Raw genomic sequence first — 57,671 nt, 5'->3', positions numbered from 1 at the left:
TCGACGGCAACATCAAGAACCCTGCCGGAAATAACCCTTACAAGCTTGCCCTGCGAAAAAGGCGCCTTCTGAAAATGAAGCCCTCTTACTACGCCTTTTTTAGAAAATGACTGATTGTCCTGGACGAAATTCGTGGGTAAATTCAGTTTCTTAAACAACTGCTCATTATAAGATTCAAAGAAAAATCCGCGTTCATCTTCGAAAACGCGCGGGAAAATTTCTACTAAACCGGATATGGAAGTTTCTCGAATCTGCATAGGTGTAATTTTCTCCTGTTTGGTTATGGCTATCTTTATCTTGCGACAAATTTATGAATCTATTGATAGAGGTTGTAATTTCGGCGCAATATTTCCAAAAACATGACTTACGAAGCGCTTTTTGAATCCATTTCCACAAAAAAATCTTACTTGTGTGTCGGGCTGGATACCGATATCCGGAAAATACCCGCTCATCTTCTAAAGGAAAAGGACCCGGTTTTTGAATTCAACAGACGGATTATTGACGCCACGGCCGATTTCTGTGTTTCCTACAAACCCAATACGGCCTTTTACGAAGCCCTCGGCCCGAAAGGCTGGGAAAGTCTTCAGAAAACCGTTGAGTATATCCCGAAAACGCATTTTACCATTGCCGATGCCAAGCGCGGCGATATCGGCAATACGTCCGGACTTTACGCCAGAACCTTTTTTGATCCTGCTTCTTCCGGAATGGAGTTCGACGCTGTAACGGTGGCTCCTTACATGGGAAGTGACTCTGTAAAGCCGTTTCTGGAATTTGAAAACAAATGGGTTATTCTGCTTGCATTAACGTCCAATCCCGGCAGTAACGATTTCCAAAGGCTTGATTCCGAAGGTGCTGCATTTTACGAACATGTTCTGCGCACTTCGCAGACATGGGCCGGGCCGGACCGCATGATGTATGTGCTGGGTGCAACGCAGGCTGCGGAATTCCAAAAAATAAGAACCATTATCCCGGAACATTTCATGCTTGTGCCGGGCGTAGGCGCGCAGGGCGGAAGTCTGGAAGAAGTTTCGAAATACGGCATGAATGCACATTGCGGACTGCTCGTCAATGCTTCCAGAAGTATTATTTATGCGGGAAACGACAAAGATTTTGCATTGAAAGCCAAAGAAGAAGCGTCCGGAATGCAGCAGGAAATGGAAATTTATCTGGATCGTTACTGCAAATAGCTTTTTCCGGAATCATTTACCCGCATCCTGACTTTTACAAATACATTTTTTCCAAATGCAACTCACCGACCAAAATACATTTACACTGCAAGGCATTGACCCGATCCAGCTTCTGGAACAATATGGAAGTCCGCTTTATGTTTACGACGGAGCCACGATCCGCCGGAAAGTGAATGAACTTCAGCAGGCTTTTTCCGGCATTAACATGAAGATCAAGTATGCGTGCAAGGCCAATACGAACTTGTCCGTCTTGAAACTGATGCGGAGCATCGGGGTGGAACTGGATGCAGTTTCTCCCGGCGAACTGGAAATGGGAAAAATGGCAGGTTACAGCGGCGATCAGATTACTTTCACGCCAAGCGGCGTTCCTTTTGAGGAAGTAAAAGCTGCCGTTGAAGCAGGCTCCATCGTGAATATCGACAGCATTCCGCTGCTGGAATGGTTTGGAAAAACATACGGAAACACAAAGCCGTGCATGATCCGAATCAAACCGAATGTGGCAGCCGGCGGAAATATAAAAATCATGACGGCACATGCAGATTCCAAATTCGGGATTTCGGTTCTGCTGCTGGACAGGATCAAGGAAGTAGTTGCAAAATATGATATAAAAATCATTGGTTTGCACCAGCATACCGGTTCTGATATCAAAGATGCGGAGCCGTTTCTGCAGGTGGCCGACATTCTTTTTGAGGCCGCAAAGCAGTTTCCGGATCTGCAAATCCTTGATCTGGGCGGCGGGTTCAAAGTTTCGTACCTGCCCGGAGACGCGGTGACGGATATGGAGCTGCTGGGAAACAAGATTTCGGAGCGATTTAAAACGTTCTGCAGCGAATACGGAAGGGAACTGCAGCTCTGGTTTGAGCCGGGCAAATTTCTGGTCAGTGAAGCCGGTTATCTGCTTGTGAAAACGACGGTTGTAAAAGAAGACCCGGCGCGCAATTTCGTGCATGTGGATTCAGGTCTGAATCATTTGATACGTCCGATGATGTACGGCTCCTATCATCACATTCTGAATCTTTCTAATCCGGGCGGCGAACAGAAACTGTATAATGTTGTGGGCTACATATGCGAAACGGACACGTTTGCTGCCGACCGCAACCTGCCGGAAGTTCGTCCGGGCGATGTGCTGGCGTTCCTGAATGCGGGCGCATACGGACTTACCATGAGTTCCAATTACAACACCCGCCTCCGCCCTGCTGAAATCCTGATTGACAATGGCGCAGCCAAGCTTGTGAGAAGACGTGAAACTTTGGAAGATTTGCTGAGAACCCAGATTGAAATATAGATCATTGCTAAAAACATAGATTGCCGTCAGTAACTTACACCGCCGGCTCAAATTTTTTAATAAACGGAAACTTCCATTGCTGATTTCTATTCAGTGATGGAAGTTTTGTTTTATGGCAAGCCTGACTTCAATAAATAAAAACAGCCCCTGAAAGCAGCCATTTTGTCCTGTAATTCCAGAAAAAGCCTAAAATAATGTCAAAATTTCCGGTTCTAAGCTGCGGCATACCATTTTTTATAAACCGTATAGAATCAAAAATGAAATGAACGCCATGAATTTTAACCAATATACAATCAAGGCGCAGGAAATTATACAGCATGCTGCGCAGATGGCCCAGGGAAATCAGCAGCAAGCTATTGAAACCGGCCATGTACTGAAAGCTATTCTGGAAGAAGACCCGAATACATCGCTTTTTCTTCTTAACAAATTAAATATCAGCCCCGAAATATTAAACAGCAGACTTCAGAAAATTCTGGACGGTTATCCGCGTGTAAGCGGCGGACAGCCTTATCTTGGCAATGACATGGCTGCTGCAAGCGGGAAAGCACAGAATTATCTGAAAGGATTCGGAGATGAATTCATAAGCATTGAACTTCTTTTACTGGGCATTCTAAGCGGAAAAGATTCCACAGCCAGCCTGATGAAAGAAGTTGGCTTTAAAGAAAAAGAACTGATTAACGCAATCAAGGAACTTAGAGGAAAAAATAACCCCGTGAAAGATCAAAACGCAGAAGCTAAATACCGCTCTCTGGAGCGTTACAGCAAAAACTTAAACGAACTGGCAAAAGCCGGCAAAATTGATCCGGTAATTGGCAGGGACGAAGAAATCCGGCGTGTGCTCCAGATACTGAGCCGCCGTACAAAAAACAACCCTATTTTGCTGGGTGAACCCGGCGTAGGTAAAACAGCGATCGTGGAAGGACTTGCCCAGCGCATCGTGCAGGGCGACGTTCCTGAAAACCTGAAATCCAAGATTATTGTATCCTTGGATATGGGTCTGCTTATCGCAGGTGCCAAGTACAAAGGTGAATTTGAAGAACGTCTGAAAGCAGTTATCAAGGAAGTGACGGATTCCGAAGGCGAAATCGTCCTTTTCATTGACGAAATACACACATTGATTGGTGCCGGCGGAGGCGGAGAAAGCGCAATGGACGCTGCCAACCTGCTTAAACCTGCACTTGCACGCGGTGAACTGCATGCAATTGGTGCCACTACGCTGAAAGAATATCAGAAATACATGGAAAAAGACAAAGCGCTTGAACGTCGTTTTCAGGCGGTTATGGTCGATGAACCGAGTATTCCTGACGCGATCAGCATTTTGCGCGGTATTAAGGAAAAATATGAACTCCATCATGGCGTAAGGATTCAGGATGACGCGGTCATTGCAGCCGTTGAACTTTCCAACCGCTACATCAGCGACCGCTTTTTGCCAGACAAAGCCATTGATTTGATGGATGAAGCTGCTTCCAAGCTCCGTCTTGAAATGGACAGCGTCCCCGAAGAACTGGACGAACTGAACCGCCGGATCATGCAGCTGGAAATCGAAAGAGAAGCCATCCGTCGTGAGCATAACAAGGACAAGGAAACAGTCCTGAACAAGGAAATCGCAGACCTGAGCGAAGAACGCAATACGTTGAAAGCACAGTGGGAAAATGAAAAAGGAAAAGTTAATGAAGTACGCACACTGAAAGAACAAAGCGAGCAGCTGCGTCTGGAAGCGGAACAGGCAGAGCGTGCCGGAGATTTTGGAAAAGTAGCCGAAATCAGATACGGCCGGATTCCAGAGGTACAAAGCAAACTGGCTGAACTTCAGAAATCGGACAATGCGGAAAGTCTGATGCAGGAAGAAATTACGCCCGAAGACATTGCCGAAGTGGTTGCAAAATGGACCGGAATTCCGGTAAGCAAAATGCTTCAGAGCGACAGGGAAAAATTACTGCAGCTGGAAAGTCACTTGCACCAGCGCGTTGCCGGACAGGATGAAGCCATTGAAGTAGTATCCGACGCTGTACGCAGAAGCCGGGCCGGACTGCAGGATGCTAAGCGTCCGATCGGAAGTTTCCTTTTCCTTGGTCCGACCGGTGTCGGCAAAACCGAACTTGCCAAAACGCTTGCGGAATACCTCTTTAATGACGAAAATGCAATGGTCCGCATTGATATGAGCGAATATCAGGAACGCCATGCAGTAAGCCGTCTGGTGGGAGCGCCTCCGGGATATGTTGGTTACGATGAAGGCGGCCAGCTTACCGAAGCAGTCAGAAGAAAACCTTACAGCGTGATTTTGCTGGATGAAATTGAAAAAGCGCATCCGGACGTTTGGAATATTCTTCTGCAGGTGCTGGACGAAGGCCGTCTGACGGATAATAAAGGTCGTGTTGCCAATTTCAAAAACACGATCATTATCATGACGTCCAACATCGGCAGCCATATCATTCAGGAAAAATTTGCAGAAGACGAAGGCTGGAACCGTACGCTGATTATCGAAGAAGCCAAACAGGCCGTTCTCGATTTGCTGAAAGCGTCGGTAAGACCGGAATTCCTGAACCGTATTGACGAGATCGTATTGTTCGAACCGCTGACCATCAAAAACATCCGCAAGATTGTGGATATCCAGTTTAAGGCCATTCAGAAAGTACTGCAGGAACAGGGAATTACTTTGGATGCTACGGACGAAGCCCTTACGAAGCTGGGTGAAGACGGTTTTGATCCGGCATTCGGCGCACGTCCGCTGAAACGCGTTCTGCAGAGAAGAATCCTGAACGAGTTATCAAAAGGCATTCTGAGCGGTCAGGTTGCCAAAGATGCAGTGATTATGATGGAACTGAATGCTGCCGGCGATCTGGTATTTGACAATGTCGGCAATGTAGAAATCTGATTCGCGGAATAATTATAAACAAAAAGAGCGGCCATACGGCCGCTCTTTTTGTTTATGGGAAAATAAATCAATTCTACACGTGTCTACAAGTGTGTTTGCAGCGCTACACTAATTATCAAAGCATTTCTGAATAAGGACATAATTCAAATTGGCATAATTTTTGTACAACTATTTGTTCAAATAATCTAAACAGTGCATCTGCATAAAATCCGTGGAACAGTCACTAAATTTATTCAAAGTTGCAATCCTGGTTGCGGATGGATTTGAGCAGGTCGAAATGACTTGTCCCAGAAAAATCCTAAATCAGTGCGGGGCCACAACCCACCTCATCTCGCCCAGAAAAAATATGGTAAGAGGATGGAGTCATCTGGACTGGGGCGAAAGGTACAAGGTTGACGTTCCGCTGGAACTGGCCCGTGCGGAATATTACGATGCACTTTTGCTGCCCGGCGGCATCATGGGAGCAGATGCTTTACGGATCAACAAGAAGGCAATTGCTTTTGTCAGATCATTTTTTGCTGCAGGAAAACCCGTAGCTGCAATTTGTCACGGTCCTCAGATCCTGATCGATGCGGATGTTGTAATTGGTCGTACCCTAACGTCCTACACTTCTATAAAACATGATCTGGAAAATGCAGGTGCCATTTGGGTGGATCAGGAAGTGGTGACGAATAACGGACTGATCACGAGCCGTACAACGGATGACCTTTCTGCATTTACGAATACGATGATCAAGGAATTTAACCTTGAACTGCACCAGTAAAAATCAGTTTTAGTCGCAGTAAGTTTGAGAAGCATCTTTAATCAGGGTGCTTTTTTGTTTTTGATCCCGGCTAAAATTTTAATCTTTGCCGCATATATAACAACACGATTTCTCCATGCCTCTTGTCTCGCTTCAGAATGTTTCAGCGCGTAAATACGATTCCAATGTACTTTCCGAAATCAACTGGGAAATTACGCCCGGACAGAACTGGGCGATAATCGGTCCGAACGGCTCGGGCAAGACAACGCTTCTTGAAATTGTTGCCGGAAAGTGGCCGGTATCCAAAGGCCAGATCAGTTACAGCTGGAACACTCCGCTTCGGGAGACCATTGAACTGGCTTCCAACGATTACTCGCTGAACCGCATCGTCAGTGCTGGCGCGGAATATTATCAGCAGCGGTTTCACGCGTATGAAGCAGAACGAGCGCCGACTGTAAGGGCCATTTTAACGGATCAGCTCAAACCGGTCGGGACTGTCAATGAAAATTCGGTAAAACTGGAACCTTCCAAAGTAAGCAGTGAGGATTTGGAAAAGATATGTGCGCTGTTATCCATTACAAATTTGCTGGATCATCCGTTTGTGACGCTTTCAAACGGCGAGACGCGCAGAATGCTTCTGGCCAAATCGCTATTGAAAAAACCCAGAATACTCATGCTGGACAATGCGTTCAGCGGACTGGATGTTCATTCCAGAGAAGTGCTGCGCAATGCCTTAAGTGAACTTGCCAAATCCGGCGTAACGATCATCATGGCCACAACAGCTTCCGAAATCCCGCCTTGCATTACGCATGTGCTGGAACTGCATGAAGGCCGGATTAAGACATTTTCTGATATTAAGGATTTTGAATCCAAGTCAGAGCAGAATATAACACATCCCAAACCCGATCCGCAGCAGCTTGCCCGTTTCGGCAATCCTGAATTTACAGATTTTAAATTTGCGATTGACCTGCGGAACATCAAAGTGCGTTATCACGATCAGCTTATTCTGGACGATGTGAACTGGAAAATAGCAAAAGGAGAAAAATGGGCTTTGTCCGGAGCAAACGGTTCCGGAAAATCCACTTTGCTCAGCATCATTACCGCCGACAATCCGCAGCGCTTTGCCAATGATTTCGATCTTTTTGATCAGAAAAGAGGCGGTATCGGTGCTTCCATCTGGGATATAAAACAAAAGATCGGGCATGTTTCGCCGGAACTTCATCTTTACTTTCCAAGAAATACAACCGTTTTCAAAACCATTGCTTCCGGCTTCTTTGACGCAACCGGCGTATTTTTCAAAAAACTGATGGATGCCCAGCTTGTAAGAGTCCGGGAAGTTGCGGAGCTTTTACACGTTCATCATTTTATAGAAAAGGATTTTTCACAACTTTCCAAAGGTCATCAGCGTATGGTTTTGCTGGCGAGGGCACTGGTAAAAAACCCGCCTTTGCTCATTCTCGACGAACCTTGCCAGGGTCTGGATTCGGAAGCGGTCGAGTATTTCAAATCCGTTGTAAATGCGGTTTGCGACACGCCCGAACGAACATTGATTTACGTTTCACATTATCCGGCGGAGATCCCGGAATGCGTAACGCATTTTTTAAGGCTGGACAAAGGAAAGGTTACTGAAAAAATGTAAATGCCGGCTACTTTTTCTTTTCTGCAACAAACCCGTTTTTAAGGTTCATGACAATGGACAAGGAACTGCTTCCGAAACCCGGAACGTATTGCGCACGGCCGTAACTGACCTCAAACATTTTAATCCTCAGTTCCATACCGAATGAAAAACCGGCAAGTGCACCTTTGTTCGCCAGTCGCAGCTCTTGTCTTCTCAAATGATCATATCCAAGCAGAAGCCGGAAATTGGGATGCACTAATGCCTCGGCACCCAGTGAAAGATGCCGTCCGAGTTTTTCTGCCACCCCGACCTGTTTCGGAATTTTGTTACCGTTGCTATCATAAGTGTAAAACAGATTGGGATCATTGTAAACCATATCAAACCGGTTGAGATGATGCACTGTAAGGGAAACGCGGACCGGCATGTATTCCGGCTTGAAAGTCAGCCCGGCCCGGATGTCGAGCGGCAGTACAGGATCGTTGGCGCTGACGTAATTCTGTTTCAGAAATCCCATATTTTTCACCACAAACCCAACCGTAAGATCCTGACGCGGATGCCGGAAAACGCCGCCCCAGTCCAGCGCCATTCCCCAGATTTGATACGCTTCAACGGAAGCGCCTGCGAATTTAACCGTCCCGCCCAAAGTAAACGCACCGATTGTATGCCCGTAGCCCGCAGAAATCCCGTAATCGGCCGCGCGGAACTCTCCTATTACGTTGCCGATGTCATCCGTTTCTTGCATGGTTCCATAATTCAGGTACTGAATCCCGACCGCCCATGTTCCGGCCGTTTTTCCGGCTCGCTTGGCGTAAGCCATGTTTATAAACCTTGTATCCGCGAGGTACGGCATCAGGTTAACGGAAGCATGATCGGATTTGGAAGAATCGAGCAGGGCAGGATTTTGCATGAAAAGTGCGGGGTCATTGCCGGAAACCGTAAGATGTGTTGCGCCCAAAGCCACATTTCTGGCCTGTGCCGGCAGTTGCAGAAAGTCCAGTTTGTTTCTTCCGCCGGTGGATTGCGCCCGTACCGTTCCGTTAAGAGCACACATAAACCCTGTAAGCAAGTAAACGCACAGCCCGATCTTCCTCATAAGAATACAATAATTTCCCGAATCAGTAAAATGACGCTATATTTATAACCTGTTCAATAACAAATGTAACCATATCAGCCGTATTACATGGAACCCGTATCTGCAGCAGCTTCAAAAAAAGAATTACTGGATCATAAAAATGCAGAAGCCCAATCGGGCGGTGGTGAAAAGAGGATCAAAGCGCAGCATGAAAAGGGAAAGCTGACTGCACGTGAAAGGATTCTGGTTCTGGTTGATGAAGGCACATTTGAAGAAATCGGCAAGTTCGTCGTTCACCGCAGCCACGATTTCGGTCTGGAAAAGGAACATTACCTCGGCGACGGCGTAGTTACCGGTTACGGCAAAATAAACGGGCGCGTGGTCTATATTTTTGCACAGGATTTTACCGTTTTCGGCGGTTCGCTTTCCGAAACGCACGCAGAGAAAATATGCCGTATTATGGACCTGGCCATGAAAAACGGCGCACCCGTGATCGGGCTCAATGATTCCGGCGGCGCGAGGATTCAGGAAGGCGTGCTTTCACTCGCGGGTTATGCGGATATTTTTTACAAAAACACGCTTGCGTCCGGCGTTATACCGCAGATTTCGGCCGTAATGGGTCCGTGCGCGGGTGGTGCCGTATATTCTCCTGCCATTACGGATTTTATTCTGATGGTTGAAAACACGAGTTACATGTTTGTGACCGGGCCGAATGTCGTAAAAACCGTGACGCATGAAGAAGTGACTTCCGAAGAACTCGGCGGCGCCATGACACACGCTACCAAATCCGGCATTACGCATTTTGTTTCGCCCAATGAAGTCGAATGCCTGCTGGCTATCAAAAAGTTACTGAGCTACATGCCTCAGAACTGCGAAGACGATGCGCCGCGCTTGCCTTATACGCCCGGAAATGAGTCCAGACCGGCTTTAAATTCCATTATTCCCGACAATGCCAATCAGCCTTACGACATGCGGGAAGTTATTATTGAATTATCGGATGCAAACAGCTTTTTCGAGGTTCATCAAAATTTTGCAGAAAACATTGTCATCGGTTTTTCCCGGATTGCAGGCAGAAACATCGGGATTGTTGCCAACCAGCCTGCCGTACTTGCCGGCGTGCTGGATATTCATGCAAGCCAGAAAGCGGCGCGGTTTGTGCGTTTTTGCGATAGTTTCAATATTCCACTACTCGTGCTGGAAGACGTTCCCGGATTTCTGCCCGGAACCGATCAGGAATGGAACGGCATCATTACCAACGGTGCCAAACTGCTGTATGCTTTTTGCGAAGCCACAGTCCCGCGCATTACGGTCATTACACGAAAAGCATATGGCGGCGCTTACGACGTCATGAATTCCAAGCACATCGGAGCCGACATGAATTTTGCATGGCCGACTGCCGAAATTGCCGTTATGGGCGCAAGCGGTGCGGCCGAGATCATTTTTAAAAGAGAAATTGCCAAAGCCGAAAATCCCGCAGAAAAGTTGCAGGAAAAAATACAGGAATACACCGACAAGTTTGCCAATCCTTACCGCGCAGCCTACCGCGGCTACATTGATGAAGTCATTTATCCCGAACAAACCCGCGAAAAACTCATTCGCGCGTATGAAATGCTGGAAAACAAGGTGGATGTTTTACCCAGAAAAAAACACGGCAACATTCCACTGTAAATCACAATGACAATCAAATTAATACTTGCAGAACAATGTTTTGCAGAAATAGGAATGTTAAAGGAAAACTTGTTTTATTATAAAGTAATAGCGGATTAATGTTCTGCGGTATTGACCTTGCATTGCTACATTATAAATATTGTCATAATTTCACAATCCGGTTATCACCATTTTTACATTCCTAAATATCCTTAACAAATGAAAGAAAAGAAAGGCACCGATGCGTCCAGGAGAAACTTCATCAAAGGTTCGCTTGCCACGCTGGCTACTTTTTCCATCGTTCCGCGGCATGTGCTGGGTAAAGGCTTTATTGCACCGAGCGACCAGCTTACCAAAGCCATTGTCGGAACCGGCTCCATGGGACGCGGACACATTCCTTATGCGGGCACCAAAGTAGTTGCACTCTGTGATGTGGATAAAAAGCACCTTGAGATTGCAGCCGGTATGGTGGACAAAGGCGTAAAAACTTTTTCTGATTACCGCGAAGTGATTCAGCTTCCCGAAGTAGATATTGTGCACGTGGCAACGCCGCCGCACTGGCACGGCATCATTGCTGCCGATGCAGCACGCGCCGGTAAAGATGTATGGTGCGAAAAACCGATGACACGTACGATCGGTGAAGGAAAACGGCTCGTTGAGGCAGTTCAGCAGCATGGCCGTATTTTCAGGCTCAATACGTGGTTCCGTTTTGAAGACAACTTTTACGGAATGAGAACGCCGGTAAAACCCATTAAAAAATTGGTTCAGAGCGGGTTGCTAGGATGGCCGTTAAAAGTTACTGTTAGCAAGCATACGGGTTTTGACTGGAAATTTTACTGGGTCGGCAAAACAAACAATGTTCCGCAGCCGGTTCCTGCCGAGCTGGACTACGAAATGTGGCTCGGGCCTGCACCTTACAAGCCGTACAGCGAGCACCGTGTTCATCAGACTTTCCGCGGGTACTGGGATTATGATGGCGGCGGACTTGGCGATATGGGCCAGCATTACATTGACCCGATCCAGTATTTTCTTGGAAAAGACGATACCAGTCCGGTAAGTGTTGAAATTGATGCGCCGCAGCAGCATACCGAAGCCGTAGGAACCTGGCGAAGAATTACTTACACCTATGCAGACGGCTGCCAGATCGTGCTGGACGGAGAGGCAAAAGACGAAAATGTAGCTTACATTGAAGGCCCTAAAGGAAAGCTTTACCCGAATTTCAGATCGGACATTCCGGACCTTGAAAAAAAGCTGGCTGCATTCCCTGATCCCGAACCGCAGGTTACCGACTTTGTAGATGCTGTTAAAAACCGTAAAAAGTTTGCGCTTAATGAAGAAAACGGGCACCGTTCCTGTACAATCGTGAATATGGGACTGACTGCCTTAAGGCTGGGCCGCTCGCTTAAATTTGATCCTGAGAAACAGGAATTCATTGATGATGAAGGTGCAAACCGTCTGATTAACCAGCCCATGCGCGGGCCGTGGACCATTTAAACAGGAAAACACCGATTCATTGTTTCACTGCGATTTCAGTTAAAAATTCAAATCAAAAAGAAGCCAGATGCCGGCAGCTAAAAGCTAACAGCTAACAGCGTGTTGCCAGCAAAAATGCCAACCAGCTTTAAAAATGAAAAAAACGATTTATACTTTTCTGGCCTTATGCCTGATTATTTCACAGGCGTGGGCACAAACCGACAATGCACTGCAGACGAAAGTCAATGCGCTGCTTTCCAGATTTCCTTCCGAAAATCAAACGGCTTTAAATAAAAACATGGAAGAACTGGCTAGCCTTGGAAAGCCCGGATTGGTACAGATTGCTTCCATGCTTACGCCATTGGGCAAAGGCGACAATACAAAAATCCAGTATGCACTGGGCGGATTCACTTATTATGCTTCGCAGGCCGGAAAGGAAGCCTTGCGCAAAAATGCCGCCGAAGCTTACGGTGAAGCATTATCCAAAGTAAATGATCCGGACAGCAAAAATTTCCTGATTTACCAGATTCAGACCGTTGGAAAAGATGAATCCGTTGATGTCCTGAAAACCTATTTGTCGGATGAAAGATTGTCCGGCCCGGCTTCCAGAGCTTTGGCGCGGATCGGTTCTCCGGCAGCCGGCGCAGCTTTGCTGCAGGCATTGAGCAACGCATCCGGTTCAGCACAAATCGCCATTATCGAGGCGCTTGGCGGCAGCCGTTACAAGGAAGCAGCTTCGGCCATTGAAAAAACGGCAGCAAGCACGGATGTAAACCTTCGCAAAGTAAGCCTGTACGCGCTTTCAGAAATCGGCGCTCCGTCGTCGGAAACGATTCTTGCCGGTGCTGCCCAGAAAGCAGCTTATGGCTACGATGAAGCGGATGCTACGGCGGTTTACCTTAACTATCTGGCCAGACTTGCTGAAAACGGCAATGCGCCTGCCGCTGAAAAAGCAGCTTTGGCACTGATCAAAAATACGCCAGATGCCAAGCAAAGCGCAACCCGTTCCTCGGCGCTGAAAATTTATTCGGATATCAAGAAACGTGAGTCTGTTCCGGTTCTGGTTAATGCATTGCAAAGTGCCGATCCGCAGTATCGCGCAGCAGCTTTGAAACTCGGCCAGAAATACACGATGGCAGACGGAACAACGCCGTGGCTGAACGCCATGAAAAAAGCAAAGCCGGAAGTTCAGGCAGAAATAATCACCATGCTCGGACGTGCGGAATCCAAAGATGCTTTGCCGGCAATACTGAAATCACTTAATTCAAAAGACAGCAAAGTAAAACTGGCGGCTATTTGGGCAGCAGGAAAAATCGGGCAGGAAAGCAGTCTGGCAAACCTGATTCCGGTTTTGAAAAACGGCAATGCAGAAGAAATCAAAGCGGTAAAAAGCAGTCTGCTTACAATTAAAGGAAATGGCGTTGTGGATCAGCTTGCAACTGCTTTGCCCGGCTTGCCGGCCGCTGCGCAGCCTGCGGCCATTGAGGTACTTGCGGCAAGAGGTGCAGGCTCCAAACTGAATGTCGTTTCGGCGCTGCTTAAAAGTCAGAACGCGGAGGTTAAAACAGCTGCTTACAACGCATTAAGCTCACTGGTTACAAGCACTGATCTTCCGCAAATGTTTACATTGCTGAATGCAGCGGGCAATCCTGAGGAAATTACAGCCGTTCAGAAAGCGGTAAGTGCAGGCATCAAAGGTTCGGGCGACGTGAATGCACAAAGCAACATGATCCTGAAACAAATGCAGGCTTCTCCGGCTGACAAGCAATCCAATTATCTTGCGGTACTGGCGGGAATCGGCGGAAACAAAGCTTTGACTTCCGTGGTTTCAGCCTATAACAGCGGAGACGCAATTTCTAAAAAAGCGGCCATCAATGCCTTGTCAGCTTGGACGGACGCGAGCGCGGCAAATGAACTTTTGAAAATAGCAAAACAGACATCTGACTCTGATCACTTCAATGCCGCTTTGTCGGGCTATGTGGCTGCTGCTACCAAATCGACCAAAACGCCTGCGAACAAAGTAATTATGCTGCGTGAAGCAATGGACCTTACCAAAACGGACGCGCAAAAAGAAATGATCCTGAAAGAACTGTCGAGATACAGAACGTTCAACGCGTTGCTGTTTGCAGGAAAATACCTTGACAATCCGGCTACGCAGCAGGCAGCAGCACAAGCCGTTATGAACATCGGCCTTTCGAATAAAGATTTTTACAATGCCGAAATACGTAATCTGCTTTCCAAAGCAGCTTCTTTACTGAAAGGACAAGACAGCGAATACCAGAGAGAATCCATCCGCAAGCATCTGGCCGAACTGCCGACCGACGAAGGATTTGTTTCATTGTTCAACGGCAAAGACCTTACAGGCTGGAAAGGTTTGGTTGAAAACCCGATTGCACGCAGCAAAATGAGCCCTGACACTTTGGCCGCCAAACAGAAGAAAGCCGATGAAGCTGTTCATAAAGACTGGTTTGCAAAAGACGGCGAACTCGTATTTTCCGGGCATGGCGATAATCTTTGTACCGTAAAGCAATACGGAGATTTTGAAATGTACGTGGACTGGAAAATCCAGAAAGACGGCGATGCGGGCATTTACCTGCGCGGAACACCCCAGGTGCAGATCTGGGATACTTCGCGGGTAAGCGTAGGCGCGCAGGTCGGTTCCGGCGGTTTATACAACAATCAGACAAACCCGAGCAAGCCTTCCAAAGTAGCCGACAATGCTGTTGGCGAATGGAACACTTTCCATATTACAATGATCGGAGACCGCGTTTCTGTGGACCTTAACGGCGAAAATGTAGTGGACAATGTGGTGCTGGAAAATTACTGGGACCGCAAGCTGCCGATTTTTGCAAAAGAACAGATCGAGTTGCAGGCGCATGGCAACCAGATCAATTACCGCGATATATATGTGCGCGAAATCCCTCGTCCCGAGCCGTTTGAACTGTCAGAAACCGAGAAAAAAGAAGGTTTCAAGGTACTTTTTGACGGAACGAATTTATTCAACTGGGTTGGCAACAAAACCGACTATTTTATCCAGAACGGCGAACTGGTCGTTGATCCGAAAAAAGGCGGAAAAGGAAATCTGTACACCAAAGACGAATACAGCGATTTTGATTTCCGGTTTGAATTCCAGCTTACGCCCGGAGCCAATAACGGCCTGGGAATCAGAACGCCGATGGAAGGCGACGCAGCTTACGTAGGAACTGAAATACAGATTCTGGACAATGACGCTGATATTTACAAAGATTTGCACGAGTATCAGTATCATGGCTCGGCATACGGTATTATTCCTGCAAAAAGAGGATTCCTGAAACCGCTCGGCGAATGGAACTATGAAGAAGTCCGTGTACAAGGCTCAAAAATCAGGGTTACACTGAACGGCACGGTTATACTGGACGGCGATCTGGCGGAAGCAAGCAAAAACGGAACGGCTGATCACAAGGAACATCCCGGTTTAAGCCGTACAAGCGGTTATCTCGGTTTTCTGGGCCATGGCTCGGAGCTGAAATTCAGGAATATCCGGATCAATGACCTTTCTAAAAAGGCCGAAGCACCGGCTGCTTCTTCCAGAAAGAAGAAGAAGAAATAACCTGTTGCTACAAACAGGAAAAAGCCTTGTCGGTATCCGGCAAGGCTTTTTTACTGAAATTTAGCAAAAATTTAAAATATACGGCCTGGTCACTATGGCCATTTTTATTTAGCTTTGATTTATTCATCAGAAATTTATAATATAGAAAGTAAATTAGCCTGATTTAACCTTTGGTATGAATAACAGCAAACCAAAGGAAGGAATTAACAGATCATTTATGAAAACAAATTACATTGCACTCACTGCATTATTGATTTCAGCGTTCTGCGGCAGCCATTTGCAGGCACAACATACACTTACTAAAATATGGTCAACCGAAGCCACACTGCCCATTCCTGAATCTGTTTTTTACAATGCGCAGGACAAACTGCTGTTTGTAGCGCAGATTGACGGAAAACCCGGTGAAAAAGATGGAAAAGGCGGCATTGCAAAAGTAGGCGTGGATGGTAAAATCCTTGCGCAGGATTGGGTAACCGGCCTTAACGCACCGAAAGGCATGGCCCGGCTGGGAAATAAACTTTTTGTTGCGGATGTTTCTGAACTGGTTGAAATAGATATCAAATCGGGTAAAATTTCAAAAAAGCACGAAGTGGAAGGCGCCAAGTTCCTGAATGATGTGACGATTGATTCCAAGGGAAATATCTATGTTTCGGATACGGAAACCAAAAAAGTACATCTGATCAAAGACGGAAAAATTTCCACTTATTTTGAAGACCTGACACGCCCGAACGGGTTGCTGGCAGTTGGTTCCGATTTATTAATTGCAGACAGCGGAACTTTGAAAAAGCTGAGTGCGTCTAAGCAGGTAACCGTCGTTGCGGAAGGAATGGATAAAAGCACAGACGGGATTGAGCAGGTTAAACCGGGTGAATACATTGTTTCCTGCTGGGCCGGCGTGGTTTATTACGTAAAATCGGACGGAACTACCGAAAAGCTGCTGGATACCAGTGCGGACAGCATCAATTCTGCGGACATCGGCTATGACAGCGTGAAAAAAATTGTTTATGTTCCCACATTCATGAAAAACAGTGTTGTAGCATATCAACTAAAATAAATATATTTATAACCTAAAAATTAAACAAAAACAGGCGTTTCCATGGACATTTTTGTTGGGAGTCTTTCTTTTAAGTTAAAGGAAAGCGAACTGCGTGAAGCTTTCGAGAAATTTGGTAAAGTGAGCTCCGCGAAAATTATCATTGACAAAATTACACGTCAAAGCAAAGGTTTCGGGTTTGTAGAAATGCCTGACGAAAGTGAGGCAAAGTTGGCTATTAGTGAATTGAACGGAGCAGAAATGTATGGAAGGCCGTTGGTAGTGAACGAATCACAGAAAAAAGAAGCAAGAAGTGACGCGGGCGCTCCCAGAGGAGAATTCAAAAGAGAAGGTTTTAACAGACCACGGCCGGCTGGCGGAGAAGGCAGCAGTGCAGGAACGGACAGAAGCAGCAATGCCGGAAGTGACAGAAGCAGCAACGCAGGAAACGATAGAAGCAGCAATACTTACCGATCTGACAGAAGCAGCAATACCGATGGCGGAAGCAGTTCCGGCGCAGGATTTGGCGGCGGATATGGAAGTGAAAAAAGCTCAAACTCCGGCAGCAGTGACCGATATAGAGGAAATAACGACCGCGGATACAGCAGCGGTGATAAAGGTGGATATGGAAGCGAAAGAGGCGGATTTGGCGGAAAATCAAGGTCAGAGGACCGCTTTGGAAAAGGAGACTCCAAAAAAGGCGGAGGCGGATCTAAAAACTACACCAGAAGCCGCGACGACGATGACGACGATGACTGGTATTAAGATTCAATAAATGATTAAAATAAAAAAACCTGCAAGTTCAGACTTACAGGTTTTTTTATTAGCCTTCATATCCGTAATTCCTGAAGCCGGGAACATATTTAACTTTCCTGAAACAGAAAAGTTTACTGCGCCGCCTTAATCTTGTTGTCTTTAAAGAAAAGCACAAAAAGAACAAGAACCACGGCTGCAATACCGGCAGGAACCATCCATACGCTTGTCCAGTCCTTGACGCCGTTCACCGTGTACATATCCGCAACAACGCCGGAAACCCATGAACCGATTCCCATTCCGATACCGTAAGTAGCAATGGCGATCAGCCCTTGCGCAGAAGAACGGTATTTTTCTCCCGCTTTGCTGTCTGTGTAAATCTGGCCGGTCACAAAAAAGAAATCGTAGCAAACGCCGTGCAGGACAATGGCAAGGTATAAAAGCCATTCGCTGGAAGCATCGCCGTAACCAAAGCCGATAAAACGGATAATCCATGCGATAAGACCTACAATCAGCATCCATTTAACACCCAGACGTGCAAATGCCAGCGGAATAAGCAGCATGAAAACGACCTCGGAAGCCTGGCCCAGAGACATTTTATTTTCAACATTCGTCATGCCCGAGTCGGTCAGTGACGGATTGGCCATGGCATAATAAAATGAAAGCGGAATACAGATCAGCAAGGACGAAATAAAGAAAATGGCAAAAGAGCGGTCCTTGAAAAGCTTAAAGGCATCTAATCCTAGAATAGCTGAAAATGACGTGCTTGTACTTGGCTTTGGAGGCGTATTGGGCAGGAAAAATGAATACACACCCAGAATTGCGGCAGAAACCATTGAAATCTTGAAGATCATGACGCTGTCGCCGAAGCCGTAGTAACCGATAATATTGGAAACCACAATCCAGGCGACTGTTCCCATTACGCGTATGCCGGGAAAATCCTTTTCAGAGTTGGTCACCTGCTGCATGGCGATGGAAGTTGTGAGCGCCATGGTCGGGGCAAATGTGATGCAGTAAAGCAGAATAACCCAGAAAAAAGTATCGGGATCTTTAACACCGGTCAGAAAATAAAGGATGGCTGCACCGGCAAGACTTAAAACCCCGAGCACTTTCTGCGCGGCAAAGTAACGGTCGGCAATCATACCAACGAAAAACGGGGCAATAATCATGGCAATTGAAAAGGCAGCATAGGCATTTCCTACCTGCACACCCGTAGCCCCAAGCTGTGTAAACATGTATTTACTCATTTGCCCATACCACGATCCCCAGATAAAATACAGGAGAAACATCATGGCCATCAGCTGAAAACGCGTCGAATTTTTCATAAAAAGAGAATAGGAGATTAAATAGTAAATTTTAAAAGGTTAGACATCATTTCTTTACGATTTTCTGGAATTCATTCAGTTTCAGCAATGCTTCAATAGGTGAAAGTGTGTTCACATCCACAAGCGCCAGCCTTTCTTTCAGCTCTTCCAGGCGCGGATCGGCAGGCTCAAAAATGCTGAGCTGAAAATTGTTTTTCGGGATTTCCTTTACCCGTTTTTTATGTTCATGCGCTACATGGTCTTTTTCAAGGTGCTGCATGATCTCACTTGCCCTGACCACAATACGCTGCGGCATACCCGCAATCTGGGCGACGTGAATACCGAAACTGTGCGCGCTCCCGCCGGGTTTCAGCTTGCGCAGAAAAATCACTTTATTGTCAACTTCCTTTACGGCCACATTGAAGTTTTTGATGCGCGGGAAGTCTTCGGCAAGCTGGTTAAGTTCATGATAATGCGTTGCAAAAAGCGTTTTCGGCCTGCAATCCGTCTGGTTGTGCAGGTATTCGGCAATAGCCCAAGCAATGGAAACGCCGTCGTAAGTACTTGTTCCTCTTCCGATTTCATCCATCAGCACAAGGCTTCGGTCACTCAGGTTGTTCAGAATACTGGCCGTTTCCGTCATTTCGACCATAAAGGTACTTTCGCCCCGGCTCAGGTTATCGCTGGCTCCTACCCTCGTGAAAACCTTGTCCACAAGTCCGATGGAAGCTGCTTTTGCCGGAACATAGCAGCCCATCTGAGCCATCAGAACAATCAAGGCAGTCTGGCGTAAAAGGGCGGATTTTCCGGCCATGTTCGGCCCTGTTATGATAATGATCTGCTGCGTGGTATCATCCAGATACAGATCGTTCGGAACGTAACTTTCACCCAGCGGCAGCTGCTGCTCAATGACCGGATGGCGGCCGTCTTTGATATCCAGTTCTTTTCCTTCGCTGATGACCGGCCTTACATAATTGTTTTTTCTGGCAATGGTCGCAAATGAGCTCAGTACGTCCAAAGTGGAAACGACAAATGCATTCTGCTGGATCATACTGACGTATTCTGCAGCAGTAAGAATGATTTCATTGTAGATCCGGAATTCGATGGCTGCGATTTTCTCTTCCGCATTCAGGATTTTTTCCTCGTACTCCTTTAACTCCGGCGTAATGTAACGTTCCGCGTTCACCAGCGTCTGCTTTCTGATCCAGTCCGCAGGAACTTTATTCTGATGTGCATGCGTAACTTCCAGATAATAACCAAAAACCTTGTTGTAAGCTATTTTCAGCGATCCGATTCCGGTCCGCTCGATTTCACGGTTCTGCAGTTTGAGCAAAAAATCCTTTCCTTCATAGGAAATGGCATGCAGTTCATCCAGTTCGGCATCCACTCCGCTTTTGATCATCCGTCCCTGATTGGAAAGAACCGGCGCATCTTCCCGCAGTTCATTTTCAATTTTATCCACCAGAAAACTGCACGGATTCAGCTGATCCGCATATTTCCTGAGTATTTCAACGGCTGGATTTGTGACTATCCTTTTATCATCCTGCGCACCGGATTTATCCTCTTCTTTCTGTATCAGACCGGAAAGCAGCTCTTTCACCGGCCCGATCTGTTTGAGCGATTTTTTAAGCTGCACCAGTTCGCGCGGATTGATCCTTCGAACGGCAACTTTTGAAATAAGCCTTTCCAGATCGCCAATTTGCTTCAGATACTGCATAACCGATTCATGCAGCTCCTCATTTTCCAGGAAATGCGAAACCGTATTCAGGCGCTCTTCAATCGGCAGTTTTTCCTTTAACGGCAGTACAACCCACTTGCGCAGCAACCTTGCGCCCATCGGTGTAACCGTCTGATCCAGCACCTGAATCAAAGGAACGCCGCCTTCCTGCTGCGGATGAACGAGTTCAAGATTACGGACTGTAAAACGGTCAAGCCATACATACTTTTCTTCTTCCAGCCTTGTGATCCGGCCAATATGGGCAACATCCTTATGCTCCGTTTCCCGCAAGTAATGCAGCAATACGCCGGCGGCAATAACGCCCATCGGAAGTGTTTCGATTCCAAATCCTTTCAACGTCGTTGTCTGGAAATGCGTAATCAGCTGTTCGTAGCCGTAATCATAGCCGAAACACCAGTCTTCCAGCTGAAAAGTATGATATTTTCCTCCGAAAAGCTGATGAAATTCCTGTTTGTGTTTCTTGCAAAATAAAACTTCGGCAGGAGAAAATCCCTGAAGCACTTTGTCAATGTAAGCCGCATTGCCCTGCGAAGTCATGAACTCGCCTGTAGAAATATCCAGAAAAGCCACTCCGTACAAGCCGTCGGCCCCAACGTGAACGGCAGCCAGATAATTGTTTTTACGGATATCCAGCACATTATCGTTGAAAGAAACGCCCGGCGTCACGAGTTCGGTCACACCGCGTTTTACGATTCCCTTGGCAGCCGCAGGATCTTCCAGCTGGTCGCAAATGGCAACGCGCTCGCCCGCACGGACCAGCTTGGGCAAGTAATTATCAAGCGAATGGTGCGGAAAGCCGGCAAGTTCCTCATGCGAACCGCCGTTGTTGCGCCGTGTCAGTACAATTCCGAGGATTTTGGAAGTACGGATGGCATCTTCACCAAATGTTTCGTAAAAATCGCCTACTCTGAACAGCAGAAGTGCACCCGGGTACTTGGCCTTGATCTGATTATATTGTTTGTTAAGCGGGGTTTCTTTTTGTGCCTTTGCCAATTATCAGCCTTATTTAAAAAAAGGATATGTACAAAATTAACCCTTCTCTCCGGTTTGGCAAGTGCATCAGGCTGTTTTATGCATTCCTGCCTACGGTCATTTGAGAAAGTCCCGCGCTTCTTTTGCCGTAACTTCCCATACGTCCCCGGGTTTAGGAAAATTTTCTTTTTTGTCAGCCAGTGAAATTTTCCCGATCGACCACCGCACCAGACGGAGCGTAGGAAAGCCGACTGCGGCTGTCATCCGCCTTACCTGACGGTTTTTACCTTCGTGCAAAGTAATGGCAAGCCAGGAAACGGGAATATTTTTACGGAACCGAATCGGCGGATTGCGTTCCGGAAGCGCAGGCTCATTCATAGGAATCGCACGTGCAGGAAGCGTCCTGTATTGTTTTCCGTTTATGGAAATAGCAACTCCTTCTGCAAGGGAAGTGCAGGCTTCTCTGGTTATAATGCCTTCAACCTGTACATAATAGGTTCTTTCGTGCCGGTATTTGGGTTCCAGAAGTCTGGTCTTCAGATAATTGTCATTGGTCAGCAGCAGCAGGCCTTCACTGTCGGCATCGAGCCGCCCGACGGGATAGATATCTTTTGGAAATTCAAAATCCAGATCCGCCAGCGTCGGCTGTTCACCTTCACGACTGAATTGTGAAAGCATTCCAAAAGGCTTGTAAATCAGAAAATACCGGAACAAGTTTGTACAGATTGTTAATGAACAGCAGTTTTTATGATATCGTTATTTGATCAGTGAAGCAAGGTCCAGCGTAAATTCCGGAAGCACGGATTCGCCTGAAAGCACAGTATGAAGTGAATCGTGAACTTCTACATTTTTGTCTGAACGGTAAATGTAAATTTTGTTGTCAAAGCGGTCGATCAGCCAGCCGAGTGAAGTTCCGTTTGCAATGTATTCTTTCATTTTATCTTTAAGATACTTCAATCCATCGGATTTCGAACGGATTTCAATCACAAAATCAGGATATAGCGGCGCAAAAACTTCCTGCTCTTCTTTGGAAATTGCATTCCAGCGCTCGTTCCGGACCCACGAAACATCCGGCGAACGAACAGCTCCGTTGGGCAATGTGAAACCGGTGGAAGAATCAAAAACTTGTCCAAGTCTGTGTGTTTCATTCCACATGAACAGAAAACCCGAAATGCGTAAATTAAAGTTGCCTGTAAAAGCTCCTGTTGGTGACATAAGTATAATATTTCCATATGAGTCCCTTTCGAACTCTAGTGTGTCGTTCATCTGGCAAAACTGAAAAAATTCTTCCTCACTCATCAGATCGCCCATTTTTAGTGTTACTGGCATTGAAATTTCCATAATTTGGTTATTTGATTTTTGTCTGATCAAATTTGTAAAACAATGCTTATGCTAATTTAGATGTGAAGCAAGATCAAGCGTAAAACCGGGAAGAACCGTTTCGCCGGAAAGCACGATGTGAAGTGAATCGTGAACTTCTACGCTTTTGTCTGAACGGTAAATGTAAACTTTGTTGTCAAAGCGGTCGATCAGCCAGCCGAGTGAAGTTCCGTTTGCAATGTATTCTTTCATTTTATCCTGAAGATATTTCAGATCATCGGATTTTGAACGTATTTCAATCAAGAAATCAGGGCATAACGGAGCAAAGCCTTCCTGCTGTTCTTTGGAAAGTGCATTCCAGCGCTCGTTCCGGATCCAGGAAACATCCGGCGAACGCACAGCTCCGTTTGGCAATGTAAAGCCGGTTGAAGAACCAAAAACTTTCCCTAATTGATCTTTCTTATTCCAGATTCCAAGTTCAGCTAAAACTTTTGAATTGAGATTTCCTGTAAAAGCTCCTGCCAAAGACAAAAGTATAATATTTCCATGCGAGTCTCTTTCGAACTCTAGTGTGTCGTCGTTCATCCGACAAAACTGAAAGAATTCCTCTTCACTCATCAGATCGCCCATTTTCAGTGTCACCGGCATTTGTAAGTCCATATTCCTGGTTATTAAGTCTATTTCTGATCCAATTTACAAAACTATACCAATGAATAAAAGCCGTTTAATCCAGTTCCAGCCAAACCGGACAATGATCCGAATGTACGGCGTCATTGTAAAGCCTGCTGGCTACAATCCGGTCTTTGATCGTATCGGCAACGGATATGTAATCGATTCGCCAGCCTTTGTTATTGGCCCTTGCGCCGGCGCGGTAAGTCCACCATGAATATTCCCTCCGATCCGGATTTTTAAACCGGAATGCATCGGTATAACCGTTGTCAAACCATTTTGTAAGCCATTCTCTTTCCTCAGGCAAAAATCCTGACATTTTTTTATTTCTGACCGGATCGTGAATGTCAATTTCGGTATGCGCAATGTTGTAGTCACCGCAGATGATAAGATTCGGCCTTTCTTTCCGGAGTTCATAAACCCATTCGTAGAAATCACGCAAAAACTCCATCTTTACGCCCTGACGGATTTCACCGCTTGTACCTGACGGAAAATAGCAGTTCAGAATCGTAATATCTCCGAAATCAGCTCTCAGTATCCTTCCTTCCTGATCGTAAACGGGAATTGAACATCCGTGGAAAACGTAATCCGGCACTATTTTGGAAAAAATGGCCACGCCGCTGTACCCTTTTTTTTCGGCGGCATGCCATCCGATCAGCTCGTAGCCCAGTTCCGCAAATCCGGCAAGGTCTACAACGTCCGGGGTCGCTTTCACTTCCTGAAAACATAAAATATCAGCGGGCATAGTCCTTAACCAGTCGATCAGTCCGTTTTTTAATGCTGCCCGGATTCCGTTGAGGTTGTAGGTAAGTATCTGCATTTTTTGATATAAGGGGGCTTCTTTTCCTGTTAATTAATCCTGTTTTAAAATTTGCAGGTTTGTAAAGAAAATGGCGGCACCGAGCCGTTTACAGGAAAATTACTGTTGCAAAATATTGCAACAGACATGGATTGTCTGTAAAATGTTTCAAAATATAGTGTGTGTTTGTTAGCAGGTATTAACGTGTGCCGGTCAGCATCTGGCTGGTTACTTCTTTTTCAAAAGTAATATAACCCGGATAGTTGATCTGTTTTCCTGCAAGATCCAGCGTTGGTTTTACCTTTACAGTGAATTTTGTTGGCTTTGCATCCGATTTTCCAGTCAGTGCAAGAATCATGTTGATGAATTTATCTCTTGTTTCATCACTGGAAATCAGTTGATATGCGTTTGCGTTCAGTCTGATCGGCACTCTTGTTTTGCCTGTTCCCGGCATTACTTCGATAAGCTGGCTAAGGTATCCGTTAAACAATTCACTTTCAGACAAAAGCACTTTGTATTCAAGCTGGTTAATGGCGGCACGTCGGTTTGTCGGATTGGTAATATCCAGATTTACCCTCAGATCGAGCGGCAAATTTTTCCTGAGCAGGCCCATGGCCAGTCCGGGATATCTGGCAAGGTCAAAGTCGTTGAAGCTTTTCAGATTACGGAATTCCCGAATATCAATTCCGGCGAGATAAACGCTGTCAACAGACGCAATATCGTATTTGCATTCACCAAACGTTTTTGCTTCCGAAACCTGACGGCCTACTCCGCAGCCCGTCATTGCTCCCATCGCAAGCAGTATTACAAAAATCCAGATGTTCTTTTTCATTTACATATTTTTTTTGGCAAGTTAAACAGTAGGTATCAGAACGCATATACGGTTAGCGGATTATTACTTTGTAGCTATATTTTTTGCAGGCTTTGGCACAAGCATCTACATTTGCAGACTTTTCAGTTGTAAATAAAATATAAATATGGCGAGCTGGTATTTAGGGAAAATTCGGTATCAAAAGGAGAATGAGTCGGGAAGTCTGAAAACAATCAATGAAGTTTACCTTGTGGATGCCGTTTCCTACACGGAGTCCGAAGCGAGGCTTTACAAACAGATTGTTACCGATGCCAGCGATTTCAGCGTGTCCAGTATTTCACGGATGCGCCTTGCAGATCTTTTTGCTTACGAGGAAGGCGAACAATGGTTTAAAGCAAAGGTCATTTACTTTTCAGTGGATGAAAAAAGCGGAAAGGAAAAGAAAATCGTCAATTACATGCTTGTGAATTCGGACGGCATCCAGCAGGCACTGGACCGGATCAATGAAAGCATGCGTAATTTTCTGATTCCGTATGAAGTTACGGACATTACGCTTACGCCGATTCTGGATGTATTCCCGTATACTTCCGAAGAAGATCAGGAAGAGGAAATCCCGGCCAATCTGCGCCCGCTTTCCGAAGTGATGGCTGAACGCGCAGCATCCGAAAGCGTGTAATATAATCAGTCCGTTTTCAGGATTTTCATTCTGAAAACGGATTTTTCAGTCTTCCCGTTTTGATTCCTGATAACCTTTCGTGATTGCAGTATACGGATCGCGTCCAAAACGAACCAGTTTGAAAAAAGTATCTTTTGAACTGAACTCCGTTATCAGCCGGTCAGCGTCCAGCAAATGCATGTAATCGAATGAAACGGGCAGGCTTACAGCGCTTTCCACAAATTCAAGTCCGTAAAGCGCATAGACGCTGAACGGCGTTTTGGCAAGCCAGATTTTATCCTTTGTGTCGGAAGTTGCGTAACCCAGATTGTACTCCATGCTTTCCAGACCGAATTCGGTTCGTTTGTTGGCAGTTGGCAGACAGTATGTTGCAAAATCCTCTTTTTGCTGCAAAACGGTTTCGGGATCCGGTTTCATTTCATTTACAGTTTCGGAAATCCTTGTTTTCTTTCCGGCGTCGTCCGTTCCGTAAAACGTATATTTTCCGTTCGGGAAACCAATGACCAAATCAAACGATTTTCCTTTCTGCATGAAACTGCTGTCTTTCAGAAAACACATGGCTCCGCTGACCGGATCAAGATAAATCCTGATCGTTCCTTTTGTTTTTGCAGCCTTGTTTTCATATTCATATACAAGTGAATGGCTGAAATAATACTGTCCTTTTTCCGGTTTCCACTGCGTTAAACGCTGCTTGTCGGCAGGAATTTTCTTAACGGCTTGTGCAAATACCGTTTTTTGATAAAACAGTGGAATAATTAACAACAAAAAATAGAACAAATTTGCTTTCATACCTAAACTAGTTTCAAGGCGCAATCTAGAAAAAGCAGGTTTAATTAGCACGATTCTGACGATCAATCTTTCAGCCTGCAATGGCTATTTACCGGAAGGTTGTAAATTGCATGGCATTTGCAACTGACGCATGAATTTTAAACCAGAAAAAAGAACCGTTCAATTACACGAAGGCCGCTGCGTGTATTTTTCATCCGACTTTCACCTTGGCGTTCCGTCTATGACTAAAAGCCGTGAAAGAGAAAGACTTATCATTAGCTGGCTGGAATCCATCGAGCACAACGCACAAATGATTTTTCTGGTCGGAGATATTTTTGATTTCTGGTTTGAATACAACAAGGCGGTTCCTAAAGGATTTGTACGGCTGCTTGGAAAACTGGCTGAACTGAGCGACAAAGGCATTAAACTCGTCATTTTCACCGGCAATCACGACATGTGGATGTCTGGTTATCTGACCGATGAAATTGGCGCGACTATTTTCCGCAACCCGGTGACTTACACGTTCATTTCCGGTAAAAGCACCAAATCGATTCTGGTTGGCCACGGCGACGGGCTCGGGCCGGGTGATAATACTTACAAGGTTCTGAAAAGAATATTCGAGAATTCCTTTTTTCAGCTGATGTTCCGGCTTATGCATCCGGATGTCGGAATCTGGATTGCGATGGAATGGTCCAAAAGGAGCCGTCGCGCCAACGACCACAAAGGAGAAGAACATTTTTTAGGTGAAGACCACGAATGGCTTTTTCAGTACTGCCTTGCTGTGGAAAAGACAAATCATCACGATTATTACATTTTCGGGCACCGGCATCTTCCGCTGGACATGAAAGTAAATGACAGTTCGAGATATATAAATCTTGGCGAATGGCTCAAACAGCAGCACTTTGCCATTTTTAACGGAGAAAACCTGACTTTGGAAAAATTCGATCCAAGTTCCGTTGCGATAACTAAAAATTAATTGCTGCCGTTTCGCTTGATATCGTTTTCAGGAGTCGGCGGAATAAAATCCTGTTTGGTAATATTTTCACGCGGTGCCGCATTCAGCTCTTTACGCCATTCTTTTTGCTTCAGATCACCGTTTTTAACCGACTTGATAAAACTGGCCCATGCAAAAGGATTCAGGAACGGAAATGTGGTTGCAAAACCTTTGTTCGCCGCCGATTCACGCCCAAACATCAGCTGATCCATGGAATATCGGTAATTGGTCTGCGCATTGTTCGGAACCTGCGCCGCCATTCTGTTGATATAATCCGGATCGGTACTTCTTGCAAGCGCATCACGGTCCGCCTGATCCGGCAGTTTCAGCGTAAGGAAAGCCTTTTTAAATTCTTCTTCCGTAGAATAAGGATAAATCGTTACGCCTGAAAGCGTTACGACGTCCTCGCGCAATGCAACAATGGCCGAATAAATATCCGAGTTATAACTCCGCGGAACAACGTGATACTGCTTTTTGAAACCGACATAACTGAAAATGATGCTGTCACCGGGAAATACGGGAATCGTAAACGATCCGTCACTTTTGGCCAGCGTACCTCTTCCTGCATTTACTATAAATATGGTGGCGCCCGGCAGCCGCTCGGTTGTTTTCCCGCCTACGACGACTCCGGAGAATATAATCGCTTTCTGTTCGCCTTGTGCGTACAAGTTCTGAAAACATGTAACTACTGCAAGCACTAAAAATATTAAGAGACTCCGTTTCATTCGTTTCGGGTTATGAATTGAGTACCGGTCAAAATTTCCGGTTTTAGAACGTTGTTGTAAGTTACTTTTCCTTTCGGCTTCTGTCTTGAAAAAGCATGTAAAAATTGTTCCTTGGTTAATCAACGACCCGGCAGCCTATGCATTGCCTGTCTGAATTAAAAAGCAATTTTTGTTAGGAAAATAACTTTAAAAATGTAACTATAAACGGAGCGGAAAGCAGCAGGCCGTCAAACCTGTCCAGAAAACCACCGTGCCCGGGTATGCTGGTCCCGGAATCCTTAATGGCAATACTCCGCTTGAAAAGTGACTCCACAAGATCACCGTAAGTTCCTACCACTACAATAATGGCACCGATGCAGTACCATTTCCAGGGTTCGAAGGTACGGAAATAAAACCCCAGCGCAAATGCAATAACCGCTGCAAAAGCAGCACTTCCCATGGCGCCTTCCCAGGACTTTTTGGGAGAAATACGTTCAAACAGCTTCCTTTTTCCAAACTTTGTACCGGCAAAATAACCGCCTATGTCCGATGCCCAGAGTAAAAGCAGGCTTCCCAGAACGATCTCGTAATTGTATTTCCCGCCCCGCAGCGCCATCACGATAATCAGTGCAAAAGGCAACGCTACATAAATAATCCCCAGAAATGTAAAACCGATGTTTGTAAAAGGTTTAAGGTCATTCTTTTTATAGAGTTTGATAAAAAATATCATGGACAGCAGCGGACTGATAATGAAATAGTTTGAGAACGGTACAATGTCCTGTTCTATCAAGTACGCAAGAAACATCATAACTGTGCCGCAGAAAGTACCATAATAAGTTAACGGCTGGTTTCCGTCCAGTCCGAGCAATCTGTAAAATTCCAGCTGAGTCAATGAACTGATGGTACAAAAAAGCAGTAAAAAGGTTAATTCACTGTAAAGTATACAACTGATAATCACAAATACTCCTGCCAGCGCGGTAATTGCCCGCTGTTGCAAATTACTCAGTTTCTCTAAGCGCGTCTTCATTCGTCAGTATTGTTTGGGCCTTCAAAAGGTCACTTGCCGGCACGTGAACCTCACATGTTCCGAAAATCGGGTAGCTGCTGTCTTTTCTGTTCACAATCACAGCCGGTATTTCATTTTGTTCCAGTATTTCACGGGCTATTTCGGCACGGATCATTCGTCCGCTCTGAAATGCTTTTACCCAGTTTTCAGCCATAAAGTTTTTTGCTTGATTTTTTAATTAAAGGCCTGCGCGGCGGATATCTCCGGCAGCACCCGACTTTTTTATTAACAGAAGTATACCAGCCGAAAGAATCAATGAAACCAGCACCAGCATGGCAGGCATTGATTTGGTTTCTTCAATGTTTGTTTTTACGATGCCGATATTGTGCAGATATACCATAACCAGTACAAACCCGTTGTTCACAAAATGCGCAAGTACGGCAATCCTTAAATTTCCGGTCCAGAAATACAAATACCCGAACAATGCGCCCAGCATCATGCGCGGAAGGAATCCGTAAAACTGAAAATGAATGGCACTGAAGATCGCAGCCGCCGTCCATACAGCAAGATGTATATTTCCCCAGTGCTGAAAAAGCTTTGTCTGGATAATTCCGCGGAAAAGCACTTCCTCCCCTACTGCCGGCAGCAGCACGACCACAAACAGGGCAATCAGCAGCTGACCGAATTGTTTGAAATTGGTAAGAAAACCCGTCATCACCGATAGCTGATCTTCTTTCTCGCGCATCCACAGTTCCAGTCCGGAAAAAGTGTCGGGCAGCTTCATGGCGGCGTTCCATTCAATAAACTTGCTGTTGACCGGAATAAAAACCAGCACAAGCAAAAATACCAGAAGCCAGATTCCGGCTGCCGGCTTTTCCCTGAAATCAAACTGACGGAGCGTTCTGCGCTCGATATAAAACCAGTAAATCAGTGAAGGCAAAAGATAGGAGAAAAAATGAACGGTTCCCTGCAGGATCATCAATGCATTCCATCCGTTCGGAACTTTTGCAGGATCAGAAATCAGTTTGTTCAGCAGCACGGCAATGCTTTCCACACCGGCCGACTTGTAAACGGCCAGCAACATCAGCGCCAGCATGTTCCCCACAGCCATTCCGATCAGCACAAAACCGATTAAAACCAATAAACTGCCCATGGTGCCGGGCACACGGGAAACTGCCGGGACTGGATTACTATTTTGCATAATTGGTGTAAATTTACGGTTTATTATCAATTTAAAAATACGGAGTTAACAAGTAAAACGTATTATAAAGGGTTTAAACCCACGTTTGGAAGTATAACCGACATTCGTCTTGCTGAAATGGTTAAAATAGGAAATATAGAACTGAGCGACTTTCCGCTGCTTCTGGCACCGATGGAAGACGTAAGCGATCCGCCTTTCCGCGCTGTATGCAAGGAAAACGGGGCCGATCTGATGTATACCGAATTCGTGTCATCCGAAGGGCTTATCCGGGATGCGGCAAAGAGTGTGCAGAAACTGGATATTTTTGAATACGAAAGACCGGTCGGCATTCAGCTGTTCGGCAGTGATGTTGAAACAATGGGTTCGTGTGCAGAAATTGCATCCCGCGTAAACCCGGATCTTATTGATATCAATTATGGCTGTCCGGTCAAAAATGTGGCCTGCCGCGGAGCCGGCGCTGCGTTGCTTCAGGATGTCCCGAAAATGGTGAGAATGACTGAAGCCGTTATAAAATCCACGCATTTGCCCGTGACGGTAAAAACCCGGCTTGGCTGGGATGAAAATACCAAGAATGTCCAGGAAGTTGCCGAACGTCTGCAGGATATCGGTATCAAGGCGCTTTCCATTCATGGCAGAACCCGCGTGCAAATGTACAAAGGCTCGGCAGACTGGACGCTGATTGCAAAAATCAAGGACAATCCGCGCATAACGATCCCGATTTTCGGAAATGGCGATGTGGATACGCCGGAAAAGGCACTGGAATACAAAAACCGCTTTGGCGTTGACGGCATTATGATCGGCCGTGCTACAATCGGTAATCCGTGGATTTTCAACGAGATCAAGCATTTTATGAAAACCGGTGAAAAACTGGCGCCGCCAACCATGCAGCAGCGCGTGGAAGTATGCAGGAAACATCTTGAATTTTCGATTCGCTGGAAAGGCCCGGTTGCAGGTGTTTTTGAAATGCGCAGGCATTATACCAATTATTTCAAAGGACTCGAACATTTCAAGCCGTTCCGCATGCGACTGGTGGAAGGAATGACATTTGAGGAACTGGACGGCATACTGAACGAAATCATTCATGAATACAGTGAATCCGTATGCTGAAGATCAACGTTTCCGAAATTCCGTTCCAGGAAAACAGCGAAGTTTCCTCCGGAAATTCATTTGAAATAAGCAGCCGGAAAGACAAATGGTTTGTCGGAAACGAGCAGTTCGACGGAGATATTACTGAGTTAGGCCTGAACAAATTTCATGTTCTACGCAACAACAAATCATATAACGTGGAAGTGCTTGAAGTCAACGCCCAGGAAAAATCGGTTCATTTACTGATCAACGGCCAGCATTATTATACCAAGACAAAAAATCATCTGGATTTGCTTCTGGAAGGAATGGGACTTCAGAACAGTACGGCCCAGAAACTGAACAATGTCAAGGCGCCTATGCCCGGGCTGATCCAGTCTGTTGCGGTTGCAGAAGGAGATGTGATCAGCAAAGGCGATACGCTGCTGGTGCTGGTGGCAATGAAAATGGAAAACGTAATCCGCTCATCCGGAAGCGGAACGGTAAAAACACTGAAAGTGGCAGCGGGCGAAACCGTTGAAAAAAATCAGGTATTGCTCGAGTTTCAATAAATAACTTGTTTATCTTGACTTCCTACGCTTATTTTTACGGACGAAAACACCTATATCTACAATCATGCCCGAACCAGTATACAAACGTTTATTACTAAAACTCAGCGGAGAAGCTCTTAATGGTGGCGATAAAGCCCAGGTTATTGATTTCAACATACTCGATAACTATGCCCGGGAAATCAAAAGAATTACAGAAGTCGGCGTTCAGGTGGCCATTGTAATCGGTGGAGGAAATATTTTCCGCGGTGCATCTGTAGAAAAATCCGGGATTGACAGAGTTCAGGGCGACCATATGGGCATGCTGGCCACGGTCATCAACGGAATGGCAATCCAGAGCTCTCTTGAAAAGCACGGCATGAACACAAGGCTGATGTCGGCTATCAAAATGGAGCAGGTTTGCGAGCCGCTTATTCGCCGCCGTGCAATCCGTCACCTAGAAAAAGGGCGAGTTGTTATTTTTGGTGCAGGAACGGGAAATCCATATTTTACGACGGATACAACTGCCGGCCTTCGTGCCATTGAATCCGAGTCGGAAGTGGTTTTGAAAGGTACGCGCGTGGACGGAGTGTATACTGCAGATCCGGAAAAAGATCCGCTCGCAACCAAATACAGCAAACTGACTTTCGATGAGGCGCTGTCCAGAAATCTTAAGATTATGGACCTTACCGCTTTTACGCTTTGCAAGGAAAATAATGTCCCGATTATTGTTTTCGATATGAACAAGCCCGGCAATCTGTATGATCTGGTTATGGGAGAAGAAGTCGGAACTTTGATATCGAATTAACCGAAATATATTATCTTTTATAAACAATGGAAGAAATAGAATTATATCTTGAAGATGCCAAAGATACTATGGAAGGTGCTATCAAACACCTTATTATAGAACTGGGAAAAATCCGCGCAGGAAAAGCTTCGCCCCAGATGCTGGAAGGTCTTCAGATTGAATATTACGGCTCCATGACGCCTTTGCAGAACGTGGCCACCATCAATACGCCGGACGCAAGGACGATCGCCATCAAGCCTTTCGAAAGAAAAATCATTAATGATATAGAAAAAGCAATCCGCAACGGCAACCTGGGCTTTGCACCTTCCAATGATGGTGAACTGATCCGGATTTCGGTTCCGCCGCTTAATGAAGAACGACGCAGAGAGCTTGTAAAGCGTGCGAAAAACGAAATTGAAACAGCCAAGATCAACATCCGGAACATTCGTCAGGATGCCAACAATTCCCTTCGCAAGCTGACCAAAGAAGGCGTTGCGGAAGATCTGGTAAAAGTAAGTGAAGACCGCGTTCAGAAATTAACGGACGGCTTTATTTCCAAAGTGGAACATATTTTCTCTGCAAAGGAAAAAGAGATCATGGAAGTTTAACTTTCAGATTTCCTTTCAATAAAAAAACCCGCATTCAGCGGGTTTTTTTATTAATAATGCTATCCGTTTATTTCACATGACTGAATCCTTCAAAGCCTCTGTGATTGGTTTCTTCATACAGCCTGTCCTTCGGCAGATTGCGGAAATAGTCGTAAGTAATCTGCAAACCTTCCTGACGGGAAACTTTTGGCTCCCAGCCCAGAATTTCTTTGGCTAGGGTAATATCCGGCTGTCTTTGCTTCGGATCGTCCTGCGGAAGCGGCTTGTAAACAACTTTCTGGTCCGTTCCGGTCAGCTTAATAATTTCTTCGGCAAATTCCCCTATTGTGATTTCGGAAGGGTTCCCGATGTTTACAGGCAATGCATAGTCGCTCAGAAGCAGGCGGTAAATTCCTTCAACCAGATCGTCGACATAACAGAATGAGCGGGTTTGCGAACCGTCGCCGAATACCGTAATATCCTCACCGCGCAAAGCCTGGCCGATGAATGCCGGCAACACACGTCCGTCGTTCAGGCGCATTCTGGGCCCGTAAGTATTGAAAATCCGTACAATGCGTGTTTCCAGATCGTGATACCGGTGATAAGCCATGGTAATAGCTTCCTGATAACGCTTGGCTTCGTCGTAGCAGCCGCGCGGCCCGATCGGGTTAACATGGCCCCAATAATCTTCCGTCTGCGGATGCACCAGCGGATCGCCGTATACTTCCGACGTGGAAGCAATGATAAAACGTGCTTTTTTAACGCGCGCAAGCCCAAGCAGGTTATGCGTTCCCATCGCTCCTACTTTCAGCGTCTGGATCGGAATTTTAAGGTAATCAATCGGGCTTGCCGGAGATGCAAAATGCATGATGTAATCGAGCTCGCCCGGAACATGCACGTATTTGGTTACATCATGATGGTTGAATTCAAAATTGGGATTGGGCATCAAATGCTCGATGTTACGCATATCACCGGTAATCAGGTTATCCATTGCGATCACATACATGCCTTCCTTTAAAAACCGCTCGCAAAGGTGCGAACCTAAAAATCCTGCTGCTCCGGTTATAAGTACACGTTTCATGAATAAGATAGATTAGATTGAATGTTAATTTTCTCCGGCCGGAACCACCTTTTCCCGTCCGATGCTGTAATAGGTATAACCCATTTCACGCATCTGATCCAGTTCATACAGGTTTCTTCCGTCAAAAATTACTTTGTTCTTCAACAGTTTACCCATCTTTTCAAATTCAGGTGTGCGGAATTGAGGCCATTCTGTAAATATCATCAATGCATCGGCATCGTCCAGCGCGGCATAGGGTGTATGACAGAATGTTATTTTATCGCCGAGAATGCCTTTTACATTGTTCATGGCTTCCGGGTCGTAAGCAGTTACTTTGGCGCCGGCTTGCAGCAATGCTTCAATATTTTCAAGCGCGGGAGCTTCGCGGATGTCATCGGTATATGGCTTGAACGCCAGTCCCCAGACCGCTATGGTTTTATCTTTCAGGCTTCCTTCAAAATAGTTTTCGAGCATCGGCAGGAGTTTCTTCTTCTGATCGTAATTGACATCCATAACGGATTTCAGGATACGGAAATCATAGTTGAAATCATTGGATGTTTTGGCAAGCGCCTGTACGTCTTTCGGAAAGCAGCTTCCGCCGTAACCGATACCTGCAAAAAGAAAACGCTTTCCGATGCGGCTGTCTGTACCGATACCGCGACGGATATCGTCCACATTGGCACCTACTTTTTCGCAAAGGTTTGCGATTTCGTTCATGAACGTAATCTTCATGGCCAGGAATGAATTGGCTGCGTATTTGGTCATTTCGGCAGAACGCTCGTCCATGAAAATCACCGGGTTTCCTTGTCTGACCAGCGGAGCATAAAGCTTTTCCATGACCTTTTTTGCCTTTTCGGAAGTAGTTCCGACCACAACCCGGTCCGGCTTCATGAAATCCTCAACCGCAACGCCTTCTCTCAAAAACTCGGGATTGGAAACCACATCAAACTCGACTTTGGCATTTTTCGCAATGGCAGCATGCACTTTTTCAGCCGTACCCACCGGAACGGTGCTTTTGTCAATAACGACAGCGTATTTTTCCATAATATGGCCAAGATCATCCGCCACTTTCAGAATGTACTTCAGATCAGCCGATCCGTCTTCGCCCGGAGGCGTCGGCAACGCAAGGAAAATCACTTCCGCATCTTTAATGCCTTCGGCCAGGTTGGTGGTAAACAGCAAACGGCCTTCTTCCACGTTCCGGTGAAAAAGTACGTCCAGACCCGGCTCATAAATAGGGATTTCGCCCTTTTGCAAACGTTCGACCTTTCTGACATCAATGTCAACACAGGTTACCTGATTGCCTGTTTCAGCAAAACAGGTGCCTGTAACCAAACCAACATAACCTGTTCCTACAACTGCAATTTTCATAAATGTGATAATTATAATATAGTTGTTACGGAACTTCATCGTTCAGGTTAAAGAATTGTATTTAACCAAGTCCCGTGTGTTAAGACATCAGCAAATGTAATTTTTTTATACGAATCTTCACCGCTCCGCCTCGTATTTGTTCGTTACTGATAAGAGAAATATCTTGATTTTTTGCTAACATTAAGTAAATTAAATGTAAACACCGGGAATTATGGAAACAGTAACTCCGGATCCAGCACAAAGTCAGCGGGAAGAAACCTGTACGCTAATTAAAGAAAGCATACGCCAGTTTGCTGCCCTCAGCATAAAACCCAATATCCGCAAATGGGACGAAGAACAGCAATTCCCGAAAGAACTGTTTTATAAGCTCGGAGAACTCGGTTTGATGGGCATGCTCGTTCCCGAAGAATTTGGCGGTGCGGGCCTTGGCTACAAGGAATACGTAACTGCAATTATCGAGCTGGCAAAAACGGATCCCTCCGCAGGCCTGTCGATGGCGGCTCATAATTCCTTGTGTACAAATCATATTTGCATGTTTGGCAACGCTGAACAGAAACAGATGTATCTTCCGCACCTTGCCAGCGGCCGCTCGCTCGGCGCGTGGGGACTTACCGAACCGAATACCGGGTCGGATGCCGGAAACATGCGTACCGTTGCTGTAAATGATGGCAGTAACTGGATCATAAACGGCTCCAAAAACTTTATCACCAATGGAAAAAGCGCTGATATTACTGTTGTCATAACCAGAACCGGCGAACCCGGCGACAAACATGGCGCAACTGCTTTTATCATTCCGCAGGGTACGCCGGGATTTACATGCGGCCGGAAAGAAGACAAACTGGGCATGCGGGCTTCCGAAACCGTGGAACTCATTTTTCAGGACTGCGTTGTACCGGACAGCCAAAGAATCGGGCAGGTCGGCGACGGATTTATTCAGTCTTTAAAGATTCTTGACGGCGGCCGGATTTCCATTGCTGCGCTGAGCGTCGGAACGGCACTGGGCGCGTATGAAGCGGCACGCTCCTACTCCATGGAGCGAAAGCAGTTTGGCAAAGCAATTTGTGATTTTCAGGCCATTGCATTCAAGCTGGCGGATATGTACACCGATATCCAGGCTTCCACTTTACTCACTTTTCATGCGGCAGCATTAAAAGATGCAGGCAAAAAAGTGACGCTTTCCAGTTCCGTGGCCAAATATCATGCATCCGAAACGGCCGTAAGAGTAGCCAATGAAGCCGTTCAGATTTTTGGCGGATATGGCTTTGTAAAAGATTATCCGGTTGAAAAATTTTACCGAGACAGCAAGCTTTGTACAATCGGAGAAGGCACCAGCGAGATTCAAAAAATGGTTATTTCAAAGGAAATATTAAAAGATTGATATCTTTTTCCATTCATCCCCTTCATAAACCGGCAGGCAAGTTTAACCTCACGCTGATAAAAGAGTTATAGGAAGCAAGTTTTTGTATGGTTACTTTCGCCCTATACATCAAACTTACTTACTATGACACCACTTATAATACTGCTTGTTCTTGTCGTTCTCACCATTTTAATGACCGTTAAAGTCGTTCCGCAGCAGAATGCATATATACTGGAACGTCTTGGAAAATTTTACGCCGTATTGCAGCCCGGCATCAATTTCATCATTCCATTTTTTGACAGAATTGCTTACAAATACACACTCAAAGAAACTGCCGTTGATATTCCCGAACAGATTTGCATAACCCGCGACAATGTTCAGGTGCGTATGGACGGCGTTATTTTCATTCAGGTTATTGATCCGAAAAAAGCTGCTTACGGCATTGCCGATTATACTTTTGCCGTTATCCAGCTTGCGCAGACAACCATGCGGAGTGAAATCGGGAAACTGGACCTTGACAAAACTTTTGAAGAACGGATGACGATCAACCGCGCCGTTGTGGAATCCATTGATGAAGCGGCCATCGGCTGGGGCGTAAAAGTTTTACGTTACGAAATCAAGAATATCACACCGCCGCAAAGCGTGCTGAACGCCATGGAAAAACAGATGCAGGCCGAGCGGGAACGACGTGCGGTGATTCTGCAATCCGACGGAGAAAAACAGGCTGCAATCAACGTTGCCGAAGGACAAAAACAGAAAGTCGTACTGGAATCGGAAGGTTTGCGGCTCAGGCAGATCAATGAAGCGGAAGGTGAAGCGGCCGCTCTGCGTTCAGTTGCCGAAGCAACGGCAGACAGCATCCGACTCGTGGCGGAAGCGATCCAGAAAGACGGCGGTCTGGAAGCGGTTCAATTAAAAGTAGCAGAAAATTATGTGGAACAATTTGGTAAATTGGCCAAAACCGGAAATACATTGATTTTACCGGCAAACCTGACCGATATCGGCTCACTTATTGCTACGGCTTTAACAGTAGTGAAATCGGACCGGCCGGTTATAAACCCAGAAAGAAAAAAATAATATGGACTTGTCTTTGCCGCAAATATGGCTTATTGTGGGACTGATTATGCTCGTTGCAGAATTGGTAAGCGTACTGCTGGTGTTTGTATTTTTTGCATCCGGCGCATTGCTCACATCATTATTGACGGCAATCGGCCTGCTTCCCGACATTGAAAGCCAGATCATTGCATTTTCACTGATTTCACTAAGCTCATTGCTGCTCTTGAGAAAACACGCCCGCAAGCTGCTTGACAGAAGATCAGGTCCTGAATATAGCGAATTTGTAGGCGAAACGGCTCTCGTCATCAAGGACATTCCTGTTAACGGCGAAGGAAAAATTTATTACCGCGGTGCCGAATGGAAAGCAACTGCTTTTAACCACAGTTCCATTTCTGCCGGAAGCAAAGTCGTTATCATGCGGACAAACGGCATTGTCCTCATCGTGGAAGAATCCTGAAACAAGCTATAATAAAATACGCTGCATTGCCGGAATTGTTCCAGTTTTGCAGCGTATTTTATTTATAAATTTATAAGAATACTACTTTTTCAATGCTTCTTCCACTGCATTTCCGGTGTTGCCGCTTCCGGGAATAATATGCAGCAGTGAGGAAATCGTAGGCGCAATGTCCGAAACCGATGTCCGCCGCAGTGTTTCACCTTTATTGATTCCCCAGCCATAAAGAACAAACGGCACCTGCGTATCGTAATTGTACGGCGTTCCGTGCGAAGTTCCTGTGGAGGTGCCATAAAACCATCCCGGCTGCGTAATAATCTGGATGTCACCGCTACGCTTTGCATTCACATTATTCTTGTACAATTCGAGCTGATACGTATTCAGCGGTGATTTTCCCATATCGGTAAGATCAATAATATCGGCCATTCCGGGAATGTCCAGTATGGCAGGGCGAATAACTTCTACGGCAGCGGCAATTGTAATCTTCTTCTTTTTCAGCAGTTCATGATCAAAGTAAAGCTGGTTGTTATCCGTTGCCAGAATGTAGGAATCTTTGCCAAAAGCCTTGCTCAGTGCTTCGTCCACAGCGGCGTTGACAACCTTCCTGTTTACAATGCCGGACGGAAGCTTGTGCTCGGCTGCAAAGCCCGGAACATCCACAACGCCATGATCGGCCGTAAGAAAAACGGTGTACTCGCCTTTTCCAACCCAGCCGTCCAGAAAGCTGAAAAGGTCGGCAAATTCGCGGTCAAGCCGTATGAAATCGTCCTGCTGTTCGATGGAGTTCGGTCCGGAACGGTGCCCGATTTTATCCGTGGAAGAAAAACTGATGGCCAGAAAATCTGTCTCTTTTCCTTTACCCAGATTCTCGCCTTTTACCGCTTCAATGGCCATTTCCTTTGTAATCGTATTTCCCCACGGCGTTTCCGTAACCACACCGAAAGCATCGCCCGACAAACCGGCCAGTTCATATGGAAAAACAGGTCTGGAAGAACCCGGCAGCTTTCCTTCCCAGGCCACATCATCCTGCGAACTCTGCATGTAAGCGTCTGCAGTCAGTAGCAGCTGCCAGCCTTTTTGTAAATAAGCCGAAGGCATTTTTCTGGCATTGTAGTCTTTTGCCCATTTGGGAAGCTCGTTCATGTAATAAGTACTGCTTACCCAGTTGCCGGTTTTGGAATCAAACCAGTAGGCGGCATTCGCGGAATGTCCGGCCGGCAGAATAGAACCTCTGTCCTTAATTGCAACACCGATTGTTTTGGAACGGAAGTTGGTAGCAATCCGGAGCTGGTCCGTGACGGTGCTTGTCAGCATATTTTTTGGCGACATTTTCCCTACGCTTGCATTAGTACTGCCAACGGTATTTACGGTGCTGTCTTCCACGCAGTAAACTTCTTTTTTGGCTATCGGATCAAACCATTCGTTTCCGATGATTCCGTTAATGGCCGGAATAGAACCGGTATAAACGCTGGCATGACCGGCGGCTGTAACCGTAAGTGCATAGCTGTAATGATTATTGCGGCAGTTAAACCCTTCATTCATCAACCGCTTGAAACCGCCTTCTCCGTACTGATCATAATAACGGTACAGATAATCATAACGCATCTGATCGACAACGATGCCGACAACCAGTTTGGGACGGGCAAGTACGGTACTTTTCGGTGTGTTTTTTTTGGTTGTCTGTGCATGGCCGAAAGCAGTCAGCAACAGACAAAGTACGCTTAAAGAGATTTTTCTCACTGTTCAGGAATTTTAATAAAACAAAAACCCTGCATGGCCTGAAAACCGGTTCTGCAAGGGAAAATTCAGTTATTTGCTTAAAGCTTCTTCCACGGCGTTGCCTACGTTTCCGCTCGGCGGTAAAATGTGCAGCAAGGACGAAATCGTTGGCGCAATATCTGCAATGGTAGTCCTGCGGAGTGTTTCGCCTTTTTTCACGCCCCAGCCGTAGAGCAGGAAAGGAACGTGCGTATCGTAATTGTATGGAGTTCCGTGATCTGTTCCGGTCCCATAAGAAGCTGCAAACCAGCCGGGCTGAACGATCAACTGCAGGTCGCCGCTTCGTTTGGCATTGATGTTGTTTTTGTACATTTCTAGCTGATAGGTATTCAGCGGCGCGTTTCCGATGTCATTCAGATTAATAATATCTGCAACGCCATTCATGGGAAGCAATGCTTTCCGCAAAACCTGCCATGCATCGTCCACGCTGACTTTCTTTTCGGCAAGCAACTTTTTATTCAGGTAAATCTGGTAATTTTCAAAAGCTGAAACATATTCACCTTCGCCGAATGCATCGTTCAGCGATTTCACAACGGCTCTCGTCAGCGTAGTCGAATTCATTAATCCTGCGGGCAGCTTATGCTCCTGCCAGAATGCCGGAACATCCATTGCGCCGTGGTCGGCAGTCAGGAACACGGTATAGTTTCCTTTTCCCGTCCAGGTATCCAGAAAATTGAACAAATCAGCGAATTCCATATCCAGTTTCAGATAATTATCTTCCTGTTCAATCGAATTAGGGCCAAAAGCATGTCCGATCCGGTCCGGCGTTGAAAAGCTTACTGCCAGAAAATCGGTATCCGCTCCTTTGCCCAGATTTTCACCTTTGATCGCAGCAATAGCCATTTCCTTCGTCAGCGTATTTCCCCAGGGCGAAGTAGTGATCACGCCGTAAGCATCGCCGGCCGTCCCGATCAGTTCATGCGGAAATACGGGCTTGGCTGCTCCGGAAAGCGTTCCTTCCCACGCCACATCGTCAGGCGTACTTTGGGTATACTGATCAATGGGTAAAAGCAAATTCCAGCCGCGTCTGAGATATTCGGCAGGCATTTTTTTATTGTTGTATTCCGTTGCCCACGCAGGCAGCGATTCCATGTAATAAGTACTAGTCACAAAGTTTCCGGTTCGGGAATCAAACCAGTATGCGCCGTTGGATGCATGTCCTGCCGGCAGAATGGAAGCACGGTCTTTAATCGCCACGCCGATTGTTTTGGAGCGGAAATTGGTCGCAATCCGCAGCTGATCCGTAACCGTACTTGTCAGCAGATTGCGCGGCGACATTTTTCCGACGGTTACATTATTGCTTCCGACCGTTGCAGCGGTGCTGTCGTCGGTACAATACACATTTTTCCCGGCTTTTCTGTCATACCAGTCGTTTCCGATAATGCCGTTAATGGCCGGAAGCGAACCGGTGTACACAGCCGAATGCCCGGCAGCCGTTACGGTCAATGCATAATGATAATGATTGTTCCGGCAGTTGAAACCTTCATTCATGAGCCTTTTCAGGCCACCTTCCTTGTACTTGTCGTAGTAGCGGTAAAGGTAATCGTAGCGCATTTGGTCCACTACAATGCCTACAACCAGTTTCGGACGGGCCAGTTTGGCAGTTTTTAATCTGGATTGACTGTAACCGGAATAGCTGAGAAGAATCCCGGCAGCCAGTAATTTTGAAAACAGGTTCGGTATAAATTTCATTTGTATCAATTTACAGGAAAAGGATTCATCAGGAATAATGGGCAAATATAAAGATGTGCTACCTTATAACAGCAGAAAACCGGACTGCAATTTGCATCCGGTTTTCCTGATCAACTTTATCCTGATATTATTTTTTCTCGCTTCCGCCCAGAGGTGCCGGTGCGGTTGCAGCCGGAGCGCCTTTTCTGGATTTGGCAAAATCTCCCGCCTTGATGATGACGAATTTGTTATAATCAATGTATTTGTTAACCGCAGCTTTGATTTGTTCCGGCGTTAAGGCCTCTATTTTCTTTTCAAAATCCGCATCCCACTGCATCGTGCGGTTCAGATAAAGGTTATTGGTCAGCGTATTGGTCAGCGAAGCATCCTGCGACCTGGCAACTTGCCGTGACTGCAGATAACCCGACCGTGCCGCTTTCAGTTCTTCGGCTGTAAAACCTTCTTTCAGCGTTTTTTCTATTTCTTCTTTAAAAGCCGCTTCCAGTTTCTCGGCATTTTCCGGCGCATAGATTGCATACGACATAAACGAGCCGTTCTTGTCCAGCGAACTGGCCGAAAACTGTGAGCCTACGCCATAACTAAGCCCTTCTTTCTGCCTGATCCGTGTTGCCAGACGTGAGTTAAGAAACCCGCCTCCGAGCATATAATTCGCCATAACCAATGCCGGATAATCCGGGTCTGTGTCTTGCAAAGGCATGTTCAGGCCGGCCACGAACATGGCATTGGCCTTGTCCGGCGTTTCCACCGCCTTGTTTTCTGCTTTTACCGCCTGATACGGCGACGCAATGCGGGTAAAAGGCTTGGCACTTTTCCAGCTGCTGAATTCATCATTGATTATTTTCTGGATTGCTGCTTTGTCAAAGTCACCGACTACGGTTGCAGAGGCATTGTTGGCTCCGTAAAAATCCTTGTGAAACTGGCGGATCTGATCAATGGTCGTGGATTTGATATTTTCCACATCTTCATCAAACGTGCCGACATACCGGACATCGCTTTTCGGATAAGGCGAAACAATGCGGCGGTACTGATTGATGGCTATGGCCTGCGGCTCGCTGCGCTGCGATTCGATGCCGGCCAGTTCTTCCTGTTTCAGTTTTTCAAACTCGCTTTCATCGAATGCAGGCGTTTTCAGCACTTCTGCAACCAGTTTCATAACGGCCGGAAGGTTCTCTTTGGTCGTTTCAATGTTGGCTCCGGCTTGGTTGCCGGCTCCGAAAAAGCTGACCCGCGCTTTCAGTTTATCAAACTCGTCTTTCAGTTGCTGGCGGGTTCTGGTTTTTGTTCCTTTATCCAGCATGGAACCCGTAAGATCGGATATGGCCGCTTTGTTCATCAGGCTCTTTTCGTCGCCGTAACGGAGCGTAATCCTTGCTGCGACGACATTTCCGCGCGTTTTCTTGGGCAGCAATGCCGTTTCAATGGCATTTGGTTTTTCAACGCGCGTAGTCCGGCTTTCCACGTTCATAGGCGAAGGATCAAAAGCTTCACCCTCAGCTACAACGGCTTCTCCTTTGTAGTTTTTTACAAGATCTTCAATTTTCGGAGCGTCCGGAATTTCGGCTCTTACCGGCGTGGCTTCCGGAACGAATGTTCCGAGCGTACGGTTGGACGGTTTGAAATAATATTGTGCAACCCTGTAAACGTCATCCGCAGTTACTTTCCGGATGTTATCGCGGAAAAGAAAAGCCAGCCGCCAGTCGCCTGTTGCAATGGCTTCGCTGATGCTGAGTCCCACACGTTCCGAATTACGGAATTCCAGATCCCAGTTTTTAAGGATTGTGGTTTTGGCCCTTTCCACATCTTCTGCCGAGGGTTTTACCAAAGCAGCGGAATCGAGTGTTGCCACAAATGCCTGCCTGGCTTCATCCAGTGATTTTTCTTTCAGCACTTCCGCACCGAACAGCACAAAGCCCGGATCATATAACTGAAAGCTGTACCCGAATTCGGAAGACGCTTTTTTAGTATTGACCAGATTTTTATAAAGCTTTCCGTTCGGCTCCGTACTCAGCAATTCCGTAAGCACTTCCATGGGAGGATAATCTGCATGCGAGCCCGGCATAATGTGGTACAAAGCCATGAGCATCTGCACATCGCCGGTTCTTTTCAGTTCCACAAAACGTTCGCCGTCCTGCGTTGGCTCCTTCGTGTACGAGGTGGGCAGCACGCGCGCAGGTCTGGCGATTTTACCAAAATATTCATTGATCATGGCCAGCGTTTTCGGCTCGTCGATCTTTCCTGCAACGGTCAGTACGGCGTTATCGGGCTGGTAAAATTTCTTGTAAAAAGCCTGTAAGTTTTCGATAGGCACTTTTTCAATGTCGGAACGGTTCCCGATTGTTGATTTTCCGTAGTTATGCCACAAGTAAGCACCGGAAATCACGCGTTCCATCAATACGCGGAAAGGGCTGTTTTCCCCGGATTCAAATTCATTGCGCACGACGCTGAACTCGCTCTCCAGATCTTTTTTGGCAATAAAGGAATTCACCATCCTGTCGGATTCAAGGTCGAGCGCCCATTTGAGGTTCTCTTCCGTTGCCGAAAAAGTTTCAAAATAGTTGGTACGGTCATACCATGTCGTGCCGTTCGGGCGGGCACCGTGCTCGGTCAGTTCCTGCGGAATGTTCGGGTGCTTGGGCGAACCTTTGAAGACCATGTGTTCCAGCAAATGCGCCATTCCGGTTTCCCCGTATCCTTCGTGCCGCGAACCAACCAGATAGGTTACATTTACGGTAATGGTCGGTTTGGAAGGATCAGGAAACATCAGCACTTTCAAACCGTTTTCAAGGCTGTATTCTGTGATTCCTTCTACGGAAGTGATTTTTTTCACACCTTTCGGCAAATCCTGTGAAAACAAAGGCGTTACCAAAAGAGACGTGAACAGCATACCAACCGCTGCCGATCGCTGAACCGCTTTGATACTTTTAAAATTTATGACCATATCAACAATGAATTTGTTTACATATTAAGCTCATGAAAATAGCGTTGTTTAGCTCATTTAACAATAACTTCATGATAAATGGCAAAATAAATGGAAATGCAACATTCCGGCGGCTCCGCTTCGTACGGATTCCAGGCAGCACACATTTTCAGATCAGCAGGAATTCTTAAACCAGTATCGCAGTTTAATCAATATGACTTCATTAAAGATGATTTTTCCGGGTAAAATTGTTCGCCTTTCTTTTTCATTGCTTGCCGGGTATATGCTTTTTGGCTGCGCAGGCGCCGGTATTCCCATTTCCACCAATACCAAATATCCCATAGAACTGCTATATGACAACCAGCCGCTCGAAAGACCGTATTCTGAAATCGGGATTGTGGAAATAAGCAGTGAAGATTCCCTGACTGACCGCCAGACGCAGGATAAAAGAATGATGTACAGAGGAAATGATGCAAAAACCAAGGAACTCCTGACGGCCCGGCTGGTTATCAAAGCACAAAAAATCGGAGCGGACGCCATCATCAACGTCAAATACAAATATTACACAAGTGTGAAAAACGAAGGCTACATCCTGAGCGGCCTTGCCGTAAGGTACCGCGGCGAATAAATTAGTTTTCACATTTTACTTTTCACATCTAACGCGGAGCTCCCTTTGTAGTCAGCAGCTTTTTCCCGGACGTATCCTGACGAACAGAATCCGGTGCAATTGTGTAAGGTATTTTAACCTCAGGCTTCGGCATTGGTGTAAAGCGGTTGAAACTGTGCGTAAACTGCATGCTTACGCCGCCCGTTGTTACGGTGTTATTGAGTGAAAACGGATTCTGTATATTGCGGTTATATGCTTTTACCCGGACAGATCCATTGCGGTTCAGCCAGTATTCCAATGTCCATTCACCCAGCAGACTGGCCGCGTCGTACTGCGTGGTGCCGGCCTGCGTTCCCGATGCGAAACGCCCGTCCCGTGTAACCCTGAAACGGTCATTCAGAAAACGGTATGAGAAACGCAGCTGAAGATTCGTCAATGCATTCTGATCCAGCGAAAGCCCGGAAACGCCGACTTCCAGATTTTCATTGATTCCCGAGGCCCAGCGGCTGATCTGGTTGGAAACAAGCTCACTGATGCTGCTTCCCAGAAAACTCTGGCCACCGATCGTAGCCAGACTGCTTTCCGGAAGCAACTGATTAACCACCAGCAAACTGCTGACCTGACGGCTTAATTCCTGTTCATCGGATTTCAGTTTGTTCTGAAAAGCCTCAAGTTGTCCGCGGTAAGCGCTCAATGAAGGATTGTCAAGAATCTTAAGATCATAATGTATGGACGGTGACATCAGCCCTTCCGATAAGCCGATGGTTACTTCCACAGGATAACGCCTTGAAAGCACATCATTTCCAGTTGTATTTACGGAACCGGTATTCGGAAGAACGCCGACCAGAGAAACCAATTGCGTGTAACCTGCCTTTACATCCAGCTGGGCTCCGTAAGGATCGCCGGACCACACAATCCTGCTTCCGGGCTTGATGCTGAACTTTTTGTTAATTACATTCTGAAGCGTAAAGTTGTACTCTCCTTTTTCAATTTCATACGTTCCGGCCATGGTGAAATCGCCTTCGGTATCAATGTTCAGGTTGAGCCTGCCGCTTCCGTTGCCGCGGATGATATCGCCCGTCTGCCGGTCAAATATAATTTCGCAGGTTGCATCCGGCGTAAGGTTGAAGTTGAAATCCATCTTGATCCCGCCGGAAACCTGCCCGCGGAAGACAGAATCGGCTGCACTCATGCTTGTACTGTCCCGAACCGGCATTTTGCTGACGAATTGTATATAATCCTGCGTAGCTACTTCTGTGGCTCCGTCCAGCGGAATGTAAATTCTCGTGTTCTTGTTGCTCGTAACGTTTGCTTCAATGTTCAGTTTGTCAATAGGCCCGAAAACACTGACCGGCCCTGTTACATATGCCGTTCCGTAAAAGGTGTCGTTATCCTGAAACGTTGTATTTAAGATTTTGAAGTTCTGCAGGTCCGCACTAAAGCCGAGCGAAAAATATTTGAAACCGTCATGATAAACGCCGCCCCGGACTGTTGCCGTATTTCCGTCCTCATCCGTCAGTAAAATGTTGCTGGCCGTAATTTCACTTTCGGTAAAATTGATTTTGTCGCTGAAAGTAAAAACAGACTGGAGATAATCAAACTTCATACGGCCGTTTTCCACCATCAGAGATCCTTCCAGAACCGGCGCATTGACAATGCCTTTGATCAGAACCGTTCCCTGCGCACTTCCACTGATATCGGAAACCAGTCCTTCCGTAAATGGTTCGAGCGACTTGAAATCGATATGGTTGAAAATGGCTTTCAGGTTCAGCGTATTGGCAGCCAGTTTGGGACGGTAAGCGCCGGTCAGGTTAAAAACCCTTCTTGCATTTTTGCTTAACTGAGCGTCAATCTGCAACTCGCTGGTTACAGGGTCCCAGTCGCTTGTTCCGGATAAATTTCCGAATTCGTACTGGCCGTAGCCAAGACTTTCTATGTTGAAACCCGCATCCAGCATGGCGCTGTTGTAAATATCCCGGATCCTGGCAGTTCCGTCCATGATTCCGGCAAGCTGCGTATTGAAAACCGGATTGAGACTTCCGAGTCTAAAGTTTTTCACGTCCAGCGTCAGGCTTTTTTCAGGATCGTCGGAAGCTGTTCCGCTCAGGAAAATCCTTTGTTTGCCGCTGACAAAACCGACATTTGAAAAGGTAACGCTTTTTCCGACAATGGAAATAAGACTTTCGGAAGGCACATTCCATGTTTCATCCAGCAAGTTAAGCCTTGAATTGGTAAATCCGATGTCAAGCCCGGCCGGCAAAAACCTGATTTCTCCTGCCAGATTTGCCAGATTCGTACTTTTGGCCTGGTGAATTGCGCCATTGAAATCAATATGGTCAACGTCCCAGGTTCCTTCTAGTTCCAGCTTCTCGGTAGGCACCAGCACGCTGATCTGCTGCTGATCCGAAGTTACAAGAATGGACGCGAGGACTTCGGCGCTGTTTACAAATTTGGAAGTCGTTACATCCACTTCCGACTTTACAAACTGGTTTGTACCGTACCGCAAAGTATCGGATATGGCGTTAAACGTCAGGAAAGCCGTATTATCCATCTTGAAAGTCCCTTCCGCCTTCGCGCCTCTGGAAACATAAATATCCGGGCTAAGAAATGCCAGGAACCTGGAAAGATTTCTGGATTCCACTTCATAATCTATTTGGTAGCGTTTGACGGATTCAATCGGCTTGCGCGCATAGTATTCCGTTCTGTTTGCTTCATTTTCAAAAAAGTACAGTTTATATTCTTCCAGTACCCGGCTTATATCTTTCCAGGCTTCTGTCGGCAGAAAATTTCCTTCTGCCTTTGCGGACACGAACTCGCTTTCAAGCTGAAGCGTGCGTTTGTCGAGCTGCTGAATGGAGGAAAAAACCAGCGTGTCAATAACAAGGTTTCTTTCCTGATTGGTCATTAAAAGGTAAGTATCCAGCAATTTGGCATCGCCGGTAAGTTCGTCTACCGTATTGCCGGAAAGATTTACATTCAGCTGCGTTCTTAACGTAACCGGTTCTTTTACAAAGCCCAGTTCTTTCAGATTTGCTCTTTCAACTACGCCCTGAAGATCAAATGAATTCCGGGGTTTTGACAGATCAAATTCTCCTTCCAGATTTACTATAAAGTTGCTGTCCTTTACACTGACCTGCCCGTTGAAATACTGGTTCTGAAGATTGCCGTCCAGCCGGATGTTGGTATAATCGTAGTTTCTGAATCCGACACGCCGTACAAGTGCATTCATATCAGCGGATGCAAACTGCAGTTCAAGGCCTTTGCCTGCAACTTTACCTTCAAAGTCCAGTTCCTGCCAAGTTTCTTTTTGATCCAGCAACGTTCCGAGTTCAAAACCGGCCGTTTTTACTTCACCCGTGTAAGTTGTGGTCCGGGCATCCGTAATATGAAAATCCAGATCGCCTGAAAGTTTGCCGAGGCTGGAAGAAGAATTGGCATTGATCACAAAATCGTCCAGCGTTCCCTTGAAAGTGCCGTCCAGCAAAGTAAGCCCGAATTTCTGCAGCGTCTGATGTTCTTTCCATTCCGGATAATACTGAACCAGATCCAGCGGATTGATCTTGGAAAGTGACAAACGGATATTCATTTTCACACCTTCAATTTCCGGAAGTCCTTTAAAGCCTAGATCGCCGACAATCCGGCTTCCTTTTCCAAAATGCAGGTCGGCATCGGAAAGCATAAAGTCATCCACTTTCCCGTTAAAATCACCTGAAACATGCCACGTTTCGTTAAGCCGGTCCACATAGCTCGAAAACAAACCCAGATCTTTTGAACTGATGCGGCTTCCTGTCAGATGACCTTTCATCCGCACTTTATGGTTGAAATCGCCCAGTTCACCGGAACGGTTGTAATAAAAAATAATCTCGTCTTTCAGAAAGGAATTGCCGATGTTTGCTTCCAGCTCTTTGAGCTCCATTTTTTTCTGGCAAAACAGGAAACGCGTATCCAGATTATGAATTTCCAGTTTGGTTTGCCTGTCCAATGCTTTCAGGTTTCTTGCAGAAAATACAATGGTATCGCCCTGAAGCAGAAAATTTTTCAGCTCGCCGTTCAGCTTGTTCAGCTCAAAATGAGAATAATCAAAAGTTCTGGGATTCCTGTCCCGTTTTTTCCTCGGATCGTTGTAGTGAAAAGTACCGTCAATGATTTTTGATTTGCCGATGATAAAAGGAATGTTGTTTTCCGGAGCATTGGCCGGCTTGGGTACTGCAGGCGCGGTAAGCCGGTTGATGCTGGCAATAAACCCGTCCATGTTCAGCGAGCCCGTTTCAGGAACGACCGCAAGATGAACATTGGGCTGAAACAGATTGACCTCATCCAGATAAATCTGTCTGGAAGCATTGTCAATGATATTATTAATGTCAAGATTAACGTCAATCCTGCCGACATCGATCATTTGCGCCTGACTGGAATCTTTTACAGAAATTCCTTCCAGCGATACCACATCAAACCATTTGATATTGACTTTCTGGATCGTAATCGGGTAACCAAGTTTCTGGGAAATATTGCCGGCCGCAGTCTGAACTGCCCAGGTCTGAACAGAAGGCAGCTGAAGTGCAATGGTAGCAATTCCCAGCGCAAGCAGCGCGAAGATGATAACGACGATCAAACCATTGCCAAAAGCCTTCAGGAATTTCAACATATACGGCTTCGCAGCAGGATACTGCTTATCTTAGTGTTAATTGCTTAAATTTGGGAATATTTTCATCCGTATGAACATCCTCGCCATTGAATCGTCTTGCGACGAAACCTCCGCAGCCGTAATAACTAACGGGAAAATCTGCTCCAATGTTGTTGCCACACAACTCATTCATACACAATACGGCGGTGTTGTCCCTGAACTGGCTTCCCGGGCTCATCAACAACATGTTTTACCGGTTGTGGATAAAGCATTGAATGATGCAAAAGTAACAAAAAAAGACCTGGATGCCATTGCTTTTACAAAGGGACCGGGTTTATTAGGCGCTTTACTGGTCGGAACTTCCTTTGCAAAATCCATGGCGCTCGGGCTCAACATTCCGCTGATTGCCGTAAATCACATGCAGGCGCACGTTATGGCACATTTTATTGATGAGCCGAAACCTTCTTTTCCCTTTTTGTGCCTTACGGTAAGCGGCGGGCACACTCAAATTGTAAAAATTACCGCGCCTTTGCAAATGGAAATTATCGGGGAAACCAGAGATGACGCCGTTGGCGAGGCATTTGACAAAACGGCCAAATTGCTGGATCTTCCTTATCCGGGCGGGCCGTTGATCGATAAGTATGCTGCCGCCGGAGACCCGAATGCATTTCCGTTTCCGCTTCCAGAAATGCCCGGACTGGATTTTTCATTCAGCGGCATTAAAACTTCTTTTATGTATTTTCTTCAAAAACGTGTACGGGAAAATCCTGATTTTATTCAGCAGAACTTGCCGGATATTTGTGCAAGCATCCAGTTTACATTGATTGATATTCTTTTAAAGAAACTTAAAAAAGCTGCAAAGGAAACAGGCATTTCCCAGATTGCCATTGCCGGCGGCGTTTCTGCTAATTCCGGTCTGCGGAAATCTTTACAGGAACTGGGTGAAAAAATGAACTGGAAAGTTTTTGTTCCGGCATTTGAATATTGCACCGATAATGCGGCCATGATTGCCATGGCGGCACATTATAAATTCCTGGAAAACGATTTCAGCGATCAGACCGTCAGTCCGATGGCGAGAATGGATTTTTAAAGCAAAGCAGTATCTTACACTTTTATAAAAAATGATCTTATCCGAAATCTGGATTTATCCGGTCAAATCACTGGGCGGAATCAGGCTTACCGAAGCACATACGGAAGAAAAAGGGTTGCAGTACGATCGCCGCTGGATGATTGTGGATGAAAACGGCATGTTTCAGACGCAGCGTTTTTCACCTGAAATGGCTTTGATCGATGTTACGCTGCAAGCCGGCGGACTGAAAATTTTCAGCCGTGACAATCCGGAAAACCATACCATTGCTCCGTTTGAACCGGTTTCAGAAGAAACGATTTCTGTAAAAGTATGGAATGATGTTGTGGATGCTGTAACCGTCAGTAATGCCGCGGATCAATGGCTCAGCAATCAGCTTGGCAAAAAAGTAAGACTTGTGATGATGCCTGAAAATACACAGCGCAAAGCCGACCCGCATTATGCCCGGCATGATGAGAACGTAAGTTTTGCTGATGGTTTCCCATATCTGGTCATTTCACAGGCTTCTCTGGACGACCTGAATTCCAGACTTGCCGAACCTGTCAGCATGGCGCGGTTCCGGCCCAATTTTGTCATTACCGGCACCAAACCTTTTGCAGAGGATGAATGGAAAAGCATTACAATCGGCAACGCCGCTTTTGAAGTCGTAAAACCCTGCGCAAGATGCATTATGACTACGATAAATCAAAAAACGGCCGAAAAAGGCGCTGAGCCGCTGAAAACGTTGTCAACGTACCGGAAAATAAATAATAAGATCTTATTCGGGCAGAATGTTGTTGCCGCTGCTTTCGGGACTGTAAAGGCAGGTGATGAAGTTACAGTAACGCAGTAAACTAAAAAGAGCTTCCGTTTCCGAAAGCTCTTTTCAACATTTAAAATATTTTCAGGACTGTGCTTCTGCTTCGCTGGCACCGTTTGTCTGAAACGGGCTTTTCATAATTCCCCTTTCCGAATTCCGGATAAAATTGATGACGACATCGCGTTCATTGGAGGGCGGCAGTTCCAGCTCTATTTTCTGCAGGGCTTCTGCATTGTTCAGCCCGCGCATGTATATGTAACGGTAAATATTCTGGATCTCAACAATTTTTTCATTGCTGTAACCTCTTCTGCGCAAACCCACCGAGTTGATACCGGCGTAGGAAATAGGTTCGCGGGCAGCTTTGGTAAAAGGCGGAACATCTTTGCGGACCAGCGTAGCACCGGAAACAAAAGCATGCGAACCGATTTTAACAAACTGATGCACCGCACTTAACGCACTTACAATTGCCCAGTCGCCGACATGTACGTGGCCGGCCATCTGTACATTATTTCCTATAATACAATTATTTCCTACACGACAGTCATGCGCCACGTGGGCATAGGCCATGATCAGACAGTCGGAGCCGACTACTGTTTTCCAGTGTTCTTCCGTTCCTCTGCTGATGGTTGCATATTCGCGGATTGTCGTATTATCGCCAATGATGGTTAAAGTATATTCATTGTTATACTTCAGATCCTGCGGCGTTGCAGAAATTACAGCACCGGGAAAAATCCGGCAGTTCTTTCCAATTCTTGCACCGGAATTGATAACGGCGTGTGATCCTATCCACGTGCCTTCACCGATTTCTACATCAGGATGGATCATCGCGAAAGGTTCTATCACTACATCCTGACCGATCTTCGCGTCAGGATGAATATATGCTAATGCTTGAGTCATTTTTTCTTTACCAGGCTTGCTATCATATCTGCTTCACACACCAGTTGTCCGGCTACGTATCCCCGGCCACTCATTTTTACAATCCCGCGCTTCATCGGAGAAGTAAATTCACATTTGAAAATTACCGTGTCGCCCGGAAACACATTGCGGCGGAAGCGGCATGCATCAATTCCGATAAGGTAAGGCCAGTAATTATCCGGATCGGGAACACTGGTTAAAACAAGTATTCCACCGGTTTGCGCCATGGCTTCCAGCTGCAGTACGCCAGGCATTACAGGATTTCCCGGAAAGTGTCCAAGAAAAAACTGCTCGTTAATCGTAACATTTTTCACTCCGACCACGCTGTTTTCATCCAGTGCAATGATCTTGTCAATCATCTGGAACGGATACCGGTGCGCAAGCAATTGCCCAATCTGATTAATATCGAATATGGGGGCTTTGTTCGGATCGTACTGTGGAATATCTCCTTTACCGGATTTGATCAGCTTCTTGATCTTTTTCGCCAATGCAACATTGGCTGCATGTCCGGGCCGGGCTGCAAGTATCTGTGCTTTTATAGGTCGTCCCACAAGGGCAAGATCTCCGATCAGATCCAGCAATTTATGCCGGGCCATTTCATTGGGATAATGCAGCTCAACGTTGTTCAGTATACCTTTTGACTTGTTTACACTGACTTTCGGCTTGCTCAGAAGCTGCGACAAATGATCCAGTTCCCCGTCCTGCACTTCGCGGTCCACAATGACGATTGCATTGGTAAGATCACCGCCTTTGATCAGGTTCTGACGGTATAATGCTTCCAGTTCATGAAGAAAGACAAAAGTCCGGCATTCGGCAATATCATCTTTAAACAACGTAATATCGTTGAGCGAAGCATGCTGGCTGCTGATGACGGTGGAATTGTAATCCACCATAACGGTAAGCCGGTAATCGGACAGCGGCAATGCTACCAGTTCGGTATCTTTTTCCTTGTTGATGTAATGTACGTATTCGGGAACTTCAAAGTAATTGCGGTAGGCATTCTGCTCTTCAATGCCCGCATCCTGCAATGCATCCACAAACTTGATGGAACTGCCGTCCATAATGGGCGGTTCGGGGCCGTCGAGCTGGATCAGTACGTTATCGATCTGCAATCCTACAAGCGCGGCAAGTGTATGCTCAACGGTATGTATCCGGGCGCCGTTCTGTTCAATGGTGGTACCGCGGGACAAATCTACTACATTATCAACATCTGCATCTACAATGGGCTGGCCGGGTAAGTCAACACGCTGAAACTTGTATCCGTGATTGGCCGGTGCAGGAACAAAAGTCATGGTTGCGACGACACCTGTATGTAAACCCACTCCTGTAACGGATACAGACTTAGAAATGGTTTGTTGTTTTTCGTTCATTATATAATATCCTTTTCTACTTAAAGGCGCGTTGGAATTTAGTCTCTTTCCTGGAAGTCGGACGTTTCACGATTACTTTCCAGATCTTTCAGTCTTTCTTCCATTTCAGGAAGTCTTCTTACCAGAGCCATGGATCTCAAATGTTCATTCAAATCTCTTGCCGGCGATCCCGACAAGGAAAGCCCTTCTTTTTTAATGGATTTACCCAGTCCGCTCTGCGCACCGATTTTGGTGTTTTTGGCAACTGAAATATGTCCGACGATACCAACCTGGCCAGCAATTACGCATTGTTCGCCAATGGTTGTAGAACCTGAAATGCCGGCTTGTGCCGCAATTACGGTATTTTTTCCAATTTCGACATTATGTGCAATCTGGACCAGATTATCAATTTTAACTCCTTTTCTGATAATCGTGGAACCCATTGTCGCGCAATCGATCGTCGTATTCGAACCGATACTTACATCATCTTCTATCACGACATTGCCAAGCTGGGGAATTGCCTTGTAGGTTCCGTCCGCCTGCGGTGCAAACCCGAAACCGTCACCGCCGATTACACAGTTTGCAAAAATGGTGCAGTTTTTACCGATTACGGTATTGTCATAAATTTTTACGCCAGGATGAACGACAGAATGGTCCCCTATTTCGGTATTATCTCCGATATACGTGTTCGGATAGATTTTGACGCTGTTTCCAATGACGCAGTTTTTACCTATATAAGAGAAGGCACCGCGGTAACAACCTTCACCCGTCGTGCTGTTTTCACCAATAAAGCTGGGCTGTTCCACACCACGTTTTTCGTTGCCGATGCGCTTCTGATATTCTTCCAAAAGGATTGTAAATGCCGTATAAGCATTATCAACATAAATGAGCGTTGCTGCAATTTCTTTCTTCGGCGTAAAGTCCCTGTTTACAATAACGGCCGAAGACTGAGTGGAATATATGTAAGACTCGTATTTACTATTGGCCAAAAATGAAATACATCCCGGACGCCCTTCTTCAATTTTAGCAGCCGAATCAATTGTAATTTTATCATCTCCAACAATGGTTCCATCAAGCATCTGAGCAATCTCGCTGACAGTAAATTTCATATTTTTCGGCTAATTTCGGGTAACGTATTTCGAGTATGTAATAAAATCTGTTATAAAGTCTCCTTCTTGTAATGATCCTGACTAACCACGCAAAGATACATTTTTACCCCAACATACATAGTACTTGCGCACAATCTTAGTAAGCGCCTCAATGGTTGGAATGTCGGATGCATCTGCAATATCGAGCAAGTCGCCGTTCTTCATTTTAACGCGGATCGGATCCTGTTCCTTGGCGTAAGCCCAGTTTGTGGTCTCTCCGGTGACAAGAAAATAAGGCACTTCGCTTTCGGAAATACCGGAATGTAAAAGTTGTTCCCGCAGCTGATCAAGCAGTTCCGGCTCCGGCGGACTGTCATAAAAATTGATTTTAAACAGATTTCTGTTCAGCAACATTCCGGACAGCTTTGACAAAACCGGATCGCTGTGCGTTTTCCATCCTTTTACCGAAGCCCATACGTCGTTATCGTCCAATCCGTTGAATGATTCCAGCAAATCGGTACTGACATCAAAATCCGTAATGGAAAACCTGTTCTTCAGGAATCGGGCAAAGTCGGGCGTAGCAAAGAGCTCTTCCCCGCTTTCCGACAGTTCTCTGGCTCTGTAAAGAATCTGTGTAAGCATGGCCTGTGCGCTCAGCAATGTTTTATGTAAATAAACCTGCCAGTACATCAGCCGCCGTGAATGCAGGAAATTTTCAATGCTGAGCAATCCTTTTTCTTCCACAACCAGCTGATCTTTGCTGATATCGAGCATTTTAATAAGCCGGTCGGCACCGATGGAACCTTCTATAACGCCCGTGTAAAAGCTGTCCCTGTTCAGATAATCCATGCGGTCCATATCCAGCTGGCTTGAAATCATCTGATGAAAAAACCTTCTGGGATAAGTTCCTTCAAACATCTGGATGGCAATATCCAGCCTGCCGTTCATCTGACGGTTCAGTTCTTTCATCATGACGAGTGTGATGGATTCGTGCGGTACGCCGGGCAGCATAACACTTTCCAGAACATGGGAAAACGGGCCGTGGCCAAGGTCGTGCAAAAGAATGGCAACCTGCGCAGCTTCCAGCTCCGGCTCCCATATAAGATGGCCTTTTTCCTGAAGAACCTTCAGGGCCTGCCCCATCAGGTGCATGGCACCGAGCGCATGATGAAAGCGGGTATGCAGTGCTCCCGGGTACACCATATCGGCCAATCCCAATTGCTTGATCCTTCTAAGCCGTTGAAAATAAGGGTGTTCAACAAGATCATAAAGCAGATCAGAATAGATGGATATAAATCCGTAAACCGGATCGTTGATAATTTTCCTTTTGTTCAAGATTAATTTTAGGCAGATTAGTTATGTAGCAACGGACAAAAGTACTTATTCTTATCATAATCGTTTGGAGATTTAATTCGTTTCACTAATTTTGCACTCCGATCCAGCCAACAGCTGGATTAAAATTTAAGGGCCTACAGCTCATTCGGTTAGAGCAACTGACCGCGCGGCAGCCGCTCACAATCAGCAGGTGCCGGACTCAGCATCAGGTTAAAATTTAAGGGCCTATAGCTCATTCGGTTAGAGCAACTGACTCATAATCAGTAGGTGCCTGGTTCGATCCCAGGTGGGCCCACTTGAAAATCAAGGACTTAGCTAAAAAAGCCAAGTCCTTTTTTGTTTAATTGCAATAAAAGTTGCAATAGTTTTTTTGGAGGGAAGCAGTTTGCACGACGTCAAACTAAAACTTTCATGATTATCTATTTTATTGCAACCGATTTTTCTTCTTGAAGCTGTCATTAACAACTTATGTTCGATGAAGAGCTTAACATAAAGGTTGATGTATTTAGCAAATTACTCCAGTCCCAATAGTATGCAAGAAGTCGTTCGTTCAAATCTGATATGATAACAGTGCTAGCTCATTGTACTCGCTTGTTTCATACCACCGTACTTTCTAGCTCTAACAATAAACTTCCGATTTCTGAATCGCTGATAGTAACGGTTCCAGCATCTTAATAAGTTACGGGAAATCCTGGCAGCACCCAAGATCTGTTTTTTGAATACATTCCAATTCTGTACAGTCCAATAATCTGCCGATTGACCAAACCGGTTTTTGACTTTTTGACTTCTTCACATAAATTGCTGTAATCCGTGCGGTTATGAATTAATGTCAAGCTATTTCTATACAACAATCAATTAACTATTTGAAAAAGAGCTGTTTGAAAACAAAGTAATCAACTCGTCTTGACTTAAATCCAAAGCTGCTAAACGCCGTTGCACTTGCCGGATGCCAGCTTTCTTGGTT

General features: G+C 46.0%; 46 protein-coding genes and 1 tRNA gene (1 of these 47 running past the window's edge). 23 read left to right on the top strand and 24 right to left on the bottom strand.

The window, feature by feature from the left end:
* Positions 1–257, bottom strand: the 5' portion of a protein-coding gene (rfbC, locus tag FEM33_RS01070; protein ID WP_139010270.1) for a dTDP-4-dehydrorhamnose 3,5-epimerase. It extends 295 nt beyond the left edge of the window; only the first 257 of its 552 coding nucleotides appear in the window; it begins with the start codon at positions 255–257; its stop codon lies off the left edge, out of view.
* A 102-nt stretch (positions 258–359) separates the two neighbouring features.
* Here rfbC and pyrF point away from each other — a divergent pair, with 102 nt between their 5' ends.
* The 5 genes from pyrF (at position 360) to FEM33_RS26815 (ending at position 7,728) form a co-directional block, all read left to right on the top strand.
* The gene (gene pyrF, locus FEM33_RS01065; protein WP_139010269.1) at positions 360–1,187 is read left to right on the top strand and encodes an orotidine-5'-phosphate decarboxylase; all 828 of its coding nucleotides are present in this window, start codon (positions 360–362) and stop codon (positions 1,185–1,187) included.
* 55 nt (positions 1,188–1,242) lie between these two features.
* Positions 1,243–2,472: a diaminopimelate decarboxylase gene (gene lysA / locus FEM33_RS01060; RefSeq protein WP_139010268.1), complete on the top strand. Its 1,230-nt coding sequence runs from the start codon at positions 1,243–1,245 to the stop codon at positions 2,470–2,472.
* A gap of 271 nt (positions 2,473–2,743) precedes the next feature.
* The gene (clpB, locus tag FEM33_RS01055; protein WP_139010267.1) at positions 2,744–5,347 is read left to right on the top strand and encodes an ATP-dependent chaperone ClpB; all 2,604 of its coding nucleotides are present in this window, start codon (positions 2,744–2,746) and stop codon (positions 5,345–5,347) included.
* A 211-nt stretch (positions 5,348–5,558) separates the two neighbouring features.
* Positions 5,559–6,110 carry a type 1 glutamine amidotransferase domain-containing protein gene (locus tag FEM33_RS01050; RefSeq protein WP_139010266.1) on the top strand — a complete coding sequence of 184 codons (552 nt, stop codon included), beginning with the start codon at positions 5,559–5,561 and terminating at the stop codon, positions 6,108–6,110.
* Between the two features lie 115 nt (positions 6,111–6,225).
* Positions 6,226–7,728 (top strand): ATP-binding cassette domain-containing protein, encoded by a 1,503-nt coding sequence (locus tag FEM33_RS26815; RefSeq protein ID WP_139010265.1) that lies wholly within the window; start codon positions 6,226–6,228, stop codon positions 7,726–7,728.
* A 7-nt stretch (positions 7,729–7,735) separates the two neighbouring features.
* Here FEM33_RS26815 and porQ read toward each other — a convergent pair whose 3' ends face one another.
* Positions 7,736–8,758, bottom strand: a complete 1,023-nt coding sequence (porQ, locus tag FEM33_RS01040) for a type IX secretion system protein PorQ (RefSeq protein WP_229214017.1) — start codon at positions 8,756–8,758, stop codon at positions 7,736–7,738.
* Positions 8,759–8,887: 129 nt separating this feature from the next.
* On the opposite strand from porQ, the gene FEM33_RS01035 reads away from it, so the two are divergent.
* The 5 genes from FEM33_RS01035 (at position 8,888) to rbp (ending at position 17,286) form a co-directional block, all read left to right on the top strand.
* Positions 8,888–10,447: an acyl-CoA carboxylase subunit beta gene (locus tag FEM33_RS01035; RefSeq protein WP_139010263.1), complete on the top strand. Its 1,560-nt coding sequence runs from the start codon at positions 8,888–8,890 to the stop codon at positions 10,445–10,447.
* Between the two features lie 198 nt (positions 10,448–10,645).
* On the top strand, positions 10,646–11,920 hold the full coding sequence (locus FEM33_RS01030; protein WP_139010262.1) for a Gfo/Idh/MocA family oxidoreductase: 1,275 nt from the start codon (positions 10,646–10,648) through the stop codon (positions 11,918–11,920).
* 133 nt (positions 11,921–12,053) lie between these two features.
* Complete coding sequence (locus FEM33_RS01025) at positions 12,054–15,488, top strand: 3-keto-alpha-glucoside-1,2-lyase-like domain-containing protein (RefSeq protein WP_139010261.1); 3,435 nt, start codon at positions 12,054–12,056, stop codon at positions 15,486–15,488.
* A 217-nt stretch (positions 15,489–15,705) separates the two neighbouring features.
* Entirely contained in the window at positions 15,706–16,542 is an 837-nt protein-coding gene (locus tag FEM33_RS01020; protein ID WP_139010260.1) for a strictosidine synthase family protein, read from the top strand.
* Positions 16,543–16,584: 42 nt separating this feature from the next.
* Positions 16,585–17,286 (top strand): RNA-binding regulator, encoded by a 702-nt coding sequence (rbp, locus tag FEM33_RS01015; RefSeq protein ID WP_139010259.1) that lies wholly within the window; start codon positions 16,585–16,587, stop codon positions 17,284–17,286.
* Positions 17,287–17,408: 122 nt separating this feature from the next.
* Here rbp and FEM33_RS01010 read toward each other — a convergent pair whose 3' ends face one another.
* The 7 genes from FEM33_RS01010 to FEM33_RS00980 all read right to left on the bottom strand — a co-directional run bounded on the left by FEM33_RS01010 (position 17,409) and on the right by FEM33_RS00980 (position 24,908).
* Positions 17,409–18,599 carry a nucleoside permease gene (locus FEM33_RS01010; RefSeq protein ID WP_139010258.1) on the bottom strand — a complete coding sequence of 397 codons (1,191 nt, stop codon included), beginning with the start codon at positions 18,597–18,599 and terminating at the stop codon, positions 17,409–17,411.
* Between the two features lie 46 nt (positions 18,600–18,645).
* Positions 18,646–21,309, bottom strand: coding sequence for a DNA mismatch repair protein MutS (mutS, locus tag FEM33_RS01005; RefSeq protein ID WP_139010257.1), 2,664 nt, complete (start codon positions 21,307–21,309; stop codon positions 18,646–18,648).
* A 96-nt stretch (positions 21,310–21,405) separates the two neighbouring features.
* Positions 21,406–21,966, bottom strand: coding sequence for a pseudouridine synthase (locus FEM33_RS01000; protein ID WP_229214016.1), 561 nt, complete (start codon positions 21,964–21,966; stop codon positions 21,406–21,408).
* Positions 21,967–22,044: 78 nt separating this feature from the next.
* A complete protein-coding gene (locus FEM33_RS00995) occupies positions 22,045–22,587 on the bottom strand; it encodes a Uma2 family endonuclease (RefSeq protein ID WP_229214028.1) in 543 nt (180 codons plus the stop codon).
* Positions 22,588–22,680: 93 nt separating this feature from the next.
* Positions 22,681–23,268: a Uma2 family endonuclease gene (locus FEM33_RS00990; RefSeq protein ID WP_139010254.1), complete on the bottom strand. Its 588-nt coding sequence runs from the start codon at positions 23,266–23,268 to the stop codon at positions 22,681–22,683.
* Between the two features lie 64 nt (positions 23,269–23,332).
* Positions 23,333–24,097, bottom strand: coding sequence for an exodeoxyribonuclease III (locus FEM33_RS00985; protein ID WP_139010253.1), 765 nt, complete (start codon positions 24,095–24,097; stop codon positions 23,333–23,335).
* A gap of 178 nt (positions 24,098–24,275) precedes the next feature.
* Complete coding sequence (locus FEM33_RS00980) at positions 24,276–24,908, bottom strand: hypothetical protein (RefSeq protein WP_139010252.1); 633 nt, start codon at positions 24,906–24,908, stop codon at positions 24,276–24,278.
* A gap of 145 nt (positions 24,909–25,053) precedes the next feature.
* Between FEM33_RS00980 and FEM33_RS00975 the strand changes: the two genes are divergently transcribed.
* Positions 25,054–25,563, top strand: a complete 510-nt coding sequence (locus FEM33_RS00975; RefSeq protein WP_139010251.1) for a DUF4494 domain-containing protein — start codon at positions 25,054–25,056, stop codon at positions 25,561–25,563.
* Positions 25,564–25,608: 45 nt separating this feature from the next.
* On the opposite strand, the gene FEM33_RS00970 is transcribed toward FEM33_RS00975, so the two are convergent.
* Positions 25,609–26,352 (bottom strand): hypothetical protein, encoded by a 744-nt coding sequence (locus FEM33_RS00970; protein WP_229214015.1) that lies wholly within the window; start codon positions 26,350–26,352, stop codon positions 25,609–25,611.
* A gap of 130 nt (positions 26,353–26,482) precedes the next feature.
* Here FEM33_RS00970 and FEM33_RS00965 point away from each other — a divergent pair, with 130 nt between their 5' ends.
* Positions 26,483–27,307 carry a UDP-2,3-diacylglucosamine diphosphatase gene (locus FEM33_RS00965; protein WP_139010250.1) on the top strand — a complete coding sequence of 275 codons (825 nt, stop codon included), beginning with the start codon at positions 26,483–26,485 and terminating at the stop codon, positions 27,305–27,307.
* Here FEM33_RS00965 and FEM33_RS00960 read toward each other — a convergent pair.
* The 4 genes from FEM33_RS00960 to FEM33_RS00945 form a co-directional block, all read right to left on the bottom strand.
* On the bottom strand, positions 27,304–28,050 hold the full coding sequence (locus tag FEM33_RS00960) for a carboxypeptidase-like regulatory domain-containing protein (RefSeq protein ID WP_139010249.1): 747 nt from the start codon (positions 28,048–28,050) through the stop codon (positions 27,304–27,306). The two genes, FEM33_RS00965 and FEM33_RS00960, sit on opposite strands and share 4 nt — an antisense overlap.
* 172 nt (positions 28,051–28,222) lie before the next feature.
* Positions 28,223–29,056 (bottom strand): phosphatidate cytidylyltransferase, encoded by an 834-nt coding sequence (locus tag FEM33_RS00955; RefSeq protein ID WP_139010248.1) that lies wholly within the window; start codon positions 29,054–29,056, stop codon positions 28,223–28,225.
* Complete coding sequence (locus FEM33_RS00950; protein WP_138280951.1) at positions 29,028–29,249, bottom strand: putative signal transducing protein; 222 nt, start codon at positions 29,247–29,249, stop codon at positions 29,028–29,030. Before FEM33_RS00950 ends, FEM33_RS00955 begins: the two co-directional genes overlap by 29 nt.
* Positions 29,250–29,273: 24 nt before the next feature.
* Positions 29,274–30,236: a CPBP family intramembrane glutamic endopeptidase gene (locus FEM33_RS00945; protein ID WP_139010247.1), complete on the bottom strand. Its 963-nt coding sequence runs from the start codon at positions 30,234–30,236 to the stop codon at positions 29,274–29,276.
* A gap of 117 nt (positions 30,237–30,353) precedes the next feature.
* Between FEM33_RS00945 and dusB the strand changes: the two genes are divergently transcribed.
* From dusB to frr, 4 genes are all read left to right on the top strand, one after another.
* Positions 30,354–31,343 carry a tRNA dihydrouridine synthase DusB gene (gene dusB, locus FEM33_RS00940; protein ID WP_139010246.1) on the top strand — a complete coding sequence of 330 codons (990 nt, stop codon included), beginning with the start codon at positions 30,354–30,356 and terminating at the stop codon, positions 31,341–31,343.
* Complete coding sequence (locus FEM33_RS00935; RefSeq protein WP_139010245.1) at positions 31,337–31,870, top strand: acyl-CoA carboxylase biotin carboxyl carrier protein subunit; 534 nt, start codon at positions 31,337–31,339, stop codon at positions 31,868–31,870. The genes dusB and FEM33_RS00935 overlap by 7 nt, the downstream gene beginning before the upstream one ends.
* A gap of 64 nt (positions 31,871–31,934) precedes the next feature.
* On the top strand, positions 31,935–32,654 hold the full coding sequence (pyrH, locus tag FEM33_RS00930; protein ID WP_139010244.1) for a UMP kinase: 720 nt from the start codon (positions 31,935–31,937) through the stop codon (positions 32,652–32,654).
* 26 nt (positions 32,655–32,680) lie between these two features.
* The gene (gene frr / locus FEM33_RS00925; protein WP_139010243.1) at positions 32,681–33,241 is read left to right on the top strand and encodes a ribosome recycling factor; all 561 of its coding nucleotides are present in this window, start codon (positions 32,681–32,683) and stop codon (positions 33,239–33,241) included.
* Between the two features lie 67 nt (positions 33,242–33,308).
* On the opposite strand, the gene FEM33_RS00920 is transcribed toward frr, so the two are convergent.
* Entirely contained in the window at positions 33,309–34,301 is a 993-nt protein-coding gene (locus FEM33_RS00920; RefSeq protein WP_139010242.1) for a UDP-glucuronic acid decarboxylase family protein, read from the bottom strand.
* Between the two features lie 24 nt (positions 34,302–34,325).
* A complete protein-coding gene (locus FEM33_RS00915) occupies positions 34,326–35,651 on the bottom strand; it encodes a UDP-glucose dehydrogenase family protein (protein ID WP_139010241.1) in 1,326 nt (441 codons plus the stop codon).
* A gap of 211 nt (positions 35,652–35,862) precedes the next feature.
* On the opposite strand from FEM33_RS00915, the gene FEM33_RS00910 reads away from it, so the two are divergent.
* The 3 genes from FEM33_RS00910 to FEM33_RS00900 all read left to right on the top strand — a co-directional run bounded on the left by FEM33_RS00910 (position 35,863) and on the right by FEM33_RS00900 (position 38,521).
* Positions 35,863–37,029, top strand: a complete 1,167-nt coding sequence (locus FEM33_RS00910; RefSeq protein WP_139010240.1) for an acyl-CoA dehydrogenase family protein — start codon at positions 35,863–35,865, stop codon at positions 37,027–37,029.
* 123 nt (positions 37,030–37,152) lie between these two features.
* Positions 37,153–38,085: an SPFH domain-containing protein gene (locus tag FEM33_RS00905; RefSeq protein WP_139010239.1), complete on the top strand. Its 933-nt coding sequence runs from the start codon at positions 37,153–37,155 to the stop codon at positions 38,083–38,085.
* 1 nt (position 38,086) lies between these two features.
* A complete protein-coding gene (locus FEM33_RS00900; RefSeq protein ID WP_139010238.1) occupies positions 38,087–38,521 on the top strand; it encodes an NfeD family protein in 435 nt (144 codons plus the stop codon).
* Positions 38,522–38,602: 81 nt separating this feature from the next.
* Here FEM33_RS00900 and pafA (FEM33_RS00895) read toward each other — a convergent pair whose 3' ends face one another.
* The 3 genes from pafA (FEM33_RS00895) to FEM33_RS00885 form a co-directional block, all read right to left on the bottom strand.
* A complete protein-coding gene (pafA, locus tag FEM33_RS00895) occupies positions 38,603–40,258 on the bottom strand; it encodes an alkaline phosphatase PafA (protein ID WP_139010237.1) in 1,656 nt (551 codons plus the stop codon).
* Positions 40,259–40,327: 69 nt separating this feature from the next.
* The gene (gene pafA, locus FEM33_RS00890) at positions 40,328–41,989 is read right to left on the bottom strand and encodes an alkaline phosphatase PafA (protein WP_139010236.1); all 1,662 of its coding nucleotides are present in this window, start codon (positions 41,987–41,989) and stop codon (positions 40,328–40,330) included.
* A 127-nt stretch (positions 41,990–42,116) separates the two neighbouring features.
* A complete protein-coding gene (locus tag FEM33_RS00885) occupies positions 42,117–44,873 on the bottom strand; it encodes a M16 family metallopeptidase (protein WP_139010348.1) in 2,757 nt (918 codons plus the stop codon).
* Between the two features lie 247 nt (positions 44,874–45,120).
* Here FEM33_RS00885 and FEM33_RS00880 point away from each other — a divergent pair, with 247 nt between their 5' ends.
* On the top strand, positions 45,121–45,534 hold the full coding sequence (locus FEM33_RS00880) for a hypothetical protein (protein ID WP_229214014.1): 414 nt from the start codon (positions 45,121–45,123) through the stop codon (positions 45,532–45,534).
* Between the two features lie 28 nt (positions 45,535–45,562).
* Here the strand turns inward: FEM33_RS00880 and FEM33_RS00875 are convergent, their stop codons facing one another.
* Positions 45,563–50,155 carry a translocation/assembly module TamB domain-containing protein gene (locus FEM33_RS00875; protein WP_139010235.1) on the bottom strand — a complete coding sequence of 1,531 codons (4,593 nt, stop codon included), beginning with the start codon at positions 50,153–50,155 and terminating at the stop codon, positions 45,563–45,565.
* Positions 50,156–50,225: 70 nt separating this feature from the next.
* Between FEM33_RS00875 and tsaD the strand changes: the two genes are divergently transcribed.
* Both tsaD and FEM33_RS00865 read left to right on the top strand, forming a co-directional pair.
* Complete coding sequence (gene tsaD / locus FEM33_RS00870; protein ID WP_139010234.1) at positions 50,226–51,224, top strand: tRNA (adenosine(37)-N6)-threonylcarbamoyltransferase complex transferase subunit TsaD; 999 nt, start codon at positions 50,226–50,228, stop codon at positions 51,222–51,224.
* Positions 51,225–51,255: 31 nt separating this feature from the next.
* Complete coding sequence (locus FEM33_RS00865; RefSeq protein ID WP_139010233.1) at positions 51,256–52,053, top strand: MOSC domain-containing protein; 798 nt, start codon at positions 51,256–51,258, stop codon at positions 52,051–52,053.
* Between the two features lie 51 nt (positions 52,054–52,104).
* On the opposite strand, the gene lpxA is transcribed toward FEM33_RS00865, so the two are convergent.
* The 4 genes from lpxA to FEM33_RS00845 all read right to left on the bottom strand — a co-directional run bounded on the left by lpxA (position 52,105) and on the right by FEM33_RS00845 (position 56,710).
* Positions 52,105–52,917: an acyl-ACP--UDP-N-acetylglucosamine O-acyltransferase gene (gene lpxA, locus FEM33_RS00860; protein WP_139010232.1), complete on the bottom strand. Its 813-nt coding sequence runs from the start codon at positions 52,915–52,917 to the stop codon at positions 52,105–52,107.
* Positions 52,914–54,305, bottom strand: coding sequence for a bifunctional UDP-3-O-[3-hydroxymyristoyl] N-acetylglucosamine deacetylase/3-hydroxyacyl-ACP dehydratase (locus FEM33_RS00855; protein ID WP_139010231.1), 1,392 nt, complete (start codon positions 54,303–54,305; stop codon positions 52,914–52,916). The genes lpxA and FEM33_RS00855 overlap by 4 nt, the downstream gene beginning before the upstream one ends.
* Before the next feature lie 38 nt (positions 54,306–54,343).
* Positions 54,344–55,393 (bottom strand): UDP-3-O-(3-hydroxymyristoyl)glucosamine N-acyltransferase, encoded by a 1,050-nt coding sequence (gene lpxD / locus FEM33_RS00850; protein WP_139010230.1) that lies wholly within the window; start codon positions 55,391–55,393, stop codon positions 54,344–54,346.
* Between the two features lie 81 nt (positions 55,394–55,474).
* Positions 55,475–56,710, bottom strand: a complete 1,236-nt coding sequence (locus FEM33_RS00845; protein ID WP_139010229.1) for an HD domain-containing protein — start codon at positions 56,708–56,710, stop codon at positions 55,475–55,477.
* Between the two features lie 218 nt (positions 56,711–56,928).
* Between FEM33_RS00845 and FEM33_RS00840 the strand changes: the two genes are divergently transcribed.
* Positions 56,929–57,002, top strand: a tRNA-Ile gene (locus tag FEM33_RS00840).
* The last annotated feature ends 669 nt before the right edge of the window (positions 57,003–57,671 follow it).

The sequence above is a fragment of the Dyadobacter flavalbus genome (assembly GCF_006149045.1).
GTDB lineage: Bacteria > Bacteroidota > Bacteroidia > Cytophagales > Spirosomataceae > Dyadobacter > Dyadobacter flavalbus.
This window is presented reverse-complemented; position numbering and strand designations above follow the sequence as displayed.

What these genes read in the sequence shown, in the direction of transcription:
- pyrF (WP_139010269.1), top strand. Translation starts at nt 360, where the DNA reads ATGACTTACGAAGCGCTTTTTGAATCCATTTCCACAAAAAAATCTTAC.
- lysA (WP_139010268.1), top strand. Translation starts at nt 1,243, where the DNA reads ATGCAACTCACCGACCAAAATACATTTACACTGCAAGGCATTGACCCG.
- clpB (WP_139010267.1), top strand. Translation starts at nt 2,744, where the DNA reads ATGAATTTTAACCAATATACAATCAAGGCGCAGGAAATTATACAGCAT.
- FEM33_RS26815 (WP_139010265.1), top strand. Translation starts at nt 6,226, where the DNA reads ATGCCTCTTGTCTCGCTTCAGAATGTTTCAGCGCGTAAATACGATTCC.
- porQ (WP_229214017.1), bottom strand. Translation starts at nt 8,758, where the DNA reads ATGTGTGCTCTTAACGGAACGGTACGGGCGCAATCCACCGGCGGAAGA.
- FEM33_RS01035 (WP_139010263.1), top strand. Translation starts at nt 8,888, where the DNA reads ATGGAACCCGTATCTGCAGCAGCTTCAAAAAAAGAATTACTGGATCAT.
- FEM33_RS01030 (WP_139010262.1), top strand. Translation starts at nt 10,646, where the DNA reads ATGAAAGAAAAGAAAGGCACCGATGCGTCCAGGAGAAACTTCATCAAA.
- FEM33_RS01025 (WP_139010261.1), top strand. Translation starts at nt 12,054, where the DNA reads ATGAAAAAAACGATTTATACTTTTCTGGCCTTATGCCTGATTATTTCA.
- FEM33_RS01020 (WP_139010260.1), top strand. Translation starts at nt 15,706, where the DNA reads ATGAAAACAAATTACATTGCACTCACTGCATTATTGATTTCAGCGTTC.
- rbp (WP_139010259.1), top strand. Translation starts at nt 16,585, where the DNA reads ATGGACATTTTTGTTGGGAGTCTTTCTTTTAAGTTAAAGGAAAGCGAA.
- FEM33_RS01010 (WP_139010258.1), bottom strand. Translation starts at nt 18,599, where the DNA reads ATGAAAAATTCGACGCGTTTTCAGCTGATGGCCATGATGTTTCTCCTG.
- FEM33_RS01000 (WP_229214016.1), bottom strand. Translation starts at nt 21,966, where the DNA reads ATGCTTTCACAATTCAGTCGTGAAGGTGAACAGCCGACGCTGGCGGAT.
- FEM33_RS00995 (WP_229214028.1), bottom strand. Translation starts at nt 22,587, where the DNA reads ATGAGTGAGGAAGAATTTTTTCAGTTTTGCCAGATGAACGACACACTA.
- FEM33_RS00990 (WP_139010254.1), bottom strand. Translation starts at nt 23,268, where the DNA reads ATGGACTTACAAATGCCGGTGACACTGAAAATGGGCGATCTGATGAGT.
- FEM33_RS00985 (WP_139010253.1), bottom strand. Translation starts at nt 24,097, where the DNA reads ATGCAGATACTTACCTACAACCTCAACGGAATCCGGGCAGCATTAAAA.
- FEM33_RS00980 (WP_139010252.1), bottom strand. Translation starts at nt 24,908, where the DNA reads ATGAAAAAGAACATCTGGATTTTTGTAATACTGCTTGCGATGGGAGCA.
- FEM33_RS00975 (WP_139010251.1), top strand. Translation starts at nt 25,054, where the DNA reads ATGGCGAGCTGGTATTTAGGGAAAATTCGGTATCAAAAGGAGAATGAG.
- FEM33_RS00970 (WP_229214015.1), bottom strand. Translation starts at nt 26,352, where the DNA reads ATGAAAGCAAATTTGTTCTATTTTTTGTTGTTAATTATTCCACTGTTT.
- FEM33_RS00965 (WP_139010250.1), top strand. Translation starts at nt 26,483, where the DNA reads ATGAATTTTAAACCAGAAAAAAGAACCGTTCAATTACACGAAGGCCGC.
- FEM33_RS00960 (WP_139010249.1), bottom strand. Translation starts at nt 28,050, where the DNA reads ATGAAACGGAGTCTCTTAATATTTTTAGTGCTTGCAGTAGTTACATGT.
- FEM33_RS00955 (WP_139010248.1), bottom strand. Translation starts at nt 29,056, where the DNA reads ATGAAGACGCGCTTAGAGAAACTGAGTAATTTGCAACAGCGGGCAATT.
- FEM33_RS00950 (WP_138280951.1), bottom strand. Translation starts at nt 29,249, where the DNA reads ATGGCTGAAAACTGGGTAAAAGCATTTCAGAGCGGACGAATGATCCGT.
- FEM33_RS00945 (WP_139010247.1), bottom strand. Translation starts at nt 30,236, where the DNA reads ATGCAAAATAGTAATCCAGTCCCGGCAGTTTCCCGTGTGCCCGGCACC.
- dusB (WP_139010246.1), top strand. Translation starts at nt 30,354, where the DNA reads ATGGTTAAAATAGGAAATATAGAACTGAGCGACTTTCCGCTGCTTCTG.
- FEM33_RS00935 (WP_139010245.1), top strand. Translation starts at nt 31,337, where the DNA reads ATGCTGAAGATCAACGTTTCCGAAATTCCGTTCCAGGAAAACAGCGAA.
- pyrH (WP_139010244.1), top strand. Translation starts at nt 31,935, where the DNA reads ATGCCCGAACCAGTATACAAACGTTTATTACTAAAACTCAGCGGAGAA.
- frr (WP_139010243.1), top strand. Translation starts at nt 32,681, where the DNA reads ATGGAAGAAATAGAATTATATCTTGAAGATGCCAAAGATACTATGGAA.
- FEM33_RS00920 (WP_139010242.1), bottom strand. Translation starts at nt 34,301, where the DNA reads ATGAAACGTGTACTTATAACCGGAGCAGCAGGATTTTTAGGTTCGCAC.
- FEM33_RS00915 (WP_139010241.1), bottom strand. Translation starts at nt 35,651, where the DNA reads ATGAAAATTGCAGTTGTAGGAACAGGTTATGTTGGTTTGGTTACAGGC.
- FEM33_RS00910 (WP_139010240.1), top strand. Translation starts at nt 35,863, where the DNA reads ATGGAAACAGTAACTCCGGATCCAGCACAAAGTCAGCGGGAAGAAACC.
- FEM33_RS00905 (WP_139010239.1), top strand. Translation starts at nt 37,153, where the DNA reads ATGACACCACTTATAATACTGCTTGTTCTTGTCGTTCTCACCATTTTA.
- FEM33_RS00900 (WP_139010238.1), top strand. Translation starts at nt 38,087, where the DNA reads ATGGACTTGTCTTTGCCGCAAATATGGCTTATTGTGGGACTGATTATG.
- pafA (WP_139010236.1), bottom strand. Translation starts at nt 41,989, where the DNA reads ATGAAATTTATACCGAACCTGTTTTCAAAATTACTGGCTGCCGGGATT.
- FEM33_RS00885 (WP_139010348.1), bottom strand. Translation starts at nt 44,873, where the DNA reads ATGCTGTTCACGTCTCTTTTGGTAACGCCTTTGTTTTCACAGGATTTG.
- FEM33_RS00880 (WP_229214014.1), top strand. Translation starts at nt 45,121, where the DNA reads ATGACTTCATTAAAGATGATTTTTCCGGGTAAAATTGTTCGCCTTTCT.
- FEM33_RS00875 (WP_139010235.1), bottom strand. Translation starts at nt 50,155, where the DNA reads ATGTTGAAATTCCTGAAGGCTTTTGGCAATGGTTTGATCGTCGTTATC.
- tsaD (WP_139010234.1), top strand. Translation starts at nt 50,226, where the DNA reads ATGAACATCCTCGCCATTGAATCGTCTTGCGACGAAACCTCCGCAGCC.
- FEM33_RS00865 (WP_139010233.1), top strand. Translation starts at nt 51,256, where the DNA reads ATGATCTTATCCGAAATCTGGATTTATCCGGTCAAATCACTGGGCGGA.
- lpxA (WP_139010232.1), bottom strand. Translation starts at nt 52,917, where the DNA reads ATGACTCAAGCATTAGCATATATTCATCCTGACGCGAAGATCGGTCAG.
- FEM33_RS00855 (WP_139010231.1), bottom strand. Translation starts at nt 54,305, where the DNA reads ATGAACGAAAAACAACAAACCATTTCTAAGTCTGTATCCGTTACAGGA.
- lpxD (WP_139010230.1), bottom strand. Translation starts at nt 55,393, where the DNA reads ATGAAATTTACTGTCAGCGAGATTGCTCAGATGCTTGATGGAACCATT.